Genomic DNA, 57,671 nt, shown 5'->3' with positions numbered 1-57,671 from the left:
GTCGAACATGCAGGCGAGCATGCACGCCGTGGACGTGGGCCTGCCGCAGCTGGCCATGCACTCGAGCTACGAGACCGGCGGCGTGCGCGACGTGATGTACGCCATCCGCGCCCTCACCGCCTTCTACGAGCGCAACCTCAACATCAACGGTGCCGAAAGCGTAGAGCTCTAAAACCTACCAAAAAGGGATGTTAATTTTGGCAGGTTTTATCTGGGCGAATGCAAAGGGTGAAACCGAACTAGATCGGTGGTACGTGGCCGCCGAGGTGCAGTGTGCCTCGGCGGTTTTTTGTGTACAGAGTACGGCTAATGCTGATAAATACTATACATGCTTTACGTATCTACCATAGAGTTTTATGATAATTTTGAAGTATTAAGGAGGGGTCATGACCACAACAGCCGCTCAGATCAACGTACGTCTCGATGCCGATCTCAAAAGGAGTGGGGACGCCGCTCTCTCCAGGGCCGGTATGACGCCGAGCCAAGCGGTGCGAGCGCTCTGGCAGCTTGCAGCGTCGCTGGCCGATCGCCCCGGTGCGCTCGAGGATATCCTGCTGCCCAGTCGTGCCCGGGCGGAACAGCGCGAGCGCGAAAAGGCCGCCAAACGTAAGCTCGAGCTCATGGATCAGGGGTCGAAGCTGTTCGCTGCCGCTTGCCGTGAGTCGGGAATCGATATGGTCAGGGCTCAGCCATCGGACGACGAAGAGCTCAAACGGAACGCCTATGCTGATCGCTATGGCGAGGAGATGAGCTGGCTCTATGAGTGAGAATCCTAAGCGCATCTTGGTTGACACCAACGTCTGGCTTGATTATTTCATCCCTTCACGACGCGGTCGTTCGGCGGCAATTGAGTTTTTGCGTGATGCGTGTACGGCTCAGGCTGAGCTGATGTATGCGGCGACATCGTCCAAAGACCTGTTCTATTTGATTTCGAGTGAACATAAGGCGTGGTATCGGCGAGAGCACGGTTCGCTGTCTCAAGATGCCGCTTCGGCGGCGACATCACTCGCATGGGATTGTCTTGATGTGTTGTCGCAACTTGCTACGCCCGTGCCCTGCGACCTGAGCGACATATGGATGGCGAGTAAGCAGCGTGAGCTCCATAGCGATTACGAAGACGATTTAATCATTGCGGCAGCAATACGCGCCCAAGCAGATCTACTGGTCACCAACGACGTCAAGCTCTGCTCACACGCACCAGTCGCCGCAATGAGCGTAGAAGACGCAAAGAATTACTTAGCAACGCTCTAACAATTTGAAGACCCCACAGGTCGAATAATGTTCAGCGAGAGTTTCCGGGCTGAGCCAGCACTGGGTAGACCCGCAGGTTGAACAAAAGTCAGCGAGAGCCCGTCTGGTCGAGCAAGGTGCCTTGAAAGAGGAGGGCATTGGCCTTCTGGCCATGCCCGACGATTGAAAGGCAGATTGCCGTCCAGACGGGCGCGCAGCGTCGACCGGTCCGCCGTTCGTTAGAACGGCGGAACCCTAATGTTCAATCCAACAGCGCAGAGTTTCGCCGGCTTGCAGGTGACGCAGGTTCTCTGCGGCAATGTCGACCACATTGTTGAGTGTAGCCTCCAAGTGGAACCAACCTGAGACGTGCGGCGTGATGAGCATGTTGGGTGCATCCCACAGTGGGCTTGTCTCGGGCAGCGGCTCGGGGTCGGTGACGTCGACTGCGGCGCCGGCGAGATGTCCCGACTCCAGGGCGGCAACCAAGTCGTCGGCGACCACAAGGTCGCCGCGGCCGCCGTTGGCAAAGAAGGCGCCCGGTTTCATCGCGGCGAAGAACTCGGCGTTCGCCAGGCCGCGGGTCTCGGGTGTGCTCGGCATAAAAGATGCGACGATGTCGGCCTCGGCCAGGCGCTCAGACAGGGCATCCATGTCGTCCATGTCCTCAAATACAATGGGGTAGACGAGCGGATGGCGCTTGATGCCGCGGACGTGTGCGCCCATGCTGCGGCAGAGCGTGGCAAAGTGGCCGCCGATATCGCCTGCGCCCAGCACCAGCACGTTGGCATTTTTGAGCGAGGTAACCGGCCCCAAATCCTCCCAGCGATGCTCGCGCTGCAAGTCGTGATAGCCGGGCAGGCGCTTCATCATGGAAAGGACCATGGCAAACATGTGCTCGCTTACGGCCTGACCGTAGGCGCCGATCGAGCAAGACAGCTTGGCGTCAGCCGGCACAGTGCCGGCAGCAAGGTAGTCGTCATAGCCGGCGGTCTGCAATTGCAACAGCTGGAGATGCTCGCATGCCGTGAGCATGTCAGGGTCGATGTTGCCCAGGATCACGTCGGCATCGGCAACCTGCTCGCGCGTGGCGGCGTCGGCGCTCGTGTAGATAAAGTCCTCGCCCGGAGCGCTCGACTCAAGAATTGCGCGATGGCGGTCATTGACGGGCAACAAAACCAGGATGTTCACAAGCAGTCCTCTCCGCCCAACCTGCCAAAAAGGGACAGGTTTATTTTGGCAGGTTGTATCAGGCAAAACGTTCAAATAAAACGCCGGGCTTCGCGATGATTAACATATCCATCGCGTAGCCCGGCGCATCCACAGCTACCAGCTCAGCAGCTCGTAACCGTCCTCGGTCACCACGAGCTGTACCTCGCACTGGGCCGAATCGCTGCCGTCCTTGGTGCGCACGCACCAACCGTCGCCCTTGCTAATCTTGATATCGGGCGCTCCGGCGTTGACCATGGGCTCGATGGTAAAGACCATGCCCGGAGCCATGATGGTGTCCACATCGGGCGCCTCGGTGGTAAAGCCCACAAACGGGTCCTCGTGGAACTCTTTGCCAATGCCGTGTCCGCCGTACTCACGCACCACGCTAAAACCGGCGTCCTCGACCGTCTTTTGCACGGCCTCGGCCATAACGGACAGCGGCAGCCATGGCTTGACGGCCGCCAGACCCGCCTCCACGCTGGCGCGGGTGACGTCGACCAGGCGCTGGCGCTCGGCCGAGACCTCGCCGATGCAGAACATACGGCTCGAGTCGCTAAAGTAGCCGTCCAAGATCGTGGAGCAGTCGACGTTGATGATGTCGCCCTCGTGCAGCACGTCCGTATCGCAGGGGATACCGTGACAGACCACGTCGTTGATCGAGGTGCAAACGCTCTTGGGGTAGCCCTCATAGTTGAGGTCGGCCGGCGTGCCACCGTGCTCGACGGTGTAGTCGTAGATCATCTGGTCGATCTGGTTGGTGGTCATGCCCGCGGCGATGTGTTCGCCTACGTAATCGAGCACACCCACGTTGATGGCGGCCGAGCGCTTGATGCCCTCGATATCGGCGGGCGTCTTGTAGAGCGTGCGGGGCAGAACCTCCCAGCCCTCTTCCCACAAGCGCTCGAGGCGCTCATCAAAGGCGCTATGGCATTTCTTATATTTTTTGCCGCTGCCGCACCAGCAAGCGTCGTTGCGGCCGGGCACGGGTTCATTGTCAAACATGGCTAACTTCCTTTCATTCGCAGCTAGTATAGTTCACCCACACGTCCATAAAAGTTGCGGTGATATAGTTCCGATTTAAGCGGTTTAACAGCATAAATAGGAACTATATCACCGCAACTGATGGAGTGGGATGGCGGACACTAGCTGCTGCGTGGTTTTGCTAGTAGCTCACCTGGCAGGGAATGCCGAGGGCTTGGACGCGCGCGGCGATGGCGTCGAGCACCTCGGGCGCTGCCTTGGCAAGGCCGGCGACCGGCGTCTCGCGCGCCACCGTGTAGATGGTCGCCTCCTGCGGGTGGATGCGCTCGAGCGCCGCGAGCCAGGGGGCAACGTACTCCTCGCCGGTGTTGTCAATGGGCTTGCCTTGATACTCGCCGGTCAAAAAGATCGTCTGGATAATAACGTGACCGTCAAAGCTTGCGAACGTCTCGATCTGGTGCTCGACGTCGTAGGGGCCAACAGGCTGGTCGAGCAGCTGGATAAATGCCGGGTCGACGGTATCGAGCTTAAGAATGTTGTCGTCGACCATCATGAGCGCATTGTGTACCTCGGGGCGGTCGGCGCGCGTGCCGTTGGAGAGCACGGCAATCTTGGAGTTTGGGGCCAGCTGGTCGCGAAGCGCGACGGCACCGGCGATGGCCTGCGGAAACTCCGGTGCGGCGGTGGGCTCGCCGTTGCCTGCGAAGGTGATCACATCGGGGAGCTCGCCCTCGGCTGCCATATCACGCAGCTTTGCCTCGAGCGCGTCGAGTACCACGGCGGTTGTGTTGTACGGCTCGTGGCAGGGGCGCTCGGCGTTGAGGCCGTTTTCGCAGTAAATGCAGTCGAACGTGCAGATTTTGCCGCTGGCCGGCATCATGTTGACGCCGAGCGAGAGACCAAGGCGACGGCTGCGAACGGGCCCAAAGATGGGGCTGGCATTCAAAAACGTAGACATAGGCATATGCTCCTCAAGACAATTGTGCCTAAGCATAGCATCGGCTCCAAAGCAAGGCGCGGGCTCTTGCTTTACAAGTTTCGTTTTTTCACGTCGCTCATTATGCCGTGTCATGAAAAGCCTCGGGTCGGGTAAAGTTAATCTGTTAACAAGGCGTAAAGCAATGCGGGTCTATCCAGCCGTACTGACGCGCAACTGGATGGGCGTTGATGATGGGGGCACAACATGGATTTTACGGTCGAGAATGCGGGCACCACGATTGCCTGTCGCGAATATGCCGGCCCGGATGTGTCGCCTGATACTCCTGCCTTGGTGTGCGTGCACGGCGCTTGTGTCGACGGCACATTTTTCGACGGCATCGCATGTGAGCTCGGTCGCAACTACCGCGTAATTGCCTATGACCGCCGCGGCTGTGGCGGCAGCAGCGAAGCGGCAGACGGCAGCTATGATCTTGCCGCTCAGGCCGCCGACCTGCAGGCCGTGATCGAACACGTTGGCGCTCCGACAAATGTGCTTGCGCACAGCGCCGGTACGTTGGTGGCGCTGGAGCTTCTTCGCACCGAACCCCATCTCGTCGCCCGTGCGATTCTGCATGAGCCGGCTGTGTCGGCCGAAGGCGTCGGCATGGGCGCAGCTCCGATTTTGCTCGATATGATTGCGGCTGGAAAGGTTTCAAGGGCGCTTCGGCTTTTCTTGGGAGCTCTCGGCGACTTGGACCCCGAGGCTCCTGGGACGACCGAAGCGGAAGCCAAGCATGCCCTGCGCAATGGTCGTTGCTTTATGGCCAATGAATACGGAACAAATATGACATATGCTCCCGACTGGGAGCGCGCCCGCGAATCAAAGGCGGTGTCGGCTGTGTTTTTGGGCGAGCTTTCGGTCGGTACACCCCGCGAGGCTGGTACGCGAGCGGCTGCCGAATATCTCGATTGCCCCCTTGTGACGATCCCGGGCGCGCATAACAGTTTGCGCGATCGCCCCGTTACGGCGGCAAACGCCGTTCACGATGTCTTGGAGCGTTAGCACGCTCGATGACCTGCGGGGAGGGGGACTGTTGGCGTTTCGTCATTGTTAACGAATGCGCCAATAACCACGCGCCCGCGGTTCCATTACCACCGTTTGCCAGGTCATAAAAATGTAACAGCATTCACGTGCTTACCTGCATCGGCAAGGTGTTACCCTTGTAGCATTTGGAACCCACCGCTACCATGCGAAACTATCGAAGGGGCCCCATATGCTCAATAATCACGAGGTCAATCTAACCGACGAGGAGGCTGCCGCTGAGGTCGCCCGCGTCGCGAAGACCTACCCCGTGGTGCGTTTGCTGTCGGCCGATCAGATTAAGAGCGAGCCTAACTGCCTGCTCGCCGGCGATCGCTGCCCTTGTCTGCGTCAGTCGAGTCTTGAGGCTTTGGCAGACTCCGATGAGTTGTCGGAGCAACTGCTCAACGATGGTGTTGAGTACCGCGCTCGCCTACGCCCTCTGAAGGTCGAGGGCGAGCCTCACGTCCTGCTGATGGTGCGTCCGATCGATGAACAAGAGACTGCAGAAGAGGACCTTGTCTACACCGACGTGCTGACGAGTGTGCGCAATCGCCGATATTACGAGGAAAAGCTCCGTAGCGCCCGCATGAATGCCGGCGTTGCGGTGATCGACCTTGATGATTTTAGGGTCTTCAACGATACGTGTGGCCGTCATGCCGGCGACCTTGCGCTCGGTGCTGTGGCGACAGCCATACGCAGCGGAATTCGTTCGACTGACGAGCTTGTACGCTATGGCTGCGACAAGTTTGTGGTCGTCATGCCCAATATTCCCTCCGATGACTTCACCCGTCGCCTGCATCAGGTATCCGATGCCGTTCATTCCACGATTATTCCGGGCCATGAGTACGTGAGCTTGACGGCATGTGTTGGTGGCGTTCGCATTCATGGCGAGACGGTCGATGGGGGCGTTGGCCGCGCTGTCCAGTTACTGAGCCGCGCTAAGGCAAAAGCCGGTACGGTCGTGACCGATGCCGATTCCATCGAGGCCTTCCAAAGCGAAAAGCCATTGGTGCTTATCGCCGATGACTCCGAGATGAACCGAGCCATTCTCAACGAGATGCTCAAGGACGAGTATTGCATCCTCGAGGCCGACAACGGTCGTACGGCGCTCGACATGGTCGACCGCTATGGCGATGAGTTGTCGCTCGTGCTGCTGGACATTGTCATGCCGGGCATAAGTGGCTTTGAGGTGCTGGCTGATCTGTCGCGCCGATCGGGTATCGATAATCTGCCTGTCATCATGATTTCGAGCGAAGATTCCGATGATGCGGTTTTGCGCGCGTACGAGCTGGGCGCCTCGGACTATATCAACCGCCCGTTTGACTCCCGTGTCGTGCGCCGCCGTGTAAGCAACACCATCCGCCTATACGCCAAACAGCGCCGCCTGACGAACCTGCTGTCCCAGCAGTACAACGAGCGCGTCAAGAACAGTCGCATGCTCATCGACATCATGGCCGGCGTCATGGAGCTTCGCAACGGCGAGAGCGGCAGGCACGTTACGAACATCGAAAAGCTGACCGAGCTGCTGCTTGGCTGTCTGGTCCAGCGTAGCGGCGCGATCTCCCTCGACAATGAGGAGCGCTCCACGATCGCCCTGGCTTCGGCGCTGCACGATATCGGCAAGATGTCGATTGACGATGCGATTCTCAACAAACCCGGACGCCTTACGCCCGAGGAATTCGAGATTATGAAGACGCATACCACGATCGGCGCCGACATGTTGCTTGAGCTGGGTAGCCATCACGCCGGCAATGCGCTTATGGAATATGCGTACCAGATTGCGCGTTGGCATCACGAGCGCTGGGACGGCAAGGGGTATCCCGATGGCCTTAAGGGCGACGAAATTCCCATTGCCGCACAGGTGGTTTCGGTGGCCGACGTGTACGATGCGCTGACGAGCGTGCGCGTGTACAAGGATGCCATCCCGCACGAGGAGGCTATCCAGATGATCCTGGACGGTAAGTGCGGTACCTTTAACCCGCTGCTTCTCGATTGCCTGCTCGAGGTGCAGGACCAAATTGCCGAGACGTTGGCACGCCCCGCTGACGTCGTCGCGTTTCCCACGATTTAGTTTGACCAAAGGAGTTTTAACCCATGATTTCCATGCGTGAGGCGTATGAGAAGATCGGCGCTAATTATGATGACGCGTGTGCTCGGCTGATGGGCGGGGAAATGCTTGCCCGCTTTGCCCTCAAGTTTTTAGATGACGAGAGCATGGACAGGTTGGAGGCTGCCATGGCGGCAGGAGACGCCGAGGAAGCGTTTATGGCAGCGCACACGCTCAAGGGCGTGAGCCAGAACCTGGGATTCGATAATCTGTACGAGCCGGCGGTCGTGGTGACCGAAGCGCTGCGCGGCGCCGATGCCGTTGACGGCGCTCGCGAGGGAATGCATGCGTTGCAGCAGCAATATGCGGCTACGATGTCGGCCCTGCGCGAGGCGGCCGAATAAGAGCTTGCGAGCCTTGATGACTATGAGAGTGGATAATCTCCCGTTTTAGGCCCGGTGGTGGCCTCGAAGTGGGAGATTATCCACTCTCGTTCGATACGTGTCCAAAAATCCACTCTCACCCCTTCTGATTAGTGAATGGGCTATGCGCACTGGCGGGGCTTTCCGCATGCAATCAATATCGTTGTTCGATAAACTGTTCGAATAACGATAGAGTCGATGAGGGTGAGTGTATGTCTAACAGCGTTCAGCGTATGGCCAAAGCGGGCGAAAATATCAGGAAGCTTGGCTTTTGCATGGCAGCCGTTTTTGCAGGGATGCTCGTCGCTTTTGCCGCGTTGGTTGTTTACGTGATCTGGTATGCGGTTGCAAACGTTGCTTCTGTCGATTCTTTCGGCGTCGTGACGCTTCTCGATGGCGGGTGCATCGTTATCCCAAGCGGACTGTGCCTGGCACTCGTCGTGGGTATTTCGCTTGTCGTTCTGTGTGGGATCAGCCGTAACATCTCGCGAGGCGTCTCGCCCTTTACCAAGACGCATGTGCGGCTTATCCGTGTTCTTGCGCTTGCCTTTGCTGTTAACGCCGCGGTTTCGCTTATTGGTGCCTACGGATCGGTCAATCTTACCATTGGTGGGCTGGAGCTTTACGTCGTGCCTCATTCCTTCGTTATTGAGATTTGCCAAGGCGTTGCCTTTGATGCGGGGTCGCTTATCGGCGCGGCTGTCTGTCTGTGTATCTCGGTGATCTGGAGTTATGCCTCGCTGCTCCAAGAGCAGTCTGACGAGCTTGTGTAGGAGGAAGCATGAGCTATCTCATCATCGAGCTTGAGACGCAGCTGCTTAAGACCGGAAAGACCAGTGCTGATCTGATTCGTGCCACGGGGCATACTCCGGCTAATATTTCTAAGCTAAGAAACGGAAAAATTAAAGCTATTCGCCTTAAGACGCTTCTCGATATTTGCGATGAACTTGACTGTCAACCGGGAGATATTATTCAGCGCGTGAGCGAGAAAGAGCTTGAGGAGCTTATTGTCGAGCGCGCAAAAAATGTCGTGAGACAGATGCGGGACGGCGGAGGCAATGAGGCGTCGCTTCCGACATCAGTCTTTGCTGTCGATTTGAGTGACGAGTAGCTTAAGGCGAACAACTAAAACGAAGTATCAGCGTGAAGGGACCCGTGTCTAACACGGGTCCCTTCTTTTAGATTATCTTGACAAATATGAGTTATCGAAAAACAATAACAGCAATGGAAAACAATAAAGGAAAGAAGGAACGATATGAGCGATTTTTCTATCAAGCAGAACGGGGGTCCAATGAACGCATCAGCGATAAAGCTATCAAAAGTTTCAAAACGCTACGGGAAACGGCACGTTTTGCATGACGTTTCCTTCGAGGTGCATCAGTCTGAGCTCTGTGCCCTTGTCGGTGCAAACGGTGCGGGCAAAAGCACGCTTATTAAAATCGTCTTGGGCCTCTGCGAGCCATCGTCGGGGAGCGTGGAGCTCTTTGGAGGCAAATCAAAAAGAGAGCTTGGCTTGATGCGGACGCGTGTCGGCTATGTGCCAGATTCCAGCGGAGCATACCAATCCCTCAGTGCGGTTGAGAATCTCCAAATCCGATGTTTGGAATGGGGGCTTGATGCGAATCGTGAGATTCCTCGCGTTTTGAGCCTAGTCGGGCTGGACGTCGAAGAGAAAAAGAGCGTGAGCAGTTTTTCTCTGGGAATGAAACGGCGGCTGGATATAGCTACGGCTTTGTTGGGTGACACTGATCTGCTTATTTTTGATGAGCCAGCAAACGGGTTGGACCCGCTGGGCATCGAGAGTATATGGGCCCTTATCGGTCGATTGAATCGAGAACAGGGTAAGACCATGCTCATCTCTAGCCATGATTTGGATGAGTTGGCATCGGTTGCAACAAGCTGCCTGTTTCTTCATGACGGCGAACTGCTGAAAAAGGAATCGATGGACGTCATAAGGGATGAGGCGTCGTCCCTAAAAGAGTATTACAGGCGCTTGATGAAGGCGGTCTCGCTATGAAGCGGGCGATCCATCCCATAAAGGCAGATATGATGCGTTTGCACAGGATGTTTCCGGCGAAGTTTGGTCTTGCGCTTATGCTGGCGTTCGGCCTTCTCTTCGGCATCTTTCTAAAAAACGGAACAACGTTGCTCGCCTTTGGCAATAGCGTTTTTGGGGAGGATATTGGCTTCTGCTGGAATGTAATCGATCCTTCTGCACCCGATGAGTCCCTTGTGCGCAGTGCTTTTGCCGGCACCTCTCTGTTCGTTCCGCTCATCGTTTGCCTGGCGATTTTACAGGAGCGCGGCTATGAAGAGGGATACCGAATTTCTTCAGCAAGAGGTCTTGCCTGCTTTAACGGGGCTCTGGCACATGTACTTTCGTCTGCTTTAATAATTGGCGCAGCATATAGTGCGCTTTGCCTTCTTCTGTTTGCAATAGCGATAACACGTGGAGGGCAAAACTATGCGTATAGCATGCTGGCTGCATTTTTGCCCGCGATGATGATTAACGCCGTATTGGTGATATCGGTTGCGTTGGAGACGGTGACCATCTATCGGATTACAGGCAGCGCCGTATTGAGCGGGGCTGTGGTAATAATCGGATTTGTCATGAGCTTGACGCTCTACGGAACTTACCTTCAGACACCCATACCGTCCTTGCGATGGATCTTCTTTCTTCCGGGGCCGTACCTTGGAGTCGGATGTGCCCTTGGGTATAGCGATATGGGGCAGCTGACGCTTCTGGGATATGGCGTGGCAGCCAGCTGTCAATCGGTATTGATTTACGCTCTCTTGAGCTTTCGCGCTGGGGGTGTGCTCAATGGCTCGTCAGATTAAAAGACTTCTCCAGTCAGAATTGAAGCATGTGAGCAAATGGATGTACGCTTTAATCCTGGTAATTTATGCGTGCATGGTGGTATTGCAGCTTAATTCTTTCCCGATGTGGTTCTGTAGCCTCCGTGAGAACAGTTTCTTGGGCTTTTTCCCAGACCCGACGCTTCTGCTGTCGGCAGAGGATGTCCTTCTATTTGGTAATGCAGAGGTTTTTCGCGGTCTGCTGTTCAACGTAGCCCCGTTGGCTCATGCATTGTTCTTTCCGTTCATCGCGGCTTGCATTGTGCCGCGCTTTGTCAGTTCGGGCTTTATTGAGGAACCGTGGGGGTTGTCGGAGGCTCGGGGAGGGAAGCGTGTGTGCGCTATCGTTGCGCGAGTGGTGCTGTCTTCTTTTGCCCTTTTGGGCGCGTTTATCCTGTCGAGTGTCGTTTTGTACTGTCTTAACTGCGCGATCGTTTTGTATGCTCAGCAGTATTTCAACCTGCATGTATTTTGCTATCGACTTGTTCTTGCTGCCGCTGCCTGCCTTGCATACGTGGTTTCTTGCGTAATTGTTGTTTCCTATTTTGGGTCCGGCTTCGGTCCGATTGGCATGCTGTTGCTTGTCAACGTCGTGGCGATTTACATACAGCTCGGGGCCAATTCCATGCTTCCGCTTCCAGCCTCGATGCTCATGTGGATTTGTGGCGTGACCCCGTTGGGGAATAGTCAATGCATTTCGATTCTAATTGACTGCCTAATAAACGTAGCAAGCGTTTTTGCCATCTGCTTTACCGTCGACCGATTGCGGTCGAGATTTCTTTGATTGTTTGTGAGGGATGACCATACCGAGCATACCAAATACAGGGGGGGCGGGCACCGTGGCTGGTGTCCGCCCCCCCTGGTTTAGGAGGCTTTAACTTGTGTGGCTTGCGAGCTAGCGGGACTGCTTTACCTTGGACGCTGCCTCGACAAACGACTTCCACAGGTTAAAGTCGGTCTCGAGTGTCTGCCAGGTGTACTCGGGATGCCATTGCACGCCCAAGCAGAAAGGCTGGCCTTCGACTTCGATGCACTCGGGAACGCCGTCGGTTGCCTTGGCGACCAAGCGCGTGCTTTTACCCAGACGATCGACGCAGCAGTGATGTGCCGAGTTGGTCTGGATCAGCCTGTGCCCGCCAACCGCGCGCTCCAGCAGCGAGCCCGGCACGACCTCGACGGGATGCACAGGGTCGTTGAGCACGTGGGTATGGCGCCACTGCGAGCGGCCCTCGCGAGCGCCCATGCTCGGCACGTCCATGCACAGGGTGCCGCCGGTGGCGACGTTGAGCAGCTGCGTGCCGCGGCAGGTGGTAAAGAGCGGCTTTTTGGCGCGGAGCACCTCGTCGACCAGCTTGAACTCAAAACTATCACGGATCTCGCAGCAGAGGGTGGGGTCGTAGGGTCGATCATCGCCCCAACGTTTGGGATTGACATCCGGGCCACCGGGAATGGCGATGCCGTCGGCGATATCGACGTAATGACGGATGACCTCAATGTCCTCGGTGATGGACATCTGCAGCGGCAGGCCGCCGGCGGCAAGGATGGCATCGACAAAGACACTTGCGATTTCTTCGTTGGGGGAGAGCGTTTCGCTTAAAAACGGCTTTGCCCCTTCCCAACGCGGCGCCACCAGGATGAGTGGACGGTCGGCGGGGGCAACGTCGACGTGCGGGGTATAGGACGAGGAGGTATGGGTTCCGATCATAGGTGTTGCTTTCGAATCCGGGGGGACATGGTGCATGGGTGGCGCGGGGCAAACGTTACTGATGAATTTGCCCGCGTGGCAATTGGGTTAGTGGCCCTTGATGGAGTTGAGGAAGCCCTGGGCGCGCTTGGTCTGGGGGTGGCTGAAGAACTCGTCGGGCGTGCCGGTTTCCACGATCTGGCCGTCGGCCATAAAGACGACGCGATCGGCCACGCGGCGGGCAAAGTTCATCTCGTGCGTAATAACGATCATCGTCATACCTTGCTGCGCCAAGCGCACCATGACCTCGAGCACCTCGTTGATCATCTCGGGGTCAAGGGCGCTCGTGGGCTCGTCAAAAAGCATTGCCTTGGGTTGCATGGCAAGCGAGCGGGCGATGGCCACGCGCTGCTGCTGGCCACCCGAGAGCTGTGCGGGCACCTTATCGGCCTGCTCGGCCACGCCCACGCGGCCCAGCAGGTCCATGGCGCGCTCACGGGCCTCGTCCTTGGAGACGCCCAGCACGTCGACCGGTCCCAGCATGACGTTCTGCAGTACGGTCATATGTGCGAACAGGTTGAACTGCTGAAACACCATGCCCAGTTCGGCGCGCATGCGGGCAAGATCCTTGCCTTCCTGCGGCAGGGGCTCACCCTCGATGAGGATCTCGCCCGAGTCGATGGTTTCCAGGCGGTTGATGGTGCGGCACATGGTCGACTTGCCCGAGCCCGAGGGTCCGATCACAACGACGACCTCGCCGCGGTCGACCGAGAGATTGATGTCGTTGAGGACGTGTAGATCGCCATAGTGCTTATCGACGTGCCTGAGCTCAATCAGCGGCTGATTGCCGGTAGAAGAAGTGCTCTGTGCCATGGTGCTCGGCTCCTTATGACTCGAAATGGTAAAGCGTTAGCGGATGATGGTCGCGCCGGTCTTGTGCGAAACGTAGACAGCGGCCTTGTTAATCGCGACGTTGATGAGGATGTAGATGACCGCGATAACCAGGTAGACCGACACGAGGGCGTCGTAGTTGGTAATGAGCACGCGGGCATTTTGCATGAGATCGGGGTAGCTCACAACGTAGGCGACGGTGGTGTCCTTGACGACGACCACAAGCTGCGAAATCAGCGACGGAATAATAAACCGAATCGCCTGGGGCAGCACGATTTTAAAGGTGATTTTAGCCTTGGAGAGACCGAGCGCCTGGGCTGCCTCGACCTGGCCGCGCGGCACGGCGTTGACGCCGGCGCGGAAAATCTCGGCAAGTACGCCTGCCGCAGCGAGCGCGACAGGAAGCGTGAGCATCCAAAACGACGGCAGCGCAATCTTGTACTGGGGCAGTACCAAAAAGAAGAAGTAAATGAACAGAAGGCTCGGCACACCGCGGAAGAAGTCGGTAAGCACGCGGCAGACCAGCTGCAGCGGCTTAATGTCGCTGGTGCGGCCGAGCATAAGGGCTAAGCCCAGCACCAGCGCGATGGCGCCAGCGGTGAGTGCGACTTTAACGGTGCCCTCAAAGCCGGCAAGCAAGAACTTCCAGGTGGTGAGGTGCGTAAAGAAATACCAATAGTGGACCGAAAGCTGACCGGTCACATAAAAGCGCTGCAGTACCAGGATGGCGAGCGCGGCGACAGCAACAAGCGAGATGGCGGTGCCGATGCGAATCTTGGCGCGCATCTTGGGGCCGGGAGCCTCGTAGAGCGCATCGCGCATGGTGAGTGCGGAGGTGGAATGCTTGCTCATCGGAGGATCCTCACCTTCTTATCGATATAGTTGCCAATGTGGCTCACCACAAAGGCCGTGCCCAGGTAGCCGAGCGCCGAGATAAAGAACGCGGCGACGCCGCCGAGCGAGCGGGTATTGATGTAGCTCACCACGCCGGTAAGCTCTTGCGGCTTAAGCGGCACCTGGCTGCCGAGCGCGGTGGTGAGCATGACGGCGATAAAGAGGTTGGTCATGGGCAGCACGCTCGAACGCAGCGCCTGCGGAATCACGATCTTAGCGAGGATACGGCTGAAGCTCATGCCGAGCGAGCGGGCGGCTTCCACCTGGCCGACGCCGACGGTGTTGATGCCGCTCATAAAGTTTTCGGAGCCAAAGGCCGAGCCCAAAAGGACCGTGGCGACGATAACGCAGGTGCGGTAGGGCAGGACGACCTTGAGCGGCGGCAGCGCATAGACGACGATAATGAGCAGCGCGATGCCGGGGATGTTACGGAAGACCTGGACATACAGGTCGCCAAAGACGCGCAGCGGCTTGAGCGGCGACACGCGCATCACGGTGACGGCGACGGCCAGCACCATGGCGATGGCAAACGACTCAAGCGTCATGCCCCAGGTTGCTAGCAGCGCGTCGATATAGTTCTGGCCATAGAGCGACCAGAGTTCGGAGAGACTCATGCGGACCTCCCGCCGATAAGGAAAGGGGCTCCCGTGTGTACGGAAGCCCCGACAACTCAGTGAGGAAACAGTTTACCGCAATAAAGCGCATCATGCGTTTCCGTATGGTTTCGTTGCGGCCGTTACCAGGCTCGCTGCCTAGGCGCCGATCTCGGGCAGCTCGGGAACATTGGTGTCGCCCGTACGGTCGCCGATGCAGATCTGCCACAGCTTGGTCCAGGTGCCGTCGTCCTCGATCTTCTTAAGGAAGTCGTTGACAAAGGCGACGCCGTCGGAATCGAGCGGCAGGCCGATGCCGTAGGGCTCCTTGCTGCCGAAGGGCTTGCCGGCGATCTTGTACTTACCAGGCTCGCGGACCAGGGCGCTCTGCTGCATGTTGTTATCGATGACGTAGGCGTCAACGCGGCCCTGCTGGAGTGCCTGGCGGGCCTCCTCGTCGGTCTTGAACTCCTGCTGGCTGGCCTTGGGAGCGAGCTCCTCCAGGATGGCGGGGCCGTTGGAGCCGGACTGGACGGCGACGCTCTTGTCGGCCAGGTCGTCGACGCTCTTGATGTCGTCGTTATCGGCGAGCACCAGGATGGCCTGCTGGGTGTAGTAGTAGGGACCGGCGAAGGAGACGAGCTTCTTGCGCTCGTCGGTGATGGTGTAGGTGGCAAAGACAGCGTCGACCTGGCCATTCTGCAGGACAGACTCACGGGTGTCGGAGGTCACCTGGGTGATCTCGACCTTGTTCTCGCCCAGGATGTAGTTGGACAGGAGCTGCGCGATACCGGCATCGAAGCCACGGGTCTGACCGTCTTTCTCGTTGAGGAGGGAGAAGAGCGTGGAAGTCTGAACGCCACCGATCTTAAAGACGCCGGCGTCCTTGACGGCCGTCGCCCAGGTGCTGGCGGCGATGGCGTCGTCATCGGCCTTGGGGCCGTTGTCGACGAGCTTGTCGAACGCTTTGGCGTCGAGCGTGGTGGAAGCCTCGGTATCCTCGGAGCTTTTGGAGGAGTCGGCGGCGGAACCCTTGTCGGCCTCGGCGCTGGTGTCGGAGCAGCCGGCAAGACCAAGGCCGGCGACGGTTGCGAAGGTGGCGGCAACGAAGCCGCGGCGGTCGAGAACGACCTGCTGGGAGAGGTTCTTGCTCATGGTAGAACACCTTTCTCAATAAAATCCCTAGCGGTTGAGTAGAGTTATACCCTATCGCGCTCAAATGGGTCAACACGAAATAACTCAGAAACATACTTACCTTATGGGTAATTCTACCTACCAAAAAGGGACAGGTTTATTTTGGCAGGTTTTATCTGGACAAACGTCGGTTGTTGCTGCTGAGATAGTGCTTTTCGGACGGCCCGCCTCGCTGTTTTGTCTCAATCAGTAACAGGTAGACGAGGAAATGGGTTCTAACTGTTACAGATTGAGACAAAGGTCAGGGACTAAGACGTCTTGTCTAGATCTGTAACAGTTAGACGGGAATTCGGGCCCTAGATGTTACAGATCGAGATAGTTGAGTTCGAAAAACAAAAACCTCCGCAGGGGTGCTTTCCTTGCGGAGGTTTTCTTACTCGTTGAGTAGCCTTACGGCTTCGGCGGCCATGTTCTCGACCGTCATGCCGTTCTGAGCGAGCAGCTCGTTGGGGTCGTAGCGGTCGGGGAAGCCCTTGGCGATGCCGAAGGTGCGCGTGCGCACAGGCGTGCAGGCCAGATAGCACGCGACGCGCTCGCCCCAGCCACCGTCCAATATGCCGTCCTCGAGGGTGACGACAACGCGATGCTCGGCGGCAAGGCTGTCGAGGAACTCGCGGTCGAGCTCGGTTGCAAAGCGCGGGTTGACGAGCGTGGCCTCGATACCGTACTCGGCAGTCAGACGGTTTGCCACGCGCTCGCCCAGCTCAAAGAAATCGCCAAGCGCGAGCACGGCAACGTCGCGGCCCTGACGCACCACGTTGTAGCGAACGGCGCTGTAGTCGGCGTCTTCGGCAGGCGCAAGGTCGGGGCGGCTAACCAGGCCGATGCCCGGTACACGAATCGCCACGGGATGCTCGCGGTGGTCGAGCGACCAGCTCAGCATGGACAGATATTCCTCCATGCAGGCCGGCGCCAAGTAGCGCATGTTGGGAAGACCGCCCAACATGGAAATATCAAAGAACGAAAGGTGCGTCTCGGACGTGGTGCCAAAGATTGACGCACCAAACACCAAAATGGTTGCGGGGGCGTCGTTGAGGCACAGGTCGTGCCACAGCTCGTCGTAGGCGCGCTGCAAAAACGTACCGTACACACCAAAGACTGGCTTGGCGCCCGAGCGCGCAAGCGCGGTGGCAAAGGTCACGGCGTGCTCCTCGGCAATGCCCACATCGACGAACTGTTTGCCGGCGGCAGCGCGAAGCTCGGGTGTAAAGCCCATGATGTAGGGCGTGGCGGCCGTGATGCCCACGACCTGCGAATCGCGCTCGATGGCGGCGCTGAGCGCCTCGCCCGTAATGTCAGCATAGGTGCGCGGCGCAGGCTCGCTCGGATGGCCCGGGCAGAGCTTGCGCCCGGTCGCCATATCAAACGGACCCACGTGGTGCCAGCGCTCGGGGTCGCTCTGGGCTGGCTCAAAGCCCTTACCCTTGGCGGTGGAGACGTGCAGCACGATGGGATGATCGATATTGCGCAGTTCCTGCAACGCGTCGACGAGGGCCAACACGTCGTTACCGGCGTCCAGATAGCGGTAGTCGAGCCCCATCGCGCGGAAAACGTTGCGCTCACAGGTGCCGTTGCTGGCGCGCAGCTCGGCCAGATTGCGATACAGGCCGCCATGGTTCTCGGCAATGGACTGGTCGTTATCGTTGACGATGATGATCAGGTTGCTATCGAGTTCGGCGGCATTGTTAAAGCCCTCAAACGCCAGGCCGCCCGAAAGCGAGCCGTCGCCAATGATGGTGATGACGTTGTACGCATCGCCCGCCAGGTCGCGCGCGTGGGCAAGGCCGCAGCCCAAGCTCACCGAGGTCGAGGTGTGACCCATGGCGAACAGGTCGTGCTCGGACTCGTCGGGATTAGCAAAGCCAGAGGCCTCACCATAACGCTCCGGATCGATATAAGTGTACGCGCGCCCGGTCAGCGCCTTGTGGGCGTAGGTCTGGTGCGAAACGTCAAAGACAATCTTGTCGATGGGGGAGTTAAATACGCGATGAAGCGCAACCGTAAGCTCAACGACGCCCAAGTTGGGGGCAACGTGCCCGCCGACGGCGGCGGAGCTTTCGAGGATTGCCTGACGGATCTCGCCGCAGAGCAGCGGAAGCTCAGCGCGGTCGAGAGCCTTGACGTCCTCGGGCGTTGTCGTTTGCGTAAGCAGCATCGTTGTGGGTTACTCCATGCGAATCGTGCGCCGGCACTCCCTCGGCCGGCACAATTGCACAAGACAGTCTCGCACATTTTGGCGTTTGATATGTGACGGCGGCGCGGTAATTCGCCAACTGGTGGGGCAAAACGTTTTGTCCGATGCCATACTGATATGTTCCATGATGTTTTTATCGATTGTGCACAGGCCGTGGCTTGTCGCCGTGAGTCGCTGGAAGGAGGTAGCATGTCCGATGTCGTTCGTGCCGAGAAAATCGCGTGCGAAGTGGACCATGCTGCCCGTCAACTGGCACAGGCGGGCCGTCTGGACCTGACGCACGAGTTTATCCAGCATGGTGACGTGACGGTTTATGCACATGTGACCTCGGTGGCGCGGGCAAGTCTGTCCTTTGCCGAGCGCCTGGGCCGCGTCGGTATCTCCGTCGACCGCGGCTCGCTGCTGCGCGGGGCTCTGCTGCACGATTACTTTCTCTATGACTGGCACGATTCCGATCCAAGCCATCGGCTGCATGGCTTTCGCCACCCGTTTTTTGCCCTGGCACGTGCGGAGGAAGATTTTGAGCTGACGCCGCGCGAGCGGAATATTATCGTGCGGCATATGTTTCCGCTGGTGCCAGTGCCGCCGACGTGTCGTGAGGCTTGGATTGTATGCCTGGCAGATAAATGGTGCGCTCTGCGCGAGACGGTCGCCGGTCGTCTGCGGCGCAAGGACGAGGCGGACGATGGCGTGAGTGGCGAATCGAGCGAAAAGAGTAGAGGGTAGACGGTGAGGACCGCGATTGATATGGCTTTTGGCGGCGCGACGCTTGCCGCCTGCCCACTCTCGGCACTGGTGCTCTCGTTTGCCTTCTACGGGTTTTGCGGCTGGGCGTGGGAGTCGACGGTATGTGCCATGCTTAATCACGGACGATTTGCCAACAGTGGCTTTTTGCTGGGGCCGTGCTGCCCCATCTATGGCGCGGGCGGCATTGCCTGTTGGCTGCTGTTGCGCGGGATTCCGGATGTCTCGAGCCAGTTTGTCGCTGCAGCGCTCGTATGCAGCGTGATTGAGTACAGCGTAGGCGTGCTGTTGGAAAAAACAACGGGCGCTCGCTTTTGGGATTACTCGCACCTGCCGTTTAACTTGCACGGACGCATCTGTCTGTACTGGGCTTGCGCGTTTGGCTTGGGTGCGTTGTGTATTTGCCGTTTAGTGGAGCCGGCATTGCTGGGGCTGCTTGGCCATCTGCCGGTGCTGATTGTGCGGCTGTCCGCCTTTATCGTCGCGGTCGCGATGATGGTCGACGCGGTGTGCTCATTGGCGAGCTGGCGCCGCCTGTCCGATCAGCTGGAGCGTGTGCGCGCCGACCTTGCCGACCGCATCAATGAGTCGCTCGCCGATGCGTCCGACTCCATGCTCGAACGTATTCCCGATTCGGCGATCGACTCGGTGGCACAGACGCATATCCGCAGCCGTGCCGTTAACGCATGGCTGGCGGAGCTGGGCGATGCGACGCTCGATGCCCTGCGCGAGAAGGCTTCGATGCCGACGTTTATTTCGGATGGTGCTCGCGGCCTGGCGCTCGCTGCCCGCCGCGTGGCCGATGCCGCGCCGAGCATGCCGCGTCCGTCGCTCAGTCGTCGCCTTGCCGGCAAGCGCATGAGCCGCCCGGTACCGAGCGTGTCGCTCAGTCGTCGTGACCTGCGCTTTTTCAATGCCTTCCCGCGCCTGCGCATCAATCGCTACGAAGGTGTCATTCGAGCAACTAATCTCCGCGACCGCGCCCACGAGCTGTTTCGGCACTAGCCAGAGCGGGGCCAAGTGCGCCCTTCTCGCTCGCGTATTTCCCGTTCGTTTCGCGCCCGTTGCCGCGCCGTTTCCAAGATTGCGGCACCGTTTCTATTCGACAACGCAGCGTTTAACAACGTCGTATCTGGTCTATACCAGTTGCCCCTCGGCCGCATTATGGGCGCCGACAACGTTCATGCGATCAAGGGGGAGCGAATGTACGATACGGGATCGACAACGTTTATGCTCATCTGCACCATGCTCGTGTTTTTAATGACACCGGGTCTGGCGTTTTTCTACGGCGGCCTGTCCAGGCGCAAAAATGTCATCAACACCATGCTCATGTGCTTTGGCGCCATTGGCCTGGTTGGTGTGCTGTGGATTGTTGCCGGCTGGTCGCTGGCCTACGGCGGTGACGGCTCGAGTCCGTTTATTGGAGGCCTTGACCAGCTGCTGTGCCTGCCGGTGCTCGGCCAGGTGCTGCAGGCGGCCGAGGGCACCGCGTCGGACGGCGCCGTCTACCCGGAGATTATCAACATCGCCTTCCAGATGGCGTTTGCCATGATCACCGCCGCTATCGTTACGGGCAGTCTGGCAGGCCGCGTTAAGTTTGGCGCCATGACGGCCTTCCTGGGCATTTGGCTGCTCGTGGTCTATGCGCCGCTTGCCCACATGGTTTGGGGCGGCGAGGGCTCCTTTATCGGCGACATCATCGGCGCGCTCGACTTTGCCGGCGGCGACGTGGTACACATTTCGTCCGGTCTGACGGGTCTGATTCTCTGCTTAATGCTCGGCCGTCGTCGTGGCTTTGGCATGGTGAGCTACCGTCCACATAACGTGCCGTTTGTGGCGTTGGGTGCCGGCCTGCTTTGGTTTGGCTGGTTTGGCTTTAACGGCGGCAGCGAGTTTAAGGCCGACGCCGTGGCGGCACTTGCCATCCTCAACACCGTGACGGCCAGCGCAGCGGGCATGGTCTCGTGGCTTGCCGTCGAGCGCGTGCACACCGGTCGCCCCACGCTGGTGGGTGCCAGTACCGGTTTGGTTGCGGGCCTTGTGGTGGTCACGCCCGGCGCAGGCTTTGTCGAGCCGTGGGCGGCGCTGGTCATGGGCCTGATCGTCTCGCCCGTCTGCTACTTGGCCATCAGCCATCTCAAGACCAAGTTCGGCTACGACGATGCACTCGATGCGTTTGGCTGCCACGGCATCGGCGGCATCTTGGGCGGCGTGCTTACGGGCCTGTTCTGCGTGCCGGAGCTCTCGTGGACCGGTAAGGGTGGCCTGTTCTACACGGGCGACGTGTCGCTGCTCGTCTCGCAGATTTTGGGCATTGTGGTGACGGTCGCTATTGTACTGGTGCTCGACTTGGTGATCGCCGCGGTGGTCAAGGCGCTGTTCCACGGCAGCCTGCGCGTGGACGAGGCCGACGAGGCGCTGGGCCTGGACGCGAGTCAACACGGCGAGAGCGCGTATCCCTCCTTCTCCGGACTCGACTAGCGGCACGGCTTTCCCAGGCTCCGCACCTTGCCCTTCAAACCGTCGCGCGGCTTCCCCAGGCACCGCACCTTGGGTTTCAAACCGTCGCTTGCGTACAAAAGTACGCGGCGCTCCTCTTTCAACCCAATCTGCGGCACCTGGGAAACCCGCGTCATTGAATGGCAATTCATTTCTTTTATTCAAGAGAGGAATTCATTATGAAAAAGATCACGGCTATCGTGCGCCAGGAGAAGCTTGAGGTTCTTAAAGACGCGCTGTTTGCTGCCGATGTTCGTGGTATGACCATCAACCAGGTGCAGGGCTGCGGCGCGCAGCATGGCTGGAAGGAATACGTGCGCGGCAACGAGTTGCTTGTCAACACGATTCCTAAGGTGCAGTTCACGCTCATTTGCGCCGACGAGCACGTCGACGGCATTGTCGACATCATCTGCAGCGCCGCCCGCACCGGCGCCGTCGGAGACGGCAAGATTTGGGTCGAGCCGGTCGAAGAAGTTATCCGCATCCGTACCGGCGAGCACGGCTCCGCCGCGGTGTAGGATCGACCACCTGTCATCCGCAACGTTAAAATGCTGCAATGAGGCACAAGACTTGCGTTGCGGATGGACGGATTATGGGTCGTAATAAATATCCCGAGGAGACGGTCGCGAAGATTCTCGACGCGGCGCTGGAGCTATTCTGCGCACAGGGTTATGAGGGGACGAGCATTCAAGACATCGTCGACCGCCTCGATGGCATGACCAAGGGTGCTGTCTATCATCACTTTAAGAGCAAAGAAGAGATTTTCAACGCCGCATTTGATCGGGCAATGGCTCCGATTGTTGAGCGCCGTCGCGCGACACTCGGTGCTGGCAATATGATGGGAGCCCAAAAGCTCAAACGACTCTATGCGCCCGAGTCCGTCGTTCCGCAAATCGAGCTATGGGCTCGCATGCATCCTGCGGCAGATCCGGTAAAAAGCTCGCGGCTGCTGGCGATGCAGTACCAAGGTTCGTTTGACGAGTCGGCCGATGGCTATCTCCTGCCAGTGATCGAGGAGGGCATCGCCGACGGCTCCATTGCGTGTGCATGCCCGCGCGAAGCGGCGGAGGCTGTATCGTTGTTAGCGAATCTTTGGCTGCTGCCGCTGTTCCGTCCGCTTGAGAACAAGGGTCGAATGCTCGCTCGCGCGCAATGTTTGGCGCAGATGGCGGCCGCGGTGGGGCTCGATTTGGGTAATGAAGTGCTCCAGACAACGGCTCAGATATGGGACGTATGGAACCGTGCTGGGTGGTAATATAGATACTGACGGTATGTAATTGATTTGTAAGGGTAGCCACGGCTGCCCTTTTCAAGTCATTAAATACATACTAATGGTATGTATAGGGGGCAGGCTTATGGCTGGAATGCGGGGGAGTAGCGTCTCGTTGACGCAAAAAACAGTGCGATCTATCAGGCTTTTCGGTCTTCTTGTTGCACAGCTGTGTGCGTATTCAATGTTGTCAGCACTGTGCTTTGCGTGTCCGCTTTACTTGTTCGATTGCAGCGGCTCGTCAACGTTATATGGCGCCGTCGCGGCGATAGCGTTCATACCGGGCGTGCTCGCGACTCCGGTTGGCGGGATTTTGGCGGATCGGGGAAGACATCGCGGGGTTCTTGTGGTACTCGGCATTGTTCTGATGGCTGCATCACTGCTGTTTATCCCCATGAAGTGTTCGCTGCCTCTTGCGGTTGTCGTGGCAGCAATGCTTTGCGTCCAATATGGCATCCAATCGCTGCTGAAGCCGATGCTTCAAATTGAGACGGTGAGCATGACGGGCCCAGAAAAGGTTGAGCGTGCCACTGCGTTGGTCTCGCAGATAACCATGGCGAGCAATATCTTGGGGCCTGTAGTCGGGACGGCAGTCTATGGGTGCTTTGGTATCGATGCTCTATGCGAAACCGCGGCGTTGACGTTTGCGATGTCAGCCCTACTGTTCGGGGGCGCACTCAAGCAAAATGCCTCATCTGGAATGACAGGGGACAGCACGACTTGCTCGACATGCCGAAGCGATTTTCGGGAGTCGATTCGGTACCTGTTTCAAAACGCATCATTGCTCGTTGTGTTTTTGCTTGCGGCTATTTTGAACCTTGCGTTAGTTGGGTTAACGATTGGTGCTCCCGTTATTGTTGCAAAGCATCTCGGAATGCAATCATCCTTTGTTGGGATTATTGAGGTGGCTATGGGCTTAGGTGGTCTTGTCGGCAGTGGTTTGGTCGGTATTTGGCCGCATCGTTTTTCCTTCAAGGGCATATGTCGATATGTTGCGATGATTTGTTTTGGAGTCGTACCGATTATTGTCACGCTACTGAGCGGTCCTGATGAATTAGCGTTTGCCGCGCTTGCGGCCGGCTCGGCATGGGTCATGGCGTGGGCAAGCATTGCATCGGTCGAAATCGTTTCATTTGTTCAGCGGTCAGCGCCAAAGGAACTCTGCGGAAAAGTGCTGGCACTCGTTTATATGATGCTTTCCTGTGCAACGCCTATTGGCCAATTGGTTTACGGGCTCGCATATGATCGATGGACACCGGCGATTGTATTCGCAAGCATGTTGGCGGTGCTGACGTTGACGACGGCGCTGTTTTATCGGCTGAAAAGTCGCTTGTGGCGATTGCCTTAACGCGCTGGAGCACCGTGGATTTGCGGAAGCATTGTCCCGCCGCGCAGGGACGCCATTGTCTGGGCATGCCTCTCCTTCGTCTACAATATCGTGCAGACGAAGGAGAGGCATGCCCATGATCAAGATGTTTGCGAGTGATTTAGACGGAACGCTGCTGAACGCCCTGCACGAGGCGGATGGGACCATCCGCCGTGCCATTCGCGAGCTGACCGAGGCTGGCCTGCATGTGGTTCCCGCGACCGGGCGCTCGACGTTGCCGATCGGCGAGCATGGCTTTACGGGCCTGGCGCTTGACGCCTGCTGCTCTAACGGATCCATCGTGCGCAACAGCCATGGCGAGGTGCTCAAGACCTGGACCATCGACCCGCAGGTTACCGAGGAGCTGCTCAAGGCGTTCCCGGATATCTGTTTCGACTGCTCCACGCCCGACGGCATGTTCTCGAGCGGTTCGTTCGAGATGCACCAGGCGGGTTTTAAGAAGGACAGCCCTATCAAGCGCATCGTGATGCGCGGCATGCGTGCGCGTGGTGGGTATCACGAGGAGCAGTATTTCGACCAGTCGATCGGTGACATCCTGCGCCACGATGTGTGCAAGATCAACTGCCGCGTGACCTCGCCCGAGCTGGAGCGCGACCTTAAGGCATATTTGGCCGAGCGCTCGGACCGCGTGGTCAATGCGCCGTTCGATCCGGTGATGTTCGAGATCACGGACGTGGCGTGCAACAAGGGCGAGAGTGTGGCCTGGCTGGCGGGCTACTACGGTATTGCCGAGGACGAGGTCGCGGTTTACGGCGACGGCGGTAACGACATTGCCATGCTCAAGCGTTTCCGCCACAGCTACGCGACCAAAAACGGTAGTGATGCAGCTAAGGCCGCCGCGAGCGCGACCATCGGCAGCTGCATGGTCCACGCCGTCCCCAAACACATGCTCGCCACCATGCACAAGCAAAATTCCCGCACCGTCATCGAATAATGTGACAAAGGGACAGCCCCTTTTTCACGAGAACCCTGCACCTTTGGCATGCGAACATATATTCGTATATATAACTAAGTTTTGATAGAATCGGTATCGTTGACGGCAGCTCCATGTGTCGGGCAGCGCCCTCCATCTGATGGGAGGTGATGCCCATGACCGATTTGATTGATTTCGTGAGACTTCTGACCGCTTTGGTCTCGTTCTTCACGGCACTTGTCGGCCTTTCCGAGGCACTCAAGCAGCGTTCGAAGCGCAACAGAAGGGGTCGCCGCCGCTAAGGCGTTGACCCCCTAATGCAAACAACGGCGCTGCCCAGCTTTCCAGAACTTGGGCTGCCGTCGACACTATTCTACCCACGAATGACATTTTGAACAATCGGCAATGCCGCTTCAAAAGCCAGGCACAACTGGCACAACCTAGGCGGTCGCTGAATGTGACAAAGGGACCGTCCCTTTGTCACAACCCAAATATTGCCTTTACGTGTTGATGCACACGGTGTGCAATAATACTCGCACTGTGTAATAGCGCACAGGCTGAGTAACAAGGAGGACGCTTGTCCCAGCTCGAGAAATGCGATCGCCGGTCCCTTCGCTCGCAGCGTGCCCTTCGCCAGGCGCTTGCCAGCGAGCTTGCCGAAAGCGGCGACCTTTCGCGCATTAACGTCGCGTCGCTCACCGAGCGCGCCGGTCTTACGCGCCGTACGTTCTATTCGCACTACCGCGATATCCCCGACTTTATCAGCCAGATCGAGAACGGCCTGCTTGCCGAGATTCGTGAGCGGGTGGAGCTTATCACCGCAGCTCAATTACCCGATCTTTACCGCAACATCGACGAGCTTGAGCCGGCACCCGGTTCGGTTGAGCTGCTTCGCTATCTTGCGGCTAATCGCGACCTTATCGGGGCCCTGCTGGGCCCGGGCGGCGACCCCGCCTTTATTAAAAAGATCATCGATACCGCACGCGAGGCCGTGGTGCCGCGTGCACAGACGGGCATTTTGGGCTTGGCGCTGGGCACCTTCTTTGACTACTACGTCACCTATGTCGTGAGTGCCGAGGTCGGCATGATCCAACGTTGGTTTGAGCGTGACCTTTCTGAATCGCCCGAGACCATGGCGCGCATTATGACAGTCATCGCCTTTGTGCGCCCCGGCGACCTGTATGGCCAACCCATCGATATCAACGTGCCGGAATACGGCATGAAGCTATTGAATCTGCAGCTCGAGGATGCGGCTGACACCGCCGCAACCGTCGGGTCCAACAACTAAGAGGAGAAACAGATGAGCAAACTCGTCGAGGGCATCAAGGATCGCATGGTCGTTGCCGCGCGTGAGGCTGCGCCCGCCGTGGTGGATGCCGCGCAGAAGGCCGCGACCGCAGCTGCCGAGAAAGTTGCCGAGGCAGTCGCCGATGCCAAGAGCGCGGCAGGGGAGACGTCCGTCGCTAGCGAGCCCGCCACCGCCGCTGAGCCCGTGGCCGCCACCGCCGTCCAGGCCCCCGAAGGCGCGATCTTCAACCCCGAGAACGCTCGCGGCAACCTGCACTTGGGCATCGATGTGGGCTCCACCACCGTCAAGCTTGCCGTGCTCAATGACGACAACCAGATCGTGTACGCCAAGTACCAACGCCACCACACCGACGTCCGCGCTTGTGCCCGCGACCTGTTCGAGGGCGCTGCGACCGTGCTGCCGACGGCCCAGATGACCTGCGCCATTACCGGCTCGGGCGGCCTGCTGCTGTCCCAGTGGCTCGACCTGGAGTTTGTCCAGGAGGTCATCGCCAGCAAGCGCGCTGTCGAGACCCTCATCCCGGCCACCGACGTCGCCATCGAGCTGGGCGGCGAGGACGCCAAGATCATCTACTTTGACAACGGCATCGAGCAGCGCATGAACGGTACCTGCGCCGGCGGCACGGGCGCCTTCATCGATCAGATGGCCACTCTGCTGCACACCGACGCGAGCGGCCTCAACGAGCTCGCGGCCAACGCCACCACCATCTATCCCATCGCCAGCCGCTGCGGCGTTTTTGCCAAGACCGACGTGCAGCCGCTGCTCAACGAGGGCGCCCGCCCCGAGGACGTGGCTGCCTCCATCTTCCAGGCCGTCGTGACCCAGACCATCTCGGGCCTGGCATGCGGCCGTCCCATCCGCGGCAACGTCGCCTTCTTGGGCGGCCCGCTGCAGTACCTCTCCGAGCTGCGCCACCGCTTCTACCTCACGCTCAACCTGGACGAGGAGCACCGCATTGTGCCCCAAAACGCTCACCTGTTTGTGGCGAGCGGCGCCGCCATGGCGCACGAGTCCAACAAGCTCAGCACGTTCCCGCAGCTCATCGAGGCCATCGATGCCCTGGGTGACACGCAGGGTGCCGAGGTCGAGCGTCTGGACCCGCTCTTTGCCACCGACGAGGACTTTGCCGAGTTCAAGACCCGCCACGACCAGGAAGTCGTTCCCAAGGGCAAGCTCGAAGGCTACACCGGCCGCGTGTTCATCGGCATCGACGCCGGCTCCACTACCATGAAGGCCGCGCTCGTGGGCGAGGACGGTCAGCTGCTGCACACCTGGTACGGCAACAACAACGGCGACATCCTGGGCACGGCCAAGGTCATCATGGCCGATTTCTACAACCACATCCCCGCCGGCTGCACTATTGGCCACGTGACTACCACGGGCTACGGCGAGGCACTGCTCATCGAGGCCCTCAAGGCCGACTCCGGCGAGATCGAGACCGTCGCTCACCTGCGCGGCGCCAAGGCGTTCCTGCCCGGCGTCGAGTTCATTCTGGACATTGGCGGCCAGGACATGAAGTGCCTGCGCGTCAAGGACGGCGTTATCGAGCACATCATGCTCAACGAGGCTTGCTCGTCGGGCTGCGGTAGCTTTATCGAGAGCTTCGCCGTCTCTATGAACATGGACGTGCGCGCGTTCGCCGATGCCGCCATCCATGCCAAGGCGCCCGTCGACCTGGGCAGCCGCTGCACGGTCTTTATGAACTCTCGCGTCAAGCAGGCGCAAAAGGAAGGCGCCACGGTGGGCGACATCGCGGCCGGCCTGTCCTATTCCGTCATCAAGAATGCCCTGTTCAAGGTCATTAAGCTGCGCGACCCCAAGGAGATCGGCAGCCAGGTGATCGTCCAGGGCGGCACCTTTATGTCCGATGCTACGCTGCGTGCGTTTGAGCAGCTCACCGGCGTTCATGCCGTACGTCCCGACATCGCCGGCTGCATGGGCGCCTACGGTGCGGCCCTGCTCGCCCGCGATCGCGCCGGCGCCGACGGCACTTCGACCATCCTCTCGGCCGAGGACATCGCGCACCTTACCGTGACGCAAAAGCATGTCCGTTGCGGCCGTTGCTCTAACAACTGCCAGCTTACCGTCAACGACTTTGGCGGCGGCAGGCGCTTCATTACCGGCAACCGCTGCGAGAAGGGCGCCGGCCACAAAAAGCAGAAGACCGAGGCTCCCAACCTCTTCAAAAAGAAAAACGAGCTGCTCTTTAACCGCGAGATCCTGAGCCCCGACGAGGCCCCGCGCGGCACCGTCGGCATCCCGCGCGCGCTCAACATGTACGAGAACTACCCCTTCTGGCATGCGTTCTTTACGCGCCTGGGCTTTAGCGTGCAGCTGTCCGACCAGTCGAGCAAAAAGACTTACCAGGCGGGCATCGAGTCCATGCCGTCCGAGAGCGTGTGCTATCCGGCCAAGATGAGCCACGGCCACGTGATGAACCTCATCGACCGCGATGTCGACTTCATTTGGATGCCGTGCGTGCGCTGGGAGCGCAAGGAAGATCCGACGGCTGGCAACTGCTATAACTGCCCCATCGTCATGAGCTACCCCACGGCGCTGGCGCTCAATATCGACGAGATCCGCGAGCAGAACATCGAGTTCCTGTACCCGTTTGTGCCCTATCACGACAAGACCGAGCTCAAGCGCCGTCTGTACCAGGTGCTCGCCGTCGACCGCGTGGCCGATGCGCAAGCCGGTCGCGGTCGCGTGCGCGGTCCCAAAATCACGCGCTCCGAGGTCGATGCCGCCGTCAACGCTGCCTTTGAGGCCGACGCGCGCTTCCACGAGGACATCCAGACCATGGGCGAGGAGGCCCTTAAGTGGGTCGAGGACCACGGCGGCCACGGCATCGTACTCGCCGGCCGTCCCTACCACAACGACCCCGAGATCAACCACGCCCTGCCCGAGCTTATTTCGAGCTTTGGCTTTGCGGTCTTTACCGAGGATTCGCTCGCGCATCTGGTAAAGCCCGAGCGTCCGATTCGCGTCGTTGACCAGTGGATGTACCACAGCCGCCTGTACGCCGTCGCCCGTTTTGTGACGATGCGCAACGACCTGGACCTGATTCAGCTCAACTCTTTCGGCTGCGGTCTCGATGCCCTGACTACCGACCAGGTGCAGGAGATCCTGGAGGCCAGCGGCAAGATCTACACCGTGCTCAAGATCGACGAGGTGTCCAACCTGGGCGCCGCGCGCATCCGCATTCGCTCGCTCATGGCAGCGCTCAAGGACCAGGAGGCCGAGCGCCTGGCCGAGGCCACGGCCGCGGGCGAGACCTACGAGCAGGGTGACGCCGCGCCGGTGGCGCCCTCCACGGATGCCCCCGCGTTCGCGAGCCGCAAGTACACGTTCGAAGCGCAGCGTGAGAGCGCATCGACCGCGTGGCCCAAGGTGCCCTTTACCGAGCAGATGCGCGAGGAGGGCTACACCATCCTGTGCCCGCAGATGGCGCCGATCCACTTTGACCTGGTCAAAGAGGTGTTCCGTGGTGCCGGCTACAACCTGGAGCTGCTGCCCTCGACCGACCACGACGCCGTCGAGGCCGGCCTGCGCTACGTGAACAACGACATCTGCTATCCGTCGATCCTGGTGACGGGCCAGATCATGGAGGCCATCGAGAGCGGTCGGTACGACCTGTCCAAGACGGCCGTGGTTATCAGCCAGACCGGCGGCGGCTGCCGTGCCACTAACTACATCGCGCTCATCCGCAAGGCCCTGCGCGAGAGCGGCCACCCCGAGATCCCGGTGATCTCGCTTTCGGCAGTGGCACTCGGCGAGGACAACCCCGGCTTTAAGATTACACCGGCACTGCTTAAGCAGGCAGTCTACGCGGTGCTCTTTGGCGACGTGATGATGCAGATGCTCTATCGTTGCCGCCCGTACGAGGCTACGCTCGGTGCCGCCAATGCGCTCTACGAGGAGTACATGGCGCGCGCCCGCAAGCTGGCGCCTAAGTTCAATCGCCACAACTACACCAAGCTGTGCCGCGAGGCCATCCGCGCGTTCGACACCATGCCGCTTGTGGGCGAGGGCACCAAGCCACGCGTGGGCGTAGTCGGCGAGATCCTGGTCAAGTTCCATCCCACGGCCAACAACCACGTGGTCGACGTTATCGAGCGCGAGGGCTGCGAAGCCGTGGTGCCGGGCCTGCTCGACTTCTTCCTGTACTCCATGAGCAACGCCGAGCTGCAGAAGGACGAGCTGGGAAGCTCTGCCACGGTGCGGGCTAGCATGCAGGCGCTCATTAAGCTGGTGGACTGGATGCGCACGCCGGTGGAGGAGCTGCTCGAGAAGTCCCGCCGCTTTGAGGCACCCGAGCGCATCGGCACCATGGCGGACAAGGCCCGCACGGTGCTTTCGGTGTGCAACAACATGGGCGAAGGCTGGCTGCTCACGGCCGAGATGCTCGACCTGATCGATCACGGAGCGCCCAACATCATCTGCACGCAGCCCTTCGCGTGCCTGCCCAACCACGTGGTGGGCAAGGCCGTGATTAAGGAGCTACGCCGCCAGCACCCCGAGAGCAACATCGTCGCGGTGGACTATGATCCTGGTGCGTCCGAGGTCAACCAGCTCAACCGCATTAAGCTCATGATTAGCGTGGCCAAGGAAAACATGCGCGCCGGTAAAGGCTTTAAGCTCGAGAAGGTGGCGCCGCTCGCGATGGACGAGGTCACCGGCCAGATGCGTGCCCATGATGGCTGCGTGAGCTGTGGACCGGCCAGTGAGGAGGCCGTTGCATCGGTCGCCAAGCGTCTGGGGCGCGGTATTAAGAAGTAGTTGGCCTACTTCGAGCCGGATATAAGACAAACGGGTGGTAGTCGTACCGGCTACTACCCGTTTTTGCTGGACATATGTTACGCAAATGACCTTGCTACAGCCTTCCGTGGGCTTGCCCGATTTTTGGGCTGGCTCGGGCTTTGAAGACAAGTTATTGCAGGCCCAGGGCGATTTCTCGCTCAATGCGGGCCAGCACACTGTGACCTATTTGCCAAACGACGAGACGACCGCTACGGTCTACCCATCGCCGCCTACGAAATGGAAGCCGAGAAGTACATCTACCGCGTGTACAAGTACGAGCTGTAGGGCCGCGCTTAGGTTTGACCAATGGAGTATGAAAACACGCCGTTCGCCGATGCCCCCTCCGCGAGTGGCAGCCATATGGTTTGATGTCAGAAACATATAGTTGTCGTCAGCCTGCTGGCGACGTTCCCCCTGATATCGGAGGTTCCAGGTATGTTTCACGCTCCGTTAAACAACTATCGGTTGGGCTAACATGGGTCGCCGTGCTATTTCGATAACCCTTGCAGTGGTCTGCCTAGCTGTGCTCCTGGGCGCTACAGGGCTGTTTGCTATAAGCCGAGAAACGTCCTATATGCAGAAATGCGCTTCCGAAGGGTTTGCCATTGACGGTTACTATCGGGACGACAAGACGAGTCTGGAAACCCTGGCCTTTCTTGAAGAGGATAACCATCGGTGGCAACTGGTCGACAAAGACGGCAGCTGCGTTGACGGGCAGTTTAAGCGTACGGATGACCCCAACATCCTGATATTAAAGAAGGAAAACGGCGAAGAATTCGGTACGGTCCACGTGGCGTATATGTCACGCCGACGCGAGCAGGGCCAGCTCTATCTATTTAGAGATAGCAAGGTGACCCGATTTTATCTTGTGAGCACCGATCCGGCGTTTACGGTGGAGTCTGGCGATGTCGATGCGGACGTCTGATTCACGGCAATAAAACAGCGAGCGGGGCGCGGACGTGAACTACGTCCCGTTTTTTGCTTGTGCCTGCGTCGCGTCTGAGCCTCGCCGCGACTTGCGCCTGTGCGCGGGAGCCATCCCATGCTCCGCATTACTCCACATCAAATTCCACGCGGTCGAGATCGGGCACATTGAGGTCGATGAGCTTACGGGCGACGTGACGGTCGTGTGCCCCGAGCGCCTCGCTTGTCGTCACATGGGCGACGATTTCGCGCTCTACAATGCCTTCCTCGCCCTCGGCAGCTGAGGTCTCGACGGCGACGGTGTAATCCTTAAAGCCCGGCAGCACCGCGGCAAGTTCGCGCGTAGTTTCGGTGACGCCGTAGCCGTCCTGCACGCCGGCCTGCGCCGAGCCAATAGACCCCGCTGTCATAACGATGCAGGGGATGGCAAAGACTACCGTGCCCACAATGATGCGGCGGCGCACCTTGCGTGACAGCTCGTCGACCTCGGCATCTTCTTCGGCGGTCACAATGCCGTCGCCGTTGAGGTCGCGCTTGAGCGGCACGCGCAAAAGAAGCAGCACGGCTTCGGCAGCCAGCGCGATAAAGACAACGTTGATGCCAAACTCGTAGAGGGCCGAGAGAAACAGCGACCCGCTTGCGATGGCGATGCCATAGCCCGCCGCGCACAGGGGCGGCATGAGCGCGGTCGCTACGGCCACGCCGGCGATGAGCGTGGCAGGTTCCTGGTCGCGCGAGTTGCCCAGGCCACCCGCAAAGCCGCCCGCGAGCGCGACGGCAAGGTCCCATATGGTGGGTGTCGAGTTGTCGATGATGGCCGCCGTGGTGGTGCCAAGGGGCGAGAGCTTAAAGTACAACGTGGACGTGACCAGGCAAAAGGCCATCTGTAGAGCCAAGCTCGCGACGGCCTCAAGGGTAATCTCGCGGTCGAGCGTGGCGATGCCGTATGCCATGGCAAGGACCGAGCCCATAAGCGGGCAGATGAGCATGGCGCCTACAATGGCGATATCCGAGTCGATATCGAGGCCGATGCTTGCGATGAGCATGGCGATGATGAGGATGCATAGGTGGGAGCCAGTCAGACGCGCTCCGTTTACAAAACGCTTGCGGATCACGTGATAGGGCGCGCGTCCCTCGCGAATGTTGAACGCGCGCTTTAAAAAGCGACCAGCCTGCTCGGCAGCCTCGCTATGAGCAGGGCGGATGCCGTGGCGCCGGTGATGGCGTTCGCGTAGTCGCTTGAGTTGTTGTCTATCGAGTTCCATGTTCACCTCGTTCCAGCGCGGTCCGCGTATCCCGCCCGTCGCCCTTACTCTACACCGTGGCGGGCGGGGTGTCTGTTGGACGCGGAATCCGATAGGGCGGATGACGCGGGAGCAAATGCAAATCATAGGCTCAATTCGATCCTGCAAGAATACGATGCACCAGTTCCTACATATGTGACGAAATTGTGAAGCACGAGAGCGCGAATTTCAAAAAATTCGCTGGTCGCCAATGTTGCGCAACAGAATTCAAAAATCGACAGCTACCGTTTGATACGTATGGATACATCCGTGTCAAAGGGAGAAAGCCATGGCAAACTACAGTCCACAACACTTTGAGCCTCGGGCCAAGACTGTCAACGTCAAGGGCGTTGCTAACCGCGCCGTCGCAACCGTTTTGACGGCGGGCCTCATCGCTCAGCCGCTCATGTCGCCGCTGGCGGCAATCGCCGCACCGTCAACCGATAACGGCGATTCTGTTCAGGGGGGGGGTAGTTCTGTAGAGAATACCGTTGCCGCCGGTAACCAAGCGGTCGTAAAGACGGCTGCCCAGCTGGCCGAGGAGTCGGCAAAGCAGCTCAAGGACGCTCAGGCCGCCTACGATGCCGCCCAGAAGAAGGCCGACGCGGCGGGCCAGTCTCAAAAGCAGGCACAGCAGCAAAAGAATCAGGCCTCGCAGGCCGTGACCGATAACGCCGCCGAGCAGAACGAGGCCGAGGTAGCCGCGCTTCAGGAGAAGATCGACGAGCTTAAGGCAGCCGTCGAAAAGACCGAGCAGCAGCAGAAGAAGCTGGGCGACCTGAACGATCAGCTCGATCAAGCCAACAAGAGTGTCGAGGATAAGACCCAGGCGCTCAAGGACGCCAAGGCAAAGCAGGATGAGGCCAAGAAGGCCCTCGATGATGCCCAGGCCAAGCTCGAGGCCATGGGTATGGACGAGTACGAGGCCGCCAAGAAGGCCGTCGAGGACGCACAGGCAAAGCTCGATGACGCCAATAAGGCCGTTACTACTGCACAGGACAATCTGGACCAGGCCAAGGCTGCCGAGGCCAGCGCCCAGCAGGAAAAGCAGAATACCGAGGCAGCTTTGACGACTGCCCAGGCCAAGAAGCAGGAGACTGCCGCTGCTCTCGCAGTCGCAACCACCGCGCGCGATAACGCCCAGCAGAAGTTCAACCAGGCGCAGGCCGCACTCGATGCTGCCGTCTCGGGTACGGGTGTTGACCTGAGCGCGCTTGAGGCCGCCAAGATCGCTGCTGCTGATGAGCTCAAGACCGCGCAGGACGCGCTCGAAGCCGCGACGACTGCAGACGCCACCGCACAGGCGAACCTGCAGGCTGCGCAGACTACCGTCACCGCCGCGCAGGAGAAGGCCAACGCCGCCAACGCTGCTGTGGCATCTGCCCAGTCTGCATACGATGCGGCAAACAAGGAGTACAACGCCGCCGCCAGCGAGCGCGACGCCGCCAAGGCCGCATACGAGAAGGCGCAGCAGACCGAGGCCGACAAGAAGGCGGAGTACGACCGACTCGTCGAGGTTCGTCAGCAGAAGAGCAACGAGTTCGATCAGGCTCGTGCTGAAGTAACCGACGCGCACAATGCATACGACGCCGCAAACGCCGAGGTCGAGAAGCTTAATCAGCAGATTGCCGACCTCAAGTCGAACATGACCGTAGACCAGAATGTCATCAGCCAGGGTATGTTCGGCTTCATGAACTACATCATCGGCGGCACCCAGTTCACAGCAACGCAGAAGAAGAACGCCCAGGACGCCGTATCGATGCTGACCGGCGTCGATGACAAGGCCGAATGGTATGACAAGTACGTCGATCAGGACATGTCACGCGACACCAACCCGCTTTCCTTGGAGCAGATGCGTAACGCCCTGACATATCTCGACACCCAGAACAACCTCCGCAAGGCGAACGGTCAGTCGGCGCTCAGCGTCAGCCTCCGCATGACTGCGGCAGCCGCCCTTAATACATCATATTCATCGAACATCTGGGGACACTCGAACTGCTACTTCGACAACGGTGAAAACCTTGCCGGCGGAGGTGGCGCATATACCGGTGGCGAGACCGAGGACACCCTCGGCTGGCCCTATACCGGCCTCTACACCCAGGAGAAAGAGGCATTCGATAAGTACGTCGCGCAGTATGGCGACGAATTCGGCAGCCACCGATATGATTCCTATTACATCTACCAGAACTACAACAGCATCTATCACGAGTGCGGGCATTATCTCAACATCATCGATTCCGCCACGGAAGCCATCGGTATCGCGACCGGTAACGGTAAGAACACCGATTCCGAGGTAACCATCTTCGATTACAGCGCTGATGACACCCAGGCTGATTTCACTGTCTCCGAGTTCAAGAAGCTCGTCACCGACTATATCGATTCCGCCTACAATGCAGGCGGCACTCAGGAGCAGAAGGAGCAGCTGAAGCAGCTTCAGAATAAGTTGGCAGAGGCACAGAAGAACTTCGGGACTGCCGGAACGGCTTATTCTGACGCATTAGATAAGCAAGAAAGCACTCGCGACGCCTATACCGCGGCCGACACGAACGTGAACACCGCCAAGGGCGAGTACGAGAAGGCCAAGTCCGGCACCGCCGCCGCGAAGACGGCATACGACGCCGCGAAGGACGCGCTCGGCGGAATCGACATCGAGTCCCTCAAGCAGAACCTCGATGCCGCAAAGTCCGAGGCCGCTACTGCCCAGGCAGCTCTCGATAAGGCAAACGCCACGCTTGCTGACAGCAAAACGAAGGCAGCCGAGGTCGCTGCTCACAAGGCGAAGGCTCGCAGCGCCCGCGATGCCGCCAAGGCAAAATCCGACCAGGCCAATGAGGCGTATGACAACGCCACGGCTTCGGTCAAGGACCTTGCCGCCAAGCGCGATGCCGCCCAGGCGGACCTTGCGAATAAGCAGGGCTCGCTTGACGAGGCAAAGAAGGCCGACGATGCCGCCCAGGCTGGTGTAGACAAGGCCCAGGCCGCAGATGTCCAGGCCGCGACTGCTCTTTCGGACGCCAAGCAGGCGGTTGCCGCCAAGGCGCAGGCTGTATCCGACGCACAGGCCAAGGCCAAGGCTGCCGAGGGCGAGCTGACCGGCGCAAACAAGGCCTTCGAGCGCTTCGCCGGCGCTCAGAAGGCGGTCGACGACGCCAAGGTCGCCTGTGACGCTGCCATGGCCAGTGTCGCCGATGCCCAGAAGCAGCTCGAGGCCGCCAACGAAGCCGTCGTCGATGCGAACTTCGAGATCGTCAAGGCCAAGGCAGAGCTTGCCAGCGATGAGGCACTCAAGGCCGATCTTGAGGCTGTCGACCACAAGGCCTCTCTTGCCGCGGGCACGACGGGCAACGAGAAGCTGGTCAAGCTGAACGCTGCCTACGCTCGCTATAAGACCGCCGTCGATGCCGCCGCTGGTCTCAAGGCTGCTCTGAGCGATGCCGATGCCAAGCTGTCCGATGCCAACGACGCCTATGCCGCCGCGCTTGCCGAGCTTGGCGATGCCAAGGATGCCCTGGCTGCCGCGCAGGCCGAGTACGACAAGTATCATCCCAAGGCTGAGCCGCAGGCCAAGAATCAGGTTGCGCAGGCTGCTGCAAAGGCTCCTGTCGCCAAGAAGAAGGCCACGTCGGCCGCGCTCGCCCAGACTGGCGATGACTCCGCTCTTGCGGGCGAGGTGTTCGTCATCGGCGGTATCGCCCTCGTGGCCGCTGGTGTGACGCTGAGCGATCGTCGTCGCAAGCAGATGTAGCGTTTCGAGCGTAGTTTCTGCAACGAACTTCAATTCATAGCGGGACCGTCTCGTTAGCCAAACGATAAGGCCGGCGCGCTGTTAAACGCAGCGCGCCGGCCTTTCTTTGTTTCGATATCAAAAAGCCCGGTCGGCAGCCGCAAAAGCTACCGACCGGGCAAATCGTAGGCAATATGGTTGCTGTCGAGCAGCTGCTCAGCTTAGCCCAGCAGGCTCAGGCCAACAGAGACAAACGCCAGGATAACGCCGACGATGGACTCGCCGCCGAGCAGGCCGCTGGCGACAACCAGGCCCTGTTCCTGGAAGGCGGCGTCCTTGGCAGCCCTCTCCTCGTCAGAAAGACCAGCGGTGGCGTCGCGGTGGGCGGACCACTTGTCGTAGGCGAGCTTGACGCAGGAGCCCAGGAATGCCGTGAGTGACATGTAGAACGGCAGGTACACGCCCAGGCCGATCATCATGGCCGGAATGCCGAGCCAGTACATGACGATGCCGGCGATAAAGCCGCCAACGAACCACGGCACGCTCGGGATGCCCGAGACCATGGTGGCGACCACGCTTGCCTGCGCGGCCACAAAGCTCTTGTCGGGGCCGAAGGCGTCCGGACCATAGGCGGTGACGAGCGCGACCATGACGGCGGCAGCGACCAGGGCACCCACGATGCCGCCGATGGCCTGGCCGACCCACTGCGCGCGCGGGTTGGTGCCCAGCACGGCGCCGGCCTTAAAGTCATTCATGACGTCGCCCGCAAGGCCGCACGCCACGGCCACGATGCCGGCGATGAAGAACAGCTTGACCTGCGCGATCTGGGCGCAGGCTGCCACGATGAGCATAACGATGAGGCCAAAGATCTCCATGGGGTCGATGCCCGTCTGGCCGCAGCTCTGTGCGCTCATGATGGTGGTGACAAAGGTGAACAGCGTCACGATGACGGCCGGGACGGGACCAAGGTTGAGCGCGATGGCGACGATCACGGCGATGGCGGCAGCGCCCAGGCCGATGATGCCGGCGTCGAGCTTAAGGGAGCCCGAGATGAGCGACTGCTCGTCGGTGTCGGTGGAGCTATCGGCGGCGAGGCCGCGGACGATACCGGCGACCTGCGGCAGGATGTCCTTGAGGACGACGGCGACGCCAAAGCCCATCATGAGGCCCATACCCAGGGACTTGACGATGCCCTGTGCAGTCACAACGTCGAACAGACCGGCAGCGGTGCCGCCCACGATGATGCCAAAGTTGCCCAGCAGCGCGCCGGCAAACCAGAAGGCGACGGGGGCGAAGCCCACGAGGAAGCCGACGGAGAGCAGCATGGGCGAGTTGTAGATGCCAAAGGTCACGCCGGGGATGTTGAGCGTGCACAGCATGCTGGGCACCACGCCCAGGGCGTCGCGCAGCACGCTATAGATGCCGGCGATGGCCATGGAACCAAAAAGCTGCTTGCCGGTTTTGCCGCCGGCCTCGGTCGCGCGCAAGGTCTGAGCTGCGGCGTTGCCGGTGGGGAACTCAAGCGCGGCATCCACGATAAAGTGACGGTGGATGAGCGCGGTGGCCAGCAGGCCCAGGATGGTGCCGGCGAGTGCCACGATAAACATGTCGAGCCAGCTGATCTGGTCGGCATAGCCCAGCATCCAGGCGCCTGGGATGGTAAACGCCAGACCGCCGGCGACCATGGCGCCTGCGGACATGATGGTGTGGGTGACGTTTGCCTCGTTGAGGCTGGCGTTGCCCATGAGCTTAAGGAAGAACAGCGAGATGACGGCAGCGAAGACGATCGGCCAGGGGAGTGCGCCCATCTTGAGGGCGGTGTAGGCCGAGCTTGCCGTGATGATCACGCAGCCAAGGACGCCGATGACGACGCCGCGCAGCGTGAGTTGCCCGCGCATCGAGGCGCGGTTTGAGGGATTGCTCATATAGAACTCCTTTGCGTATATCCGCTTCCCCCGGGAGCGCCGCTACGGATACGGCGCGGGAAGTCGGGTTACCAAGGGCCGCCGCGTGAGCTCGCGCGCGACCGCGCACCAGTATAGCCGCAAGCTAGTCATTTTGGGATGACTGGTTTAGGTAGGCGATATACTGCTGGGCAGACGAAAGGAGCGCCGACGATGCTTAATGGGTGCGCATATATATTGACGGTCGACGTGGGCAACACGTTCATTCGCTTTGGCCTGTTTGCCGAGGATTCGGCCGCGGCGCAGGAGTGCCCGCTTGCGACGTGCGAGATTACGACGCCGTCGAGCATCACGGCCGATGAGGCTCGCATGAGGCTCGCGCAGGTCATGGGCGCGCTGTCAGCCGATGCGGGCGTGCCGGGTGTGCTTGTGCCCGCGGCTGCTGTGCTGAGCTGCGTGGTCCCGGCGCTCGAGCGCCCGTGGAAGGCGGCACTTTCCCGTACCTGCTCGGGGCGCGTGCTCACGGTGGGGCCGGGACTTAAGACCGGCATGCCCGTGCACTACGACGACCCGGCCGAGATCGGTCCCGACCGCATCGCCGATGCCGTGGCGGCCCGCGCCGTCTACGGCTCGCCGTGCATCGTGATTGACCTGGGCACGACGACCAATATCGAGGTCATCGACGCGCACGGTACCTTTGTCGGCGGCGTTATCGCGCCGGGGCTGGCGCTCGGCGCCCGCTCGCTTTCGGCGGCAGCAGCGCGCCTGCCTCAGGTCGAGCCCTCGGCGCCGACACACGTCATCGGCCGCAACACGCGCGAGGCCATGCGCTCGGGCGTGGTTTTGGGCGAGGTGGCGCGCATCGACGGCATGCTCGACATGGTGCTCGCCGAGATGCGTGCTACTAAGGCCGCGGGGGAGGGCGATGTGCCCATCGTTATTACCGGCGACGATGCCGAGGCACTTGCGGCCCTTGTCGGTCATAGCCTGACGGTCGACGATGCGCTGACGCTGCGGGGTCTCGCCGAGCTCTACCACATCAACCAAAAGCCCCGTCGCGTGTAAAAGTGAGGGCGCCGGTGGGACAAACGCCCCCACCTTTCACCTGCTACAATGGGTCAAACTATTGCGATTACGGAGGTGTCTGTCATGTCGGACGATCTTCATCAAACTTCGTCAGGCAAGCGCCTGGACGTCATTAGCTGGGACGAGTTCTTTATGAGCGTGGCCATCGCCGCGCAGCGCCGCAGCAAGGACCCCAACACGCAGGTGGGTGCGTGCATCGCCAACACCAACCACCGCATCCTTTCGGTGGGCTACAACGGTACACCCTCGGCGCTCAACGACGACTTTTTTCCGTGGGGTACGAGCGACGACCCGCTGCAGGACAAGCACAACTACGTGGTCCATGCCGAGGCCAACGCCGTGCTCAACTACCGTGGCTCGCTCAAGGACCTCGAGGGTTCCACGGTCTACGTCACGCTGTTCCCGTGCCACGACTGCGCCAAGATTTTGGCTCAGGTGGGCGTGGGCGAGGTCGTCTACCTGGACAACAAGTACGCCGACACCGATGATGGGCGCATCAGCCGCCGCATCCTCGACTCCTGTGGCATCAGCTACCGCCAGGTTATCGTCGATGTCCAGATTGGTACCGGGGGACAGGCTCGACAGTAATATGCGTTGTCGCTATCTGACGACGAACGCAGCTCAAAGAGCCCCGTCCCAAATTGACTACTCGTGAAAGTCGCGTCTGCGCGCATGGACGGCTCGTGAGCGGGTACACGGCTGTAGTAACATAGCTTCTGTCCGCGGGCGCGCCCGCGTAATTGTGAGAAAGGAGCCCCTGTGGCTGTTAACGAAGAGCTGCTTAAGAAGGTTCTTGAAGAGATCCGCCCCAACCTGCAGGCCGATGGTGGCGATATGGAGTATGTGGGCGTCGACGACGAGGGTGTCGTCAAGCTGGAGCTGCAGGGCGCCTGCGCCGGCTGCCCCATGAGCTCGCTGACCCTGTCCATGGGTATTGAACGCATCCTGAAGGAGCATGTGCCCGGCGTTACCCGCGTTGAGCAGGTCAATGCCTCCGGCGAGGCCGAGGACCTGTACGACGAGTACGCGCCGTTCTAAGCTGCGAAAGCTGCGGACGGCATACTCCGCATAGACGTTACGCCCAAATATGCGGCTGCGAGCGCAAGGCCCGCGGCCGCATTTGTATGTAGGGAGCAGGAGGATCGATATGCTCAACGACCTCTACCATATGCTTGATCCCGTCGCGATTTCGGCGGGGCCTATCACGATTTACTGGTATGGTCTGGCCTATGTGGTCGGCGCCCTGCTCACGGCGGTTGTCATGTACCGCACGCAGCGTCGCTGGGGCTTCGACATTACGATTGATGACCTGACGAGTGTCGTGGTCGGCGTGGTCTTTGGCCTCATTATCGGTGCGCGCCTGTTCTACGTCGTCTTTTACGGTGATGGCTACTACTGGGCGCACCCGCTCGAGATCTTTGCCACCAACGAGGGCGGCATGAGCTTCCACGGCGGTTTGGTGGGCGGCATTATCGGCGGCATCATCGTATGCCGCATGTATAAGCTCGACGCATGGACTTTGGCAGACCTTGCCGTCATAGGCGCGCCGCTGGCCTTGTGCCTGGGCCGTTGTGCCAACTTTGTCAATGGTGAGCTGTGGGGCAAGCCGACCGATCTGCCCTGGGGCGTGGTCTTCGGTGGCACCGCGGGCGATATGCCGCGTCACCCCTCCCAGCTCTATGAGGCATTTCTTGAGGGCATCGTGCTCTTTTGCATTCTGCAGGTGCTCAGCCGCAAAAAGCCGCTACTGCCCCAAGGCACGTTTATGGGCGTGTTTGTGATGGGTTACGGCATCGTCCGCTTCCTCATTGAGTTTGTGCGCGTGCCCGATGCCCAGCTGGGCTATCTGCTTGGTGGCGTCATCACGATGGGTCAGCTGCTGAGCCTGCCGCTCGTAATCGCGGGCTTGGCGCTCATCATCTTTGCTCGTCGCCGCAACCAACCCCAGCGCATCTACCTCGACGCCTAACTACCACAAAGGGGACAGGCACCTTTGTGGTGATTCGCTGGGCAACGATGACAGAACCGTAACGTTTCCCCAGATAAAACCTGCCAAAATAAACCTGTCCCTTTTTGGCAGGTTTCTAGAAAGGCTCTTTGGACTGTGAAGGATTCCGATCTCTCCACAACGGCTGCGCGCGACGCTGCCCGCATCGTCTGGTTTAAGCGCTACCCCGCCAAGCAGACGCTCATCGCATTTTTGCTCGCGCTGTTGGCGACCACGGCGTTTTCCATCGATCCCGCCCCGGTGTCGAGCAACGCAGTCTTGGAGATTGACCCCAAAGCCTCGGGCATGCTGTACGTGTGCTACGAGGTGCTCCTCTCGTTTGCCGGCCATACCGACGCGGTCATGCTGCTTGCACTTGCCTGTCTGCTCACCTTGCCGTTTCGCTACGTGTTCTTTGGCCGTGGCGACACCTGGCGTCCATCGATCATTCTGCCGTCGCTGTTCTTTGCCATCTGCATGGTGTTCGGCCGCAGCTACGATCTCACCGACTCGGCCGAGATTGTCCTTGGCGACAAAGCCCGCATCATCTGCGCCTGGATTGGCGGCGCGGGCTGGATGCTCTTGGCGGTCGTTGCCTTCTACCTTGTCTTTGAGTGTCTAGATTGGCTGAGCTCTCGGCGTATTCCGTTTTCCGAAGCGCACTTTGGCCGCGTATGGCGTATGGCTCACGCCGTGCTCTCGGTCCATCCCTTTGCCGGGCCCTTCCTGGTGCTTATGGTCGCCTGGGCGCCCACGCTCATCGCTTCGCTGCCCGGCCTTTTTATGGGAGATACGGGTGCGCAGATTCGCCAGTGGTTCAACTACCCCAACGGCACGAGTGACTACTTGCGTCTGCTCAATCCCAATGTGTTGCTCAACGGACATCACCCCGTGGTGCACACGGCCATTATCGGCTCATGCGTCCAGCTGGGGCTTTCACTGTTCAACAGTGCCAACGCAGGTCTTGCCATCTATACCTGCGCTCAATTTGTCATCACGGCTGCCTGCATGGCCTATTCCATTTCGTCGCTGCGCAAACTGGGCGTGAGCCTGCCGGTTCGCGGTGCGATCCTGCTGTTCTTTGCGTTTATGCCGATGTTCTCTAACTACGCGGCGTTGCTCACCAAAGACGTGCTCTTTGCCGACGCGTTCTTGGTGCTGCTGGTACAGACCGTCAAGCTCGTGGCATGTGGCTTGCCCCGTCGTGATGCCAATGTCGAGCGAGCGGGCGAGAAAGCCCCCGTGCTCTTTGCGCGCCACGACTGGCTGCTGCTCGCTCTGGGCGCCATGGGTTCCACGTTCCTGCGCAACGGCGGCTTGGTGTTTCCCCTGGCGGCATGCGTAATCGCGGCGGCGTTTTGCGTATGGGACGTGCATGTGGCTCGTCGTGCAGCCAAGCAGACTGGTGCTGCGCCGTCAGGCGCCATCCCGCGTTTCCGCTGGGTTGGCGTTCTCGCGGTGCTCGCGCTCTGCCTTGCCTCTAATATGTACTTCACCAAGGTCTTTATGCCGGCGCACGATATCACGCCGGGCTCCAAGCGCGAAATCCTCTCGATTCCGTTCCAGCAGACGGCTCGTTTCGTCCAAAAGCACGACGGCCTCAACTCGGGTGTCAACCCCACGGTTAAGGAGGACGGCACCATCGTGGAGGCTCCTTGCGACGGCTTGGTGACCGACGAAGAGCGTGCCGTGATCGACCGCGTGCTCAAGTACGAGAACCTGGGCCGCCGTTACAACCCGGATAAGTCGGACGCCGTTAAAAATTGCTTTAACGAGTATGCCTCGCAGGAGGACATCAAGGCCTATTTTGAGGTGTGGGCCCAGATATTCAAAAAGGACCCCGGGTGCTATATCTCGGCGCTCATCAATAACTACTATGGGTATTTTTATCCGAGCGCTCGCGACGCATGGGTCTACAGCACGGCGCGCAGTGCCGAGATCATGGCGAAGCCCGATAACCTCAAGTACTTTGACTTCCATCCGGTCGATAGCAAGGTTGTGCGCTGGTGCGACCACCTGATCAACCTGTATCGCGTGGCAGTACAACGCATCCCGTTTATCTCGCTCACCATGAGCTCGGCCACCTATGTGTGGATCATGATCGCCGTGGTGGTCTATCTTCTACGTCGTCATTCGTGGCGCGGGCTGGCGATCTGGGTGCCGCTGCTGGGCGTGCTCGCCGTGTGCCTGATTGGTCCGTGTAATGGCTCGACCTACATGCGCTACTTGTATCCGGTCATCGCCTGCATGCCCTTCGCCATCGGCGCCACCGTCACCCGCAGCGACTTCCTCTGGTTCTAACTTGGTGCATTGGGGGTCAGGTTTCTTTGCACCAAAGGGGTCATCATCACGACGCCTTCATTTTGGGGTTTATCTCGCAGGCCAGTAGGTATATCATAACGACGTTTGTTTATATTGCCCGAGCATCTGCGCTGGGCTTTAGGTCGAAACCGATAGGAGACACGTATGTCCGGACACTCTAAGTGGGCCACAACCAAGCATCGTAAGGGCGCGCAGGACGCCAAGCGTTCCGCCCTCTTCTCCAAGCTCAGCCGCAACATCACCGTTGCTGCCCGTCTCGGCGGTGACCCGCTGCCCGAGAACAACGCCAGCCTCGCCGCTGCCGTTGCCAAGGCCAAGGCTCAGTCCATGCCTAAGGACAAGATCAAGTCCGCTATCGACAAGGCTTTTGGTTCGGGTGCCGATGCCGCCGTCTACGAGAACATCGTGTACGAGGGCTACGGTCCCGCCGGTGTCGCCGTCTACGTCGATTGCCTGACCGACAATCGCAACCGTACCGCCGCTGATGTCCGTTCCGCCTTCTCCCACGCTGGTGGCAACCTGGGCACCTCCGGCTCCGTCGCCTTCCAGTTTGAGCGCAAGGGCCAGATCGTCGTCGCCAAGGAGATCCTGGACGAGAACGCCAAGAAGGAGACCATGATCGCCAACGGTGCTGCCGGTGACGAGGATGAGTTCATGATGGCCATCGCCGAGGCCGGTGGCGAGGACTACGAGGACGCCGGCGAGGAGTGGATCGTCTGGACTACTGCCAACGAGGTCATGGCTGTCTCCAAGGCGCTCGAGGAGCAGGGCGTCCAGGTCAAGGGTTCCGAGACCACCATGGTCCCGACCACCCCGACCGAGGTCTCCGGCGCCGACGCCAAGAAGGTTCAGCGCCTCATCGACCGTCTTGAGGAGCTCGACGACGTCCAGGATGTTTACAGCACCATGGACATGACCGACGAGGTTATCGCTGCCCTCGAGGAGGAGTAGCGCCCGCACGGGTTAAGCCGTGCATATCTGGGCATAATGAAGCGAGCATGCAAGCCTCGTGGAATAGATGAGCCGGATCCGCGTGCGTAGAGCACCGGACCCGGCTCTTTTATAATGATGCGAACCGTTTTGTATTTCGAGTGCCGAGATTTGAAGGGAGCGCCACGTGCGCGTACTCAAACGAGCCCTAGCGATTGTGTATCTTGCCGCCGCCATCGTGGCGCTGGGTACGCTTGTCTGCCAGTTTTGGGGGCCGTATACGTATCGCTTTATGCTGCTGATGCGCGACCCCATGCCGCGCATTGTCGTGACGGCATGCGGCGGAGTTGTGGCGATCGGCGTGCTGGTAAGCTTCTTCCGCCTGATGTTTGCTCGTCGCGAGCCGTCCTGTGTGCATCCGGCGGGGGAGCGCAATATCGAGGTCACCCTTGCGGCGCTTTCTTCGTGTGCTAGGGCTGCTGCCGAGCGCGACGACCGCGTGATGGTCGAGCATGTCGAGGCCCGCGTCCAAGGCCCCGACGATTCGCATGTCCGATTTAAGGTCGAGGCTATCGCGCTTGACGATAAGGACGTGGCATCTCTGGCTACCGCGATGCAGCAGCGCATCGAAGAAGCTTGCGACACCATGCTCGGCACGCCGGGTACGACCACGCGCGTCCGTTTTTTGCCGTCCAAGACTACCGTCCAGACCGTGGAGGTTTCCGGTGAGTGATACCAATCAAGATAAGACCGCTCGTACGCCGCGCCTGACGATTGACCAGAGCACCACACCGGCGAGCGAACCTGTTGATTCCAAAGCAGAGGCAACCGAGTTACAAGACGCGGCAGCCGCGGATTTTGACGAGGCTATGGGTCTCATCAAGGGTACGGGCGCTGCCATCTGGAGCTATGCTGTGCGTCATCCCAACACCACGCTCGGCGCCGTCGCTGGCTTTATCCTCGCCGTGTTGGTGCTCACGTTGGGCCTGTGGGACACGCTCGTCATTGCATTCTTCGTGCTGATCGGCGCTGTGATCGGCCAAATTCGCGACGGCGAGAACGGGATCGTCAACTTCTTCGGCCGTCTGTTTAGCGGCCGCTAATATGTATTCGACTGTCGCATCCGCGGCAGGCATAAGGAGGAACCATGGCTTTTAATACGAAGGTCGATGTAGCCGATACCGAGCTCGAGGAGAACGAGGCGGTCGTCGCCGAAGCCGAGGATGTAGAACTCGAAGGTCAGTCCCTCGCCGAGACAGAGGCCGAGTCCGATGCGGATGAGGACGACGAGGAAGCGGATGAGTCCGAGGACTCGCTGACCTATTCCAACGGTGTGATCGAGAAGATCGTTGCCATGGCCACTCGCGAGGTTCCGCACGTTCTGGGCATGAAGGGTAACCTCATGCATTTTGTGCAGGAGCAGTTTGGTGCCGAGAATCTGACCAAGGGCGTGACGGTCGAGGTCACCGACGATAATCGCGTGGTCGTCAACATCTCCGTCATCATCGAGTACGGCGCCTATGCGCCCGCGATCTTCGACGATGTCAAGGCACGTGTCACTGAGCGCCTTGCCGCGATGACCGGCCTTGAGGTGGCGGGCGTCAACCTGCGCATCGAGGACGTCATCACCCCCGAGGAGTACGAGCACCGCACCAGCCAGCACGAATAGCCTTCCAAAAAGGGACAGGTTTGTTTTGGCAGGTTTTATCTGCGAAAACGTTAAACGGCCGACCGCGCAAGCAAAAGCGTGGCCGGCCGTTTCTGTACGCTCCCGATGTAGTCATACCGCTCGTCTAACTAAGGGTTGCAATCCCCACGTTCCGCGTTACCCTAATGAGCGCATTGTTTCCAAATTGTTAACGAGGAGTTGCCGTAATGGCCGACGAGCACGAGACAGAAAGCAAGGCATGGGCAATTGAGGCCGCTGCGGCAGAGGCGGCGTCGCGTGCCGCCGAGGAGATGCATCGTCCTCCGGTGGTGCCGATGGAGCGCGTTGTCGGTCGCGAGGATATCGAACGTGGCGAGCGCGCCGGCCGCAAGCGCAGCCAGGAGCCAGGCTTTCCGCGCTTTTTTGCCGAGCTCAATCTGGGCTTGATTCTTACGGCGTTCGCCATCGTGGCCTTTAAAACCCCCAATCACTTTGCCTTCGGCGGCACCTCGGGCGTGTCGGTCATTCTTTCCACGCTGTTCCCGACCCTGCCCGTCGGCGTCTTTATGTGGATTATCAACGCGGTCCTGGTCATCCTGGGTTTTATCTTTTTGGAGCGCAAGGCAATCCTTTGGAGCGTCTTCGCCTCGTTTGCGCTGTCCGCCTATGTTTCGCTTTTTGAGCTCTTTATCCCAACCGATGTCTCTCTGACGGGCGATATGTGGCTCGACCTGTGCTTTGCCGTCATCTTGCCGGCGCTCGGCAGCGCTATTGTCTTTGATATCGGCGCCTCGACGGGTGGCACGGACATTCTTGCCATGATCCTCAAGCGCCGCACGACGCTCGAGATTGGCCGTGCCCTGCTGCTGGTCGATATCGGCATCGTGACCATCGCGGCCTTTTTGTATGGCCCGCGTGTCGGTCTGTATTGCGTGCTCGGCCTGTTTGCCAAGACGCTTGTGGTCGACAAAGCCATTGAGAGCATTCACCTGCGCAAAGTCTGCACGGTCATTTGCTCCGAGCCCCTTAAGGTCGAGGAGTTTATCGTCAAGCATCTCAACCGTACGGCGACCATCAGTCGCGGCTACGGTGCCTTCTCGGGCAAGTGCGTGACGGTGATCATGAGCGTGCTGAGCCGTCGCGAGGCCGTGCAGCTGCGCCGTTATGCGCGCGAGGTCGATCCGGGTGCCTTTATCACGATCGTCGACAGCTCCGAGATCGTCGGCAAGGGCTTCCGCGGAACGAACTAGCGCAGACGTATTCAACGAACCGCCTGCTGGCGCCGTGTATCTTGCAAATCGGTCATCTTTGAGTATTTGACCCCACATTGGGCAATAATGATGCTAAAGACATCGTTTGCGATCCAAGTGATTTGTTCAAGATACGAAGGGATGATTCTATGTTCTGCTCGCAGTGTGGCGCCCCCATGGGCGATAACGACAAGTTCTGCGGCGTGTGTGGTGCTCCTAATGCCGGTGCCGCTGGCCCCGCTCCCCAGGGACAGCCTCAGCCCCAGCAGTTTGTTCCGCAACCGCCCGTGGCGAATGCGCCAAAGGGCTGTGTGGCTCAGGCGTTCCAAGATATGACCAAGACTCCGGGTGTGCTTCAGCGTGTATGCCAAATCGCGTTTTTGCCGGCGCTGATTTGCGTTGTGTCGGTGCTCGTGTTGTTTATTCCCGTTATTGGCGGCATTGCGGCTGCCATCGGCTTTTTGGCAGCTTGCATTGCGAGCGTGTGCGGTTCCGGCTTTGGCATCGAGTGGGGTCGCGATCTGTCGCTTAAGATCGATGACGGCATGGATCGTCCGCTGATGCGTTCCACGTCGTTTGGTCTCGGAGTCTTTTCGAGCGTTATTTCGGTCGTGCTCGAGGTTATCGCTGCCATTCCCGTTATCGGTGTAGTGCTTTCGCTGGTGGAGGGCGTGGTAATTGGCGCCGCGGGCTCGTATTCTTATTACGGCTCTTATGCGCTCGAGGCTGCGCTGTTCGGTTCGCTCGGCCTGCTTGTCCTGGCGCTAATTGCCTCGGCGATTCTGGGTGTCTTCTTTAAGATGTTCGCCGACATCGCCGTGATGCACTTTGCGGTGACCGGGCGTGTCGAGAGCGCGTTTTCGCTCGATAAGGTCTGGGCGGCGTTTAAGCACAACAAGACCAAGCTGTTCTGTGCTTCGTTCCTTCCCGAGTTTTTGACGGGCCTGGTCGCCAACGTTGTCACATGGATCTTGACGGTCGTCTTTGGCGCCATTGCCTCTGTCGGTATGTATAGCTACTACTATCGTCCTACGGGTATTGAGGCAATTGTTACCGGCGGTGGCGTCACGCTCGCGCTGTTCTTGGTGCTGGTCGCTTTCGTCACCGTATTTCTTACGGTCTTTGGCAAGATGCTCAAGCACCGTGCCGTTGGCTATTGGGCCGCACGCTATGCAAGCGAGTGGGCCGACGAGGACAAGGACGACGTCCTGACTTTTGTATTGCCCTTCGAGAAGAAGTCCGCTCCCTCGGGTTACAGTGCTCCGGATGTCGCGCCCGCGCCCGCGCCTGCACCCGAGCCCGCGCCCGAGCCGGCGCCTGCACCCGAGCCTGAGCCGGCGCCTGCACCCGAGCCTGCGCCGGTGCCCGAGCCTGCGCCGGTGCCCGAGCCCGAGCCGGCGCCCGAGTCAAGTTCCGACGAGGACCCTCAGGACGAGTAGCCATGCCACCTGACGAGTCGGGCGAGGCTCCTGCGGACGAAAACAATCAAACCGAATAGTCGGTCGAGGCGCCCTGGGCAACTGAACCAGGGGTGCCTTTTTCTACGGCGAAAGCAAGAAAATGCCTGGAAAACGGTTGCGGCAATATTTCTCGGAAATTGATCAATGTTGCGTAACAACGTCGCGGCTATTGTTGAGAACATAGACGTGTAAGGTTTGAAGGCGTGCGACGCCTTAGGAAAAGGAGAAGTTGATGTTCTGTCCCACTTGCGGCTCTCCCATTTCGGATGATGCCAAATTCTGCCCTGTTTGCGGATCCGCCGTTGGTGCCGCTTCTGCCGCTGCGGCCCCGCAGCCCCAGCCCGCTCCGGCCCAGACTATTCAGCCCGCGCCCCAGCCTCAGCAGCAGTACACCGGTCAGTACGCCCAACAGTCCGCATCCGCTCCGATGGACTATGGCCCCGTCAAGGCTGACCGCAGCCTGATCGGCTGGCTGCTGCTCTCTCTTGTGACCTGCGGTATCTATTCGTTCTACTTCCTGTATTGCTTGGCCCGCGACATCAATGTCATGTGCCAGGACGACGGCGATTCCACGCCGGGTCTGGCGGCATTCATCTTGCTGTCGTTTGTTACCTGCGGCTTCTACGCGTACTACTGGTATTACAAGATTGGCAACCGCCTGCAGGCCAACGCTCCTCGCTACGGCCTGGTGTTCCAGGAAAACGGCACCACCGTTCTTCTGTGGCAGATCATCGGCGTGCTGCTGTGCGGTCTTGGCCCCATCTTTGCCATGAACATCATCATCAATAATACCAATGCCATGGCAACGGCTTACAACATCCGTCTTGGCGCTCATGCCTAACAATAAAGGCGGCGTGAACAGCTCCCAGGGACATAAGGGCACGGCGGAGCTCCTTCGCCGCGCCCTTTCTTACACCGGCGCGCTCTTTGTCGCCGCCTGGCTCGCGCTCTACCTGCTCGACATCGGCTGCATCTTTCGATTGGTGACGGGCATTCCTTGTCCGGGATGCGGTATGACGAGGGCGTGGCTGGCGGCGCTGCGCCTCGATTTTGCGGCGGCCTTTGCCTACCATCCGCTGTTTTGGGTGGTGCCGATTGCGTTTGTGCTCGCGTTCGTGCGCGAGGAGGTGGCATCGAGCAAACGAAAGCGTGGTATCGACATTGCGGTCACCGTGTTGTGCGTGCTGGTCGTCGCCGTGTGGATCGTGCGCCTTATCAACCCGGCAGACGCGGGCCTGCTCTTTGGTGGTCACGCTCCCGCCGGAGTTTCCACCGATATCATCCACCTCGAACAACCGCGATGGCTTGCCTTCCTAAGCGCTTGCCTGTCGTGACGGGGGATGAGCTAAAAAGCTACCGGCACATAAGCGGGGGCGAACGCCGAAGTAGCGTCCGCCCCCGCTTTGTTATAGCCGGATGGCTGTGGGCGCGTGACGACTACTCGTCGTGCTTATCCTCGTGGCGAGCAGCGGCACGGGCATCGTGAATGCCCTTGATGGCGGCATGGCGGGCGGTGCGGGCGTCGTGCATGGCGTCGCGGGCCTCGGCCGCAGTTGCCTTGGCAGAGCGCAGCTTGGCCGCCAGGTCGGGATTGGTCTCGGCAACTGCGGCGATCGCGGGGCCGTCGAGCTCCTCTTGCGTGGGCTCGGCCAAAAAGTCGATGGCATACTGGGCGGCCACCATGGAGCCCTTGGCCAGCACGCTCTCGTCAATCTTGTAAAAGCAGGAATGTTGGGCGTACGTGGCGCCAATCTGGGGGTTACGCGTACCTACAAAGGCGAGCACGCCAGGTACGCGGCGCAGGTACTCCGAAAAATCCTCGCCCGAGAGCGTGCCGCGATAATGGCCTTGGCCGGCGGGGCCCAGGCACTTGATCACGGCCTGGCGGCAGCGCTCGCTCGAGGCGGCTTCGTTTTCGACCTTGTAGTTGGCGATGGTGTAGTCAGTGAGCTCGGCCTCGGCGCCCAAGGCGGCGGCGGTGTGCTCCACGATGCGGCGCATAAGCTCTGGCATTTCTTCGTGGGTCGAATCGCCGTAAGTGCGCACCGTGCCGGCGAGGTATGCCGTGCCGGCGATAACGTTGCGCGCGGTGCCGCCATGCAGCTCGCCGACGGTGATGACGGCAGGTTCGTAGGGGCTGATTTCGCGCGAGACGATGGTCTGCAGGGCGTTGACAATCTCGGCGGCCACCATAACGGCGTCGTGGCCGCGCTGGGGCATGGCGCCGTGGCACGAGGTGCCGCGGACATCAATGCGGAACCAGTCGGTATTGGCCATGCGCGGGCCGGGCTCGCAGCTTACGGTGCCGGCGTCGACCTCGCTCCAGATGTGCGCGGCGTAGGCGCCGTCGACGCCGTCGAGTACGCCCGTGCCGATCATGAGCTTGGCGCCCTGGCCGTTTTCCTCGCTGGGCTGGAAGACGATACGGACTTCGCCGTGGATGTCGTCGGTCATATGGCGCAGGATCTGCAGCGTGCCGAGCATCATGGCGATATGGCAGTCGTGGCCGCAGGCGTGCATGCAGCCCTCGTTGACGCTGGCAAAATCCTCGCCGGTCTGCTCGGTAACGGGCAGGGCGTCGATGTCGGCGCGCAGTAGGATGCGGCGGCGCGGCGTGCCGTCCTCGCGGTAGGCGTCGGGCGCGGTGCCGCGAAGGGTCGCCACCAGGCCCGTCTTGAGGGGACGCTCGTAGGGGATATTCATGGCGTCGAGCTGGTTGGCGATGTCGGAAGTCGTGCGCTCCTCGGCAAGGCTCAGCTCCGGGTGCTTATGGAAGTGCCGGCGCTGCTTGATGATATAGGGCTCAAACTCGGCGGCGATATCTTGGATGGCCGCGGTGACGTCGTCAGCCGCGCGAGCCTCGGTTGCCGCCATAATCTGCTGTGCCTTGGTCTTCGTCATGGTCGATTTGCTCCTTGCTGGGTTGATCGCAAAATCGTACAGGCTCTCTCCAGTATGCCACCTGCCGCTAGGGCTGGTAAAGTTGCCGTTTGCCGCTTGGAGTTTTGTTACAAGGGCGGGGGAGTACACTCGGGGGTGTTGAATTTCCTGCCAGAGATGGGGATGCCCATGCAACATATCGATCGGATTATCCGCTCCAAGAACGTCTTTACCGCGCAAGACGGCATCGATACCGCCCGCGAGCTGGCGATTGCCATCGCAGGCGACCGTATCGTCGCAGTCGGTGCGCCCAATGACGTGATTGCCGCCGCTCCTGCCGCCACGTCGGTTATCGACTACGGCGAGCAGTTTGTCTGCCCCGGTTTCCATGACGCTCATCTGCACTTCTTCCATACCTCGGTCGGTTCCTCGCCGTACATGCTCATGGATATGGGCACGTCCGAGGCGGCGCTGGTGCAACATGCGCTCGAGTTTTCCCAGGACCTGCCCGACGACGCTTGGGTTGTGACGCAGGGCTGGCGCGACTACCGTTGGGACCCGCCCGAGCATCCTACCAAGGCGTCGCTCGATGTGGCATTCCCCGATCGTCCCTGTGTTATGTATTCGGGCGACGGGCACACGCTGTGGCTCAACAGCCGCGCACTCGATGCACTCGGCGTCACGCGCGACAGTGAGCCACCGGCGGGCGGTAGCTACGACAAAGACTCAAACGGTGAGCTTACGGGTATCGCCCACGAGGCAGCTGCTATGCAGCTGTTGCCGCGCTGTCTTGAATGGCTGGGCGAGGACCGCATCGCGAGCGCTTACGCCGACCAGATGAAGCGTATGGCCGAGCAAGGCATCACCTCAATCTGCGATATGTCGCTCATGCCCATGCCGGGCTGTGACTTTATTCGCGACGATGTTTACGACAAGCTGCAAGCCGCCGGCAAGCTGGGCATCCGCGCCCATCTGTTCCCCACGCTGCTGGATGACCAATCGCGCTTGGAAGAACTCCAGACTCGCTACGCAAACAACGCGCTGCTCTCGGCGCCAGGCTTTAAACAGTTTTTCGACGGTGTGTCGAGCGAACACACGGCATATCTCACCGAGCCCTATACCAACCCGCGCTTCCCGGGTGATCAAGGTCGCCTGACGGTTCCTGCCGAGCGTATGCGCAAGCTGGTCCTCGCTGCCGCGGAGCGCGGCCACACCGTGCGCATCCACGTTATCGGCGACGGTGCCATCCATGCTGCGCTCGATATCTTTGAGGAGGCGGCAGAGCTCTATGGTCTGCCGTCGCACGGTCATAACACGCTTGAGCATCTGGAGAATCTGCTGCCCCAGGACATCGATCGTCTGCGTAAGCTCAATGTGGTCGCTTCGAGCCAGCCCTGCCACATCACGCTCGATCCGGGCGGTCCGGAGCGCGACCTGGGCCTGGAGCGCAGTCGCATCATGTGGCCGTTTGCAACTTATCAGCAACGCGGCATCCGTCAAGCTTTCGGTACCGACAGCCCCATCACGTCCGTTACCAGCATGAACGTGCTCTACACGGCCATCACGCGCCAAGACCCTCGCAGCCACTGGCCCGAGGGCGGCTGGCTGCCGAGCGAGCGCATCGATGCGGCCACAGCTCTGCGCAACTACACCCTGGGCAGCGCCTACGCGGCAGGCGACGAGCAAAACCTCGGCAGCCTGGAACCCGGCAAATACGCCGACCTGGTAGTCCTGGACCAAAACCCGCTCACCATCGACCCCCAAGAGCTCCAGGCCACCAAGGTTCAGGCCACCTACCTGGCAGGTAACTTGATTTACGAGCGCTAATATTCATGTCGTACCGTTAAACTTGGCTCGGGTAGCCTATTTTGGGATGGCGCTCGAGCCGCGTTTGTTTGCCGATGGGGGTCCGTTGGGAGCGTCCCCGCTCTGCTGGATTTGGGCGCAGGGTGGAGGCGCTGCTGCCCCGCGCGCTCAATTTGGACATCAGCAATGCTGTCTCTTGGTGTTTCGCATACTTCCCATTACAGATTGCATAAAAAGGCTGGGATGTTCTTCCTGATCCTGATGTACCCCCGCCCGTGCCGTGCAAAAAACGGAGTATTCAGCACCACGAGCTCTGCCGGTGCCGCTGCGGCTGAGTAACGTTGCGGAGATTGACGTCATTTTGGGGTCCGGCGCGGCGCGAAGCATGCCTTTTTGTCCTGGCGGGGTTTGCCTGCCGACTCAAATCGCCGGTCGAAGGCGTCCTTGGGACCAATATGGTGTGTCCGGCGTGTATGCAGCCGTCCTGGCTTGCTGAATACTCCCAAAAATGCACGGCGCTCCCCAGGGGACCCGTGCGCGCAGCGAAAACCATGCCCATGTCGCTATCCGCATCGCCATTTTGCTGCACTGACTTTTCTGAATACCGGGCTCGAATTAGTTAACCTAGCTCCCGGGGCGGACCGGAGGGCATGAAGTTTGTCGCGAGTTCCGCACGCAAAGGAAAGCACTTAATGTGCTTTCCGTCTTGCGCAGGACTGTAGAGCAGCAAACTTCATGCCCTCCGGTCCACCCCGGGAGCCACTGCTAAGTTATCCCCCGGCATTCAGAAAATCTAAGTGCCAAAAAATAAGATTTTTTGACTCCGTGTTGTATAACCCGCCATTCGTGGGTACCATTCAACGCGTACGCAAACAAAAAGGGTTAATTCGCGTGGCATAACCACGCGGCCCAAAAAGGAGGAGACAAGCATGTCGTCTTTGAAGCCGCTTGCAGATCGTGTTCTGGTCAAGCCCGACGAGGCCGAGCAGAAGACCGCTTCTGGTCTGTACATCGCCAGCAACGCTCAGGAGAAGCCGCAGCGCGGCACCATCGTTGCCGTGGGCGCCGGCAAGGTCAACGACAAGGGTGAGCGCATCCCCATGGACGTCAAGGTTGGCGACGTTGTCATCTACGGTAAGTTCGGTGGCAACGAGGTCAAGGTCGACGGCGAGAAGTATCTGCTGATGCGCGCCGACGACATCTACGCCGTCGTCGAGGCCTAGTCTCGTCAGAATCTCTGATTCGTCTTTGAACGCGCCCGCCGCATAGGACTCGGAAGCGGCGGCGCGAGTCACATTTCTTTTGGAGGATTACCTACCATGGCAAAGAACATTACGTTCAACACCGATGCCCGCGCTAAGCTTGCCAAGGGCGTCAACACTCTGGCCGACGCCGTTACCGTCACCATGGGCCCCAAGGGTCGCTACGTTGCGCTGCAGCGCACGTTCGGTGCTCCGACCATCACCAACGATGGCGTTTCCGTCGCCAAGGAGATTGAGCTCGAGGACAACATCGAGAACATGGGTGCTCAGCTGGTGAAGGAGGTTGCCACCAAGACCAACGACACCGTGGGTGACGGCACCACCACCGCAACCCTGCTCGCTCAGGCCATCGTCAACGACGGTCTGCGCAACGTCGCCGCTGGCGCCAATCCGCTGGCCATCCGTCGCGGCATCGACAAGGCCGTCAACGCCGCCGTCGCCGAGATGAAGAAGCAGGCCAAGCCGGTCGAGACCAAGGAGCAGATCGCTTCCGTCGGTACCATCTCCGCCGGTGACCCCGAGGTCGGCGAGAAGATCGCCGAGGCCATGGAGGTCGTGGGCAAGGACGGCGTCATCACCGTCGAGGATTCCCAGACGTTCGATATCACCATCGACACCGTCGAGGGCATGCAGTTCGACAAGGGCTATGTCTCCGCTTACTTCGTCACGGACAACGACCGCATGGAGGCCGTGATGAAGGATCCGTACATCCTCATCACCGACCAGAAGATTTCCAGCGTTCAGGACATCATGCCCGTTCTCGAGGCTGTCCAGCGCGCTGGCCGTGGCCTGCTCATCATCGCTGAGGACATCGACGGCGAGGCTCTGCCTACCCTGGTCCTCAACAAGATCCGTGGCGCCCTCAACGTCTGCGCCGTCAAGGCCCCGGGCTACGGCGATCGCCGCAAGCGCATCCTCGAGGACATCGCCGTCCTCACCGGTGGCCAGGCTGCCCTGGACGAGCTGGGCGTGAAGGTCGCTGACATTACCGCCGATATGCTCGGTACCGCTAAGTCCGTCACCATCTCCAAGGACAACACCGTCGTCGTCGGCGGCGCTGGCTCCAAGGAGGCCATCGACGCCCGTATCGCTCAGATCAAGGGCGAGATGGAGAACACCACCTCTGACTTCGACCGCGAGAAGCTCCAGGAGCGCCTGGCCAAGCTCTCCGGTGGCGTTGCCGTCATCAAGGTCGGCGCTGCTACCGAGTCTGAGCTCAAGGAGATCAAGCATCGCGTCGAGGACGCCCTGCAGGCTACTCGCGCTGCTGTCGAGGAGGGTATCGTCGCCGGCGGTGGCGTCGCCTTCATGGACGCTGCTCCTGCGCTCGATGCTGTCGAGATTGACGACCCCGAGGAGAAGATCGGTGTCGACATCGTCAAGAAGGCTCTGACTGCTCCGGTTGCTACCATCGCCAAGAACGCTGGCTTTGAGGGCGCCGTCGTGGTCGACAAGGTTGCCGAGCTGCCCGCCGGCCAGGGTCTCAACTCTGCCAACGGCGAGTGGGGCGACATGATCGAGATGGGCGTCCTCGACCCCGTCAAGGTCAGCCGCGTCACCCTGCAGAACGCTGCTTCTGTCGCCAGCCTGATCCTCATCACCGAGGCCACCGTCTCCGATGTGCCCAAGAACACTCAGCTTGAGGACGCAATCGCTGCTGCTACCGCTGGTCAGCAGGGCGGCGGTATGTACTAAGGCCGACAAGGTCTAGAACTCCCACCGGGAATCCGGGGGCGGGACGGGGCTTCTCTCCGGAACGTCCTCGGACATGCAAAGAGGCTCCGCATCGCGCTTCGCGCTGCGGAGCCTCTTTGCGTCCTGCGGAATGTTCCGGAGAGAAGCCCCGTCCCGCCCCCGGATCCCCTGCGTTTACGGCCTTGAGGTCGGCGTGGGCGGAGAATGTGGTTGATGGGAATACGTGTCCCTTTCGCTGTTTCGCGGCTTTGCCGCGAAAAGCGCGTTACTTTGGGATGGGTGGGGAACGTGGTTGTTGCGGCAGCTGATCCCGGTTGATTTCCGATCCCAACCGAACACATTGAGCTGACGGCACGCTCCCGCAGTTAACCGAACGCCCCCGAGGTCC

51 protein-coding genes (1 of these 51 running past the window's edge) are annotated in these 57,671 nt (G+C 59.8%); 39 read left to right on the top strand and 12 right to left on the bottom strand.

The annotated features are described in order from the left end of the window. From ABCN01_RS07005 to ABCN01_RS06995, 3 genes are all read left to right on the top strand, one after another. Positions 1–172 carry the end of a M18 family aminopeptidase gene (locus ABCN01_RS07005; RefSeq protein WP_342995856.1) on the top strand. 1,214 nt of this gene lie to the left of the window's left edge, so 172 of the gene's 1,386 nt are visible here — the last part of the coding sequence; its start codon lies beyond the left edge, outside the window; the stop codon is at positions 170–172. Positions 173–386: 214 nt separating this feature from the next. Continuing rightward, complete coding sequence (locus tag ABCN01_RS07000) at positions 387–767, top strand: translation repressor RelB (RefSeq protein ID WP_118081124.1); 381 nt, start codon at positions 387–389, stop codon at positions 765–767. Next, positions 760–1,251: a PIN domain-containing protein gene (locus ABCN01_RS06995; RefSeq protein ID WP_342995855.1), complete on the top strand. Its 492-nt coding sequence runs from the start codon at positions 760–762 to the stop codon at positions 1,249–1,251. Before ABCN01_RS07000 ends, ABCN01_RS06995 begins: the two co-directional genes overlap by 8 nt. A 234-nt stretch (positions 1,252–1,485) precedes the next feature. Here the strand turns inward: ABCN01_RS06995 and ABCN01_RS06990 are convergent, their stop codons facing one another. The 3 genes from ABCN01_RS06990 to ABCN01_RS06980 all read right to left on the bottom strand — a co-directional run bounded on the left by ABCN01_RS06990 (position 1,486) and on the right by ABCN01_RS06980 (position 4,381). Continuing rightward, a complete protein-coding gene (locus tag ABCN01_RS06990) occupies positions 1,486–2,421 on the bottom strand; it encodes a D-2-hydroxyacid dehydrogenase (RefSeq protein WP_343007115.1) in 936 nt (311 codons plus the stop codon). Positions 2,422–2,556: 135 nt separating this feature from the next. Next, a complete protein-coding gene (gene map / locus ABCN01_RS06985; protein ID WP_342995853.1) occupies positions 2,557–3,444 on the bottom strand; it encodes a type I methionyl aminopeptidase in 888 nt (295 codons plus the stop codon). Positions 3,445–3,604: 160 nt separating this feature from the next. Next, complete coding sequence (locus tag ABCN01_RS06980; protein ID WP_342995852.1) at positions 3,605–4,381, bottom strand: radical SAM protein; 777 nt, start codon at positions 4,379–4,381, stop codon at positions 3,605–3,607. 225 nt (positions 4,382–4,606) lie between these two features. On the opposite strand from ABCN01_RS06980, the gene ABCN01_RS06975 reads away from it, so the two are divergent. The 8 genes from ABCN01_RS06975 (at position 4,607) to ABCN01_RS06940 (ending at position 11,534) form a co-directional block, all read left to right on the top strand. Then, on the top strand, positions 4,607–5,404 hold the full coding sequence (locus ABCN01_RS06975; protein WP_342995851.1) for an alpha/beta fold hydrolase: 798 nt from the start codon (positions 4,607–4,609) through the stop codon (positions 5,402–5,404). A gap of 211 nt (positions 5,405–5,615) precedes the next feature. Further along, positions 5,616–7,496, top strand: a complete 1,881-nt coding sequence (locus ABCN01_RS06970) for a diguanylate cyclase (RefSeq protein WP_342995850.1) — start codon at positions 5,616–5,618, stop codon at positions 7,494–7,496. Positions 7,497–7,519: 23 nt separating this feature from the next. Continuing rightward, positions 7,520–7,876 carry an Hpt domain-containing protein gene (locus ABCN01_RS06965; RefSeq protein WP_195543987.1) on the top strand — a complete coding sequence of 119 codons (357 nt, stop codon included), beginning with the start codon at positions 7,520–7,522 and terminating at the stop codon, positions 7,874–7,876. A gap of 230 nt (positions 7,877–8,106) precedes the next feature. Further along, entirely contained in the window at positions 8,107–8,667 is a 561-nt protein-coding gene (locus ABCN01_RS06960; RefSeq protein ID WP_117798465.1) for a hypothetical protein, read from the top strand. Positions 8,668–8,675: 8 nt separating this feature from the next. After that, the gene (locus tag ABCN01_RS06955) at positions 8,676–9,005 is read left to right on the top strand and encodes a helix-turn-helix domain-containing protein (protein WP_089572320.1); all 330 of its coding nucleotides are present in this window, start codon (positions 8,676–8,678) and stop codon (positions 9,003–9,005) included. Between the two features lie 144 nt (positions 9,006–9,149). Next, positions 9,150–9,911 carry an ABC transporter ATP-binding protein gene (locus tag ABCN01_RS06950; protein WP_342995846.1) on the top strand — a complete coding sequence of 254 codons (762 nt, stop codon included), beginning with the start codon at positions 9,150–9,152 and terminating at the stop codon, positions 9,909–9,911. Next, positions 9,908–10,732, top strand: coding sequence for a hypothetical protein (locus ABCN01_RS06945; RefSeq protein ID WP_342995845.1), 825 nt, complete (start codon positions 9,908–9,910; stop codon positions 10,730–10,732). The genes ABCN01_RS06950 and ABCN01_RS06945 overlap by 4 nt, the downstream gene beginning before the upstream one ends. Continuing rightward, positions 10,716–11,534, top strand: a complete 819-nt coding sequence (locus ABCN01_RS06940) for a hypothetical protein (RefSeq protein WP_342995843.1) — start codon at positions 10,716–10,718, stop codon at positions 11,532–11,534. The genes ABCN01_RS06945 and ABCN01_RS06940 overlap by 17 nt, the downstream gene beginning before the upstream one ends. 111 nt (positions 11,535–11,645) lie before the next feature. On the opposite strand, the gene ABCN01_RS06935 is transcribed toward ABCN01_RS06940, so the two are convergent. The 6 genes from ABCN01_RS06935 to ABCN01_RS06910 all read right to left on the bottom strand — a co-directional run bounded on the left by ABCN01_RS06935 (position 11,646) and on the right by ABCN01_RS06910 (position 18,161). Then, a complete protein-coding gene (locus ABCN01_RS06935) occupies positions 11,646–12,455 on the bottom strand; it encodes a gamma-glutamyl-gamma-aminobutyrate hydrolase family protein (RefSeq protein ID WP_342995842.1) in 810 nt (269 codons plus the stop codon). A gap of 87 nt (positions 12,456–12,542) precedes the next feature. Then, on the bottom strand, positions 12,543–13,307 hold the full coding sequence (locus ABCN01_RS06930) for an amino acid ABC transporter ATP-binding protein (RefSeq protein WP_342995841.1): 765 nt from the start codon (positions 13,305–13,307) through the stop codon (positions 12,543–12,545). Positions 13,308–13,343: 36 nt separating this feature from the next. Beyond that, positions 13,344–14,177, bottom strand: a complete 834-nt coding sequence (locus ABCN01_RS06925; protein ID WP_342995840.1) for an amino acid ABC transporter permease — start codon at positions 14,175–14,177, stop codon at positions 13,344–13,346. Further along, a complete protein-coding gene (locus ABCN01_RS06920; RefSeq protein WP_022094657.1) occupies positions 14,174–14,833 on the bottom strand; it encodes an amino acid ABC transporter permease in 660 nt (219 codons plus the stop codon). Before ABCN01_RS06920 ends, ABCN01_RS06925 begins: the two co-directional genes overlap by 4 nt. 138 nt (positions 14,834–14,971) lie before the next feature. Continuing rightward, complete coding sequence (locus tag ABCN01_RS06915) at positions 14,972–15,967, bottom strand: glutamate ABC transporter substrate-binding protein (RefSeq protein WP_342995839.1); 996 nt, start codon at positions 15,965–15,967, stop codon at positions 14,972–14,974. 412 nt (positions 15,968–16,379) lie between these two features. After that, entirely contained in the window at positions 16,380–18,161 is a 1,782-nt protein-coding gene (locus ABCN01_RS06910) for a 1-deoxy-D-xylulose-5-phosphate synthase (RefSeq protein ID WP_342995838.1), read from the bottom strand. Positions 18,162–18,389: 228 nt separating this feature from the next. On the opposite strand from ABCN01_RS06910, the gene ABCN01_RS06905 reads away from it, so the two are divergent. The 11 genes from ABCN01_RS06905 (at position 18,390) to ABCN01_RS06855 (ending at position 32,047) form a co-directional block, all read left to right on the top strand. Further along, positions 18,390–18,926 carry an HD domain-containing protein gene (locus ABCN01_RS06905; protein WP_342995837.1) on the top strand — a complete coding sequence of 179 codons (537 nt, stop codon included), beginning with the start codon at positions 18,390–18,392 and terminating at the stop codon, positions 18,924–18,926. A gap of 3 nt (positions 18,927–18,929) precedes the next feature. Further along, positions 18,930–19,949: a putative ABC transporter permease gene (locus ABCN01_RS06900; RefSeq protein ID WP_342995836.1), complete on the top strand. Its 1,020-nt coding sequence runs from the start codon at positions 18,930–18,932 to the stop codon at positions 19,947–19,949. Between the two features lie 198 nt (positions 19,950–20,147). Beyond that, entirely contained in the window at positions 20,148–21,425 is a 1,278-nt protein-coding gene (locus ABCN01_RS06895; RefSeq protein WP_342995835.1) for an ammonium transporter, read from the top strand. A gap of 197 nt (positions 21,426–21,622) precedes the next feature. Continuing rightward, on the top strand, positions 21,623–21,961 hold the full coding sequence (locus ABCN01_RS06890; protein WP_342995834.1) for a P-II family nitrogen regulator: 339 nt from the start codon (positions 21,623–21,625) through the stop codon (positions 21,959–21,961). 74 nt (positions 21,962–22,035) lie between these two features. After that, on the top strand, positions 22,036–22,698 hold the full coding sequence (locus ABCN01_RS06885; protein ID WP_342995833.1) for a TetR/AcrR family transcriptional regulator: 663 nt from the start codon (positions 22,036–22,038) through the stop codon (positions 22,696–22,698). Positions 22,699–22,828: 130 nt separating this feature from the next. Then, complete coding sequence (locus ABCN01_RS06880) at positions 22,829–24,061, top strand: MFS transporter (RefSeq protein WP_342995832.1); 1,233 nt, start codon at positions 22,829–22,831, stop codon at positions 24,059–24,061. 115 nt (positions 24,062–24,176) lie between these two features. Further along, positions 24,177–25,034 (top strand): HAD-IIB family hydrolase, encoded by an 858-nt coding sequence (locus ABCN01_RS06875; protein ID WP_342995831.1) that lies wholly within the window; start codon positions 24,177–24,179, stop codon positions 25,032–25,034. 155 nt (positions 25,035–25,189) lie between these two features. After that, entirely contained in the window at positions 25,190–25,315 is a 126-nt protein-coding gene (locus tag ABCN01_RS06870) for a hypothetical protein (RefSeq protein ID WP_022094649.1), read from the top strand. 275 nt (positions 25,316–25,590) lie between these two features. Continuing rightward, positions 25,591–26,301: a TetR/AcrR family transcriptional regulator gene (locus tag ABCN01_RS06865; RefSeq protein WP_342995830.1), complete on the top strand. Its 711-nt coding sequence runs from the start codon at positions 25,591–25,593 to the stop codon at positions 26,299–26,301. A 12-nt stretch (positions 26,302–26,313) separates the two neighbouring features. Beyond that, the gene (locus ABCN01_RS06860) at positions 26,314–31,101 is read left to right on the top strand and encodes an acyl-CoA dehydratase activase-related protein (protein ID WP_342995829.1); all 4,788 of its coding nucleotides are present in this window, start codon (positions 26,314–26,316) and stop codon (positions 31,099–31,101) included. Positions 31,102–31,597: 496 nt separating this feature from the next. After that, positions 31,598–32,047, top strand: coding sequence for a hypothetical protein (locus ABCN01_RS06855; RefSeq protein ID WP_342995828.1), 450 nt, complete (start codon positions 31,598–31,600; stop codon positions 32,045–32,047). Positions 32,048–32,174: 127 nt separating this feature from the next. Here the strand turns inward: ABCN01_RS06855 and ABCN01_RS06850 are convergent, their stop codons facing one another. Then, the gene (locus ABCN01_RS06850; protein WP_342995827.1) at positions 32,175–33,311 is read right to left on the bottom strand and encodes a DUF389 domain-containing protein; all 1,137 of its coding nucleotides are present in this window, start codon (positions 33,309–33,311) and stop codon (positions 32,175–32,177) included. Positions 33,312–33,618: 307 nt separating this feature from the next. On the opposite strand from ABCN01_RS06850, the gene ABCN01_RS06845 reads away from it, so the two are divergent. Next, positions 33,619–37,074, top strand: a complete 3,456-nt coding sequence (locus tag ABCN01_RS06845; protein ID WP_342995826.1) for a CAP domain-containing protein — start codon at positions 33,619–33,621, stop codon at positions 37,072–37,074. 200 nt (positions 37,075–37,274) lie between these two features. On the opposite strand, the gene ABCN01_RS06840 is transcribed toward ABCN01_RS06845, so the two are convergent. Continuing rightward, positions 37,275–38,978 (bottom strand): OPT/YSL family transporter, encoded by a 1,704-nt coding sequence (locus tag ABCN01_RS06840; protein ID WP_342995825.1) that lies wholly within the window; start codon positions 38,976–38,978, stop codon positions 37,275–37,277. Between the two features lie 192 nt (positions 38,979–39,170). On the opposite strand from ABCN01_RS06840, the gene ABCN01_RS06835 reads away from it, so the two are divergent. From ABCN01_RS06835 to ABCN01_RS06775, 13 genes are all read left to right on the top strand, one after another. Beyond that, complete coding sequence (locus ABCN01_RS06835) at positions 39,171–40,022, top strand: type III pantothenate kinase (protein ID WP_342995824.1); 852 nt, start codon at positions 39,171–39,173, stop codon at positions 40,020–40,022. 84 nt (positions 40,023–40,106) lie between these two features. Beyond that, positions 40,107–40,631 carry a deoxycytidylate deaminase gene (locus ABCN01_RS06830; protein WP_050766113.1) on the top strand — a complete coding sequence of 175 codons (525 nt, stop codon included), beginning with the start codon at positions 40,107–40,109 and terminating at the stop codon, positions 40,629–40,631. Between the two features lie 171 nt (positions 40,632–40,802). Next, positions 40,803–41,081, top strand: a complete 279-nt coding sequence (locus ABCN01_RS06825; protein WP_035137589.1) for a NifU family protein — start codon at positions 40,803–40,805, stop codon at positions 41,079–41,081. A gap of 109 nt (positions 41,082–41,190) precedes the next feature. After that, positions 41,191–42,012, top strand: a complete 822-nt coding sequence (gene lgt, locus ABCN01_RS06820) for a prolipoprotein diacylglyceryl transferase (protein WP_342995823.1) — start codon at positions 41,191–41,193, stop codon at positions 42,010–42,012. Between the two features lie 135 nt (positions 42,013–42,147). After that, positions 42,148–44,331 carry a DUF6020 family protein gene (locus ABCN01_RS06815; RefSeq protein WP_342995822.1) on the top strand — a complete coding sequence of 728 codons (2,184 nt, stop codon included), beginning with the start codon at positions 42,148–42,150 and terminating at the stop codon, positions 44,329–44,331. A 165-nt stretch (positions 44,332–44,496) separates the two neighbouring features. Next, positions 44,497–45,303 (top strand): YebC/PmpR family DNA-binding transcriptional regulator, encoded by an 807-nt coding sequence (locus ABCN01_RS06810; RefSeq protein WP_006234926.1) that lies wholly within the window; start codon positions 44,497–44,499, stop codon positions 45,301–45,303. A gap of 166 nt (positions 45,304–45,469) precedes the next feature. Further along, positions 45,470–46,015: an Asp23/Gls24 family envelope stress response protein gene (locus tag ABCN01_RS06805; RefSeq protein ID WP_271740111.1), complete on the top strand. Its 546-nt coding sequence runs from the start codon at positions 45,470–45,472 to the stop codon at positions 46,013–46,015. After that, complete coding sequence (locus ABCN01_RS06800; protein WP_342995821.1) at positions 46,008–46,385, top strand: DUF2273 domain-containing protein; 378 nt, start codon at positions 46,008–46,010, stop codon at positions 46,383–46,385. Before ABCN01_RS06805 ends, ABCN01_RS06800 begins: the two co-directional genes overlap by 8 nt. Before the next feature lie 44 nt (positions 46,386–46,429). After that, positions 46,430–46,951, top strand: coding sequence for an Asp23/Gls24 family envelope stress response protein (locus tag ABCN01_RS06795; RefSeq protein WP_342995820.1), 522 nt, complete (start codon positions 46,430–46,432; stop codon positions 46,949–46,951). 206 nt (positions 46,952–47,157) lie between these two features. Next, complete coding sequence (locus tag ABCN01_RS06790; protein ID WP_342995819.1) at positions 47,158–48,180, top strand: YitT family protein; 1,023 nt, start codon at positions 47,158–47,160, stop codon at positions 48,178–48,180. 149 nt (positions 48,181–48,329) lie between these two features. Further along, the gene (locus ABCN01_RS06785; protein ID WP_342995818.1) at positions 48,330–49,619 is read left to right on the top strand and encodes a zinc-ribbon domain-containing protein; all 1,290 of its coding nucleotides are present in this window, start codon (positions 48,330–48,332) and stop codon (positions 49,617–49,619) included. Between the two features lie 253 nt (positions 49,620–49,872). Next, a complete protein-coding gene (locus ABCN01_RS06780) occupies positions 49,873–50,481 on the top strand; it encodes a DUF4234 domain-containing protein (RefSeq protein WP_342995817.1) in 609 nt (202 codons plus the stop codon). Continuing rightward, the gene (locus ABCN01_RS06775; protein ID WP_342995816.1) at positions 50,474–50,974 is read left to right on the top strand and encodes a DUF2752 domain-containing protein; all 501 of its coding nucleotides are present in this window, start codon (positions 50,474–50,476) and stop codon (positions 50,972–50,974) included. Before ABCN01_RS06780 ends, ABCN01_RS06775 begins: the two co-directional genes overlap by 8 nt. Positions 50,975–51,077: 103 nt before the next feature. Here the strand turns inward: ABCN01_RS06775 and ABCN01_RS06770 are convergent, their stop codons facing one another. Next, positions 51,078–52,541 (bottom strand): M20 family metallopeptidase, encoded by a 1,464-nt coding sequence (locus ABCN01_RS06770; RefSeq protein ID WP_342995815.1) that lies wholly within the window; start codon positions 52,539–52,541, stop codon positions 51,078–51,080. 168 nt (positions 52,542–52,709) lie between these two features. Here ABCN01_RS06770 and ABCN01_RS06765 point away from each other — a divergent pair, with 168 nt between their 5' ends. The 3 genes from ABCN01_RS06765 (at position 52,710) to groL (ending at position 57,283) form a co-directional block, all read left to right on the top strand. After that, on the top strand, positions 52,710–54,347 hold the full coding sequence (locus tag ABCN01_RS06765; RefSeq protein WP_342995814.1) for an amidohydrolase: 1,638 nt from the start codon (positions 52,710–52,712) through the stop codon (positions 54,345–54,347). 908 nt (positions 54,348–55,255) lie between these two features. Continuing rightward, positions 55,256–55,549: a co-chaperone GroES gene (gene groES, locus ABCN01_RS06760; protein ID WP_022094351.1), complete on the top strand. Its 294-nt coding sequence runs from the start codon at positions 55,256–55,258 to the stop codon at positions 55,547–55,549. A 96-nt stretch (positions 55,550–55,645) separates the two neighbouring features. Continuing rightward, a complete protein-coding gene (groL, locus tag ABCN01_RS06755; protein ID WP_006234938.1) occupies positions 55,646–57,283 on the top strand; it encodes a chaperonin GroEL in 1,638 nt (545 codons plus the stop codon). Positions 57,284–57,671: the final 388 nt, after the last annotated feature.

Origin of the sequence: Collinsella aerofaciens (genome assembly GCF_039062365.1) — a bacterium.
Lineage (GTDB): Bacteria > Actinomycetota > Coriobacteriia > Coriobacteriales > Coriobacteriaceae > Collinsella.
This window is presented reverse-complemented; position numbering and strand designations above follow the sequence as displayed.

What these genes read in the sequence shown, in the direction of transcription:
- ABCN01_RS07000 (WP_118081124.1), top strand. Translation starts at nt 387, where the DNA reads ATGACCACAACAGCCGCTCAGATCAACGTACGTCTCGATGCCGATCTC.
- ABCN01_RS06995 (WP_342995855.1), top strand. Translation starts at nt 760, where the DNA reads ATGAGTGAGAATCCTAAGCGCATCTTGGTTGACACCAACGTCTGGCTT.
- map (WP_342995853.1), bottom strand. Translation starts at nt 3,444, where the DNA reads ATGTTTGACAATGAACCCGTGCCCGGCCGCAACGACGCTTGCTGGTGC.
- ABCN01_RS06980 (WP_342995852.1), bottom strand. Translation starts at nt 4,381, where the DNA reads ATGTCTACGTTTTTGAATGCCAGCCCCATCTTTGGGCCCGTTCGCAGC.
- ABCN01_RS06975 (WP_342995851.1), top strand. Translation starts at nt 4,607, where the DNA reads ATGGATTTTACGGTCGAGAATGCGGGCACCACGATTGCCTGTCGCGAA.
- ABCN01_RS06970 (WP_342995850.1), top strand. Translation starts at nt 5,616, where the DNA reads ATGCTCAATAATCACGAGGTCAATCTAACCGACGAGGAGGCTGCCGCT.
- ABCN01_RS06965 (WP_195543987.1), top strand. Translation starts at nt 7,520, where the DNA reads ATGATTTCCATGCGTGAGGCGTATGAGAAGATCGGCGCTAATTATGAT.
- ABCN01_RS06960 (WP_117798465.1), top strand. Translation starts at nt 8,107, where the DNA reads ATGTCTAACAGCGTTCAGCGTATGGCCAAAGCGGGCGAAAATATCAGG.
- ABCN01_RS06955 (WP_089572320.1), top strand. Translation starts at nt 8,676, where the DNA reads ATGAGCTATCTCATCATCGAGCTTGAGACGCAGCTGCTTAAGACCGGA.
- ABCN01_RS06950 (WP_342995846.1), top strand. Translation starts at nt 9,150, where the DNA reads ATGAGCGATTTTTCTATCAAGCAGAACGGGGGTCCAATGAACGCATCA.
- ABCN01_RS06945 (WP_342995845.1), top strand. Translation starts at nt 9,908, where the DNA reads ATGAAGCGGGCGATCCATCCCATAAAGGCAGATATGATGCGTTTGCAC.
- ABCN01_RS06940 (WP_342995843.1), top strand. Translation starts at nt 10,716, where the DNA reads ATGGCTCGTCAGATTAAAAGACTTCTCCAGTCAGAATTGAAGCATGTG.
- ABCN01_RS06935 (WP_342995842.1), bottom strand. Translation starts at nt 12,455, where the DNA reads ATGATCGGAACCCATACCTCCTCGTCCTATACCCCGCACGTCGACGTT.
- ABCN01_RS06930 (WP_342995841.1), bottom strand. Translation starts at nt 13,307, where the DNA reads ATGGCACAGAGCACTTCTTCTACCGGCAATCAGCCGCTGATTGAGCTC.
- ABCN01_RS06925 (WP_342995840.1), bottom strand. Translation starts at nt 14,177, where the DNA reads ATGAGCAAGCATTCCACCTCCGCACTCACCATGCGCGATGCGCTCTAC.
- ABCN01_RS06920 (WP_022094657.1), bottom strand. Translation starts at nt 14,833, where the DNA reads ATGAGTCTCTCCGAACTCTGGTCGCTCTATGGCCAGAACTATATCGAC.
- ABCN01_RS06915 (WP_342995839.1), bottom strand. Translation starts at nt 15,967, where the DNA reads ATGAGCAAGAACCTCTCCCAGCAGGTCGTTCTCGACCGCCGCGGCTTC.
- ABCN01_RS06910 (WP_342995838.1), bottom strand. Translation starts at nt 18,161, where the DNA reads ATGCTGCTTACGCAAACGACAACGCCCGAGGACGTCAAGGCTCTCGAC.
- ABCN01_RS06905 (WP_342995837.1), top strand. Translation starts at nt 18,390, where the DNA reads ATGTCCGATGTCGTTCGTGCCGAGAAAATCGCGTGCGAAGTGGACCAT.
- ABCN01_RS06895 (WP_342995835.1), top strand. Translation starts at nt 20,148, where the DNA reads ATGTACGATACGGGATCGACAACGTTTATGCTCATCTGCACCATGCTC.
- ABCN01_RS06890 (WP_342995834.1), top strand. Translation starts at nt 21,623, where the DNA reads ATGAAAAAGATCACGGCTATCGTGCGCCAGGAGAAGCTTGAGGTTCTT.
- ABCN01_RS06885 (WP_342995833.1), top strand. Translation starts at nt 22,036, where the DNA reads ATGGGTCGTAATAAATATCCCGAGGAGACGGTCGCGAAGATTCTCGAC.
- ABCN01_RS06875 (WP_342995831.1), top strand. Translation starts at nt 24,177, where the DNA reads ATGATCAAGATGTTTGCGAGTGATTTAGACGGAACGCTGCTGAACGCC.
- ABCN01_RS06870 (WP_022094649.1), top strand. Translation starts at nt 25,190, where the DNA reads ATGACCGATTTGATTGATTTCGTGAGACTTCTGACCGCTTTGGTCTCG.
- ABCN01_RS06860 (WP_342995829.1), top strand. Translation starts at nt 26,314, where the DNA reads ATGAGCAAACTCGTCGAGGGCATCAAGGATCGCATGGTCGTTGCCGCG.
- ABCN01_RS06855 (WP_342995828.1), top strand. Translation starts at nt 31,598, where the DNA reads ATGGGTCGCCGTGCTATTTCGATAACCCTTGCAGTGGTCTGCCTAGCT.
- ABCN01_RS06850 (WP_342995827.1), bottom strand. Translation starts at nt 33,311, where the DNA reads ATGGAACTCGATAGACAACAACTCAAGCGACTACGCGAACGCCATCAC.
- ABCN01_RS06845 (WP_342995826.1), top strand. Translation starts at nt 33,619, where the DNA reads ATGGCAAACTACAGTCCACAACACTTTGAGCCTCGGGCCAAGACTGTC.
- ABCN01_RS06840 (WP_342995825.1), bottom strand. Translation starts at nt 38,978, where the DNA reads ATGAGCAATCCCTCAAACCGCGCCTCGATGCGCGGGCAACTCACGCTG.
- ABCN01_RS06835 (WP_342995824.1), top strand. Translation starts at nt 39,171, where the DNA reads ATGCTTAATGGGTGCGCATATATATTGACGGTCGACGTGGGCAACACG.
- ABCN01_RS06830 (WP_050766113.1), top strand. Translation starts at nt 40,107, where the DNA reads ATGTCGGACGATCTTCATCAAACTTCGTCAGGCAAGCGCCTGGACGTC.
- lgt (WP_342995823.1), top strand. Translation starts at nt 41,191, where the DNA reads ATGCTCAACGACCTCTACCATATGCTTGATCCCGTCGCGATTTCGGCG.
- ABCN01_RS06810 (WP_006234926.1), top strand. Translation starts at nt 44,497, where the DNA reads ATGTCCGGACACTCTAAGTGGGCCACAACCAAGCATCGTAAGGGCGCG.
- ABCN01_RS06795 (WP_342995820.1), top strand. Translation starts at nt 46,430, where the DNA reads ATGGCTTTTAATACGAAGGTCGATGTAGCCGATACCGAGCTCGAGGAG.
- ABCN01_RS06790 (WP_342995819.1), top strand. Translation starts at nt 47,158, where the DNA reads ATGGCCGACGAGCACGAGACAGAAAGCAAGGCATGGGCAATTGAGGCC.
- ABCN01_RS06785 (WP_342995818.1), top strand. Translation starts at nt 48,330, where the DNA reads ATGTTCTGCTCGCAGTGTGGCGCCCCCATGGGCGATAACGACAAGTTC.
- ABCN01_RS06780 (WP_342995817.1), top strand. Translation starts at nt 49,873, where the DNA reads ATGTTCTGTCCCACTTGCGGCTCTCCCATTTCGGATGATGCCAAATTC.
- ABCN01_RS06775 (WP_342995816.1), top strand. Translation starts at nt 50,474, where the DNA reads ATGCCTAACAATAAAGGCGGCGTGAACAGCTCCCAGGGACATAAGGGC.
- ABCN01_RS06770 (WP_342995815.1), bottom strand. Translation starts at nt 52,541, where the DNA reads ATGACGAAGACCAAGGCACAGCAGATTATGGCGGCAACCGAGGCTCGC.
- ABCN01_RS06765 (WP_342995814.1), top strand. Translation starts at nt 52,710, where the DNA reads ATGCAACATATCGATCGGATTATCCGCTCCAAGAACGTCTTTACCGCG.
- groES (WP_022094351.1), top strand. Translation starts at nt 55,256, where the DNA reads ATGTCGTCTTTGAAGCCGCTTGCAGATCGTGTTCTGGTCAAGCCCGAC.
- groL (WP_006234938.1), top strand. Translation starts at nt 55,646, where the DNA reads ATGGCAAAGAACATTACGTTCAACACCGATGCCCGCGCTAAGCTTGCC.